A 57,671-nucleotide genomic window follows, 5' to 3' on the forward strand; every position below is an offset into this window, starting at 1 on the left:
GAAGCGCCGAGAGGAGAAGAAGTTGTGTTGACTTGGACTGTTTTACGAGGAATGGGTTAGTAAATTTGCAGTGCTAGCGGCCCTAAAGTAATGTGCGAGCCCTTTTGCATCTATATTTATATGACTTTTATTGATTATGAAAAGGTGGTTTTGTGAAGATTGAAAGGAATGGCGGAAATTTAACCGTGAAAGGAAGTAATGGTGATTCTTTAACTATATCTCCGTCGACAAATTCAATTAAAGCATCTAACTCTACTGGCGCAAGTGCCTCGTTAGATGTCAAAGATATATCTAATTCCTCGTTTTCATTGCCGGCTGGGTTTAGAGACTCAAATTTTTCTATGCATGGGAATGGAAAATGGTCACTTTCTGTTGCACAAGAAACATTTAGGATTTTACCTGTTAGCAACTCAGGGAAAGTAACCGTTTCAGGGCATCTTGAAGGCGGTGAGGCCAAAATAGATAACGTTTCTTTGCAATGGAGTGGTAAGTTATTTGGAGGCTTGTTTGAGGCGGGAATTAAAACTTCTGTTGATTTCAATACAGCAAATTTAAATACAAAAATAGAGTTTAAAGTAGCAGGATTTACAATTATAGAACCTGTCGAATTCTCTATTTCACTTGATCCAGAAGAGTGGATTGCTAATTCAGATACTGCTATTGGTAATGCATATCGACAACTACGTGACAGAGGAAGCATTATTGACGGATATGTCGACCAAGCCGTTAATGGAGGGGTGTCAACTCATTTTAATAACGCAAAAAACTGGGCGCCACGAAAAGATCCCTTGATATTGGACTTAGATGGCGACGGTATAGAAACAACCCCGGCGGATGGTTCTGTCCTTTTCGATCATGATGGCGATGGTATTAAGAATGCATCAGGTTGGATTAAGTCCGATGATGGTATCTTAGTATTGGATCGTAATGACAATGGCGTTGTGGATAATGGTTCAGAGCTGTTTGGAGACAACACCATCAAGGCTAATGGAGATAAAGCCAAAGATGGTTTTGACGCATTGGCGGACATGGACAGCAACGATGATGGTGTTGTTAATGCAAGTGACGCCCAGTTTGGGAATCTTCGTGTATGGAGAGATTTGAATCAGGACGGCGAAAGTCAGGCCAATGAACTTTTCAAACTGTCAGATTTGGGTATCACTGCAATTGGTACATCCCATAAGGAAGGGACCATTAATGTTGGAAATGGCAACCAATCAATAGCGCAAGGTCAATTTACGAAATCTGACGGAACAACCGGGGAAACGGGAGCGGCGGAAAGTTTAAACCTGTCATCGAATAATTTTTATAGAGAATTCACGGACACGATCGCCATCCCGGAAACCCTTCAGGGATTGCCTGATATGGCGGGATCAGGCGCCGTGCGCGACCTGGTCGAGGCTGCGGCATTAAATTCAGACCTGGCGGAAGTGCTGACCGAATATGCAAACGCATCGACCAGGGAGGCCCAGCTTGGACTGTTGGATAAGCTAATAGATGTGTGGGCGGATAGCGCCGACTTCGATGACTGGTTGGAGCGCATCGCTGACGCTAAGATGGGAATTCGGGATGTTGAGTTTAGAATATCGAACCCTGAGTCTACAAATACTGCAGATGTATGGATTGTTGATAAAGATAGCAATAGCAGTTCTGGAGGTACATCGGATAGGCCTAATTACCTTAATACTATCTCAGGATATGACTTGAAAGTCGGAGACTATGCAGCTGATGCTCAGCTCAATACTCTGGCGAAGATTCGAGTCCTGGAAGTATTTAACGGTGAAAACTTTTTTGAATTTGGATTTGAAGAAGATCAAAAGAAAGGAATCTCAGATGTACGCCTTAGCGTTGGAAGTACAGGACGCAGATATAGAATGGGGATAGCTTTTGGACCCGTTATTATTACGCAAAAAGCCTTTGGTTTTAGTGAGCAGCAAATAGCCTTTATAGATAAGTCATATCAGCTTTTATCGTCTTCGATATATTCCTCATTGACGAGTCAGACTCGCCTTAAGCCGTATCTGGATAAATTGCAGCTTAACGTCAATGATAATGGTGAGTTAGGTGTGGACTTTAGCGGTCTGGAAGAATTTATAAAGCAGAAAGAAAGTGCTGATTTATTAAACGCTACTTATGACGTTGCTGAATTATTCCACTTTAATGGAGAAAGGCTTTTTAAGGCTGGCTGGCGCAATGGCGTCGCCATACTTGAGTCTCAACTGGAGCGCTTGCGGAGAGTAAATGGCGAGGCGGCGGTTGATGAGCTAATTCAGCATATCAATAGATTTAGCGGCGATATCTCCAACTTATCCGATGCAGATACCACAGAAAAAGGCGACTCCGGTTTTAATATTTTAATCGGCTTAGCTGGCAATGATCGCTTGGAAGGCGGTGGTGGCGACGACGTGCTGCAGGGCGGCGCGGGGAACGACACGCTGATCGGCGGCACGGGCGCGGATGTGCTGCACGGCGGCGCAGGCAATGACGTACTGAACGGCGAGCAGGGCGCGGACGTCTTTGAATTCAATCTGGGCGACGGCCAGGATCAGATCTTCAACTATGACGATACGTCTAGCGTGATGAACCGCCTGAAACTGGGCGCGGGGATCAAGAAAGAAGACTTGAGCTTTACGCGTCATGGAGCGGACTTGGTGATGACGATAGGAACCGGCGGCGAGCAGGTGACGATCAAGAACCACTATTCTCGTGATGTTTATCAGATCGAAGAGATCGAGATCGAAGGCGCGGCGATGCTGCTGCAGGATCTGTTGAAAGAGCAGAGGGAAGTGAAGATCGCGGGCCTGACGGAAGGGAACGACACGGTGTATGGAACGCACGAACGCAATCGCATGGAAGGGCTGGGCGGGAACGACACCCTGATAGGCGAAGGCGGCGATGACGAGCTGCTGGGCGGTGCGGGCGACGATACGCTGAATGGCGGATTGGGCGACGACCGTCTGGAAGGAGGGGAAGGGAATGACCGCCTGGAAGGGAAAGACGGCGACGACGTGCTGCAGGGCGGCGCGGGGAACGATACGCTGATCGGCGGCACGGGCGCGGATGTCCTGCACGGCGGCGCAGGCAATGACGTGCTGAACGGCGAGCAGGGCGCGGACGTCTTTGAATTCAATCTGGGCGACGGCCAGGATCAGATCTTCAACTACGACGATACGTCTAGCGTGATGAACCGCCTGAAACTGGGCGCGGGGATCAAGAAAGAAGACTTGAGCTTTACGCGTCATGGAGCGGACTTGGTGATGACGATAGGAACCGGCGGCGAGCAGGTGACGATCAAGAACCACTATTCTCGTGATGTTTATCAGATCGAAGAGATCGAGATCGAAGGCGCGGCGATGCTGCTGCAGGATCTGTTGAAAGAGCAGAGGGAAGTGAAGATCGCGGGCCTGACGGAAGGGAACGACACGGTGTATGGAACGCACGAGCGCAATCGCATGGAAGGGCTGGGCGGGAACGACACCCTGATAGGCGAAGGCGGCGATGACGAGCTGCTGGGCGGTGCGGGCGACGATACGCTGAATGGCGGATTGGGCGACGACCGTCTGGAAGGAGGGGAAGGGAATGACCGCCTGGAAGGGAAAGACGGCGACGACGTGCTGCAGGGCGGTGCGGGGAACGACACGCTGATCGGCGGCACGGGCGCGGATGTCCTGCACGGCGGCGCAGGCAATGACGTGCTGAACGGCGAGCAGGGCGCGGACGTCTTTGAATTCAATCTGGGCGACGGCCAGGATCAGATCTTCAACTATGACGATACGTCTAGCGTGATGAACCGCCTGAAACTGGGCGCGGGGATCAAGAAAGAAGACTTGAGCTTTACGCGTCATGGAGCGGACTTGGTGATGACGATAGGAACCGGCGGCGAGCAGGTGACGATCAAGAACCACTATTCTCGTGATGTTTATCAGATCGAAGAGATCGAGATCGAAGGCGCGGCGATGCTGCTGCAGGATCTGTTGAAAGAGCAGAGGGAAGTGAAGATCGCGGGCCTGACGGAAGGGAACGACACGGTGTATGGAACGCACGAACGCAATCGCATGGAAGGGCTGGGCGGGAACGACACCCTGATAGGCGAAGGCGGCGATGACGAGCTGCTGGGCGGTGCGGGCGACGATACGCTGAATGGCGGATTGGGCGACGACCGTCTGGAAGGAGGGGAAGGGAATGACCGCCTGGAAGGGAAAGACGGCGACGACGTGCTGCAGGGCGGTGCGGGGAACGACACGCTGATCGGCGGCACGGGCGCGGATGTCCTGCACGGCGGCGCAGGCAATGACGTGCTGAACGGCGAGCAGGGCGCGGACGTCTTTGAATTCAATCTGGGCGACGGCCAGGATCAGATCTTCAACTATGACGATACGTCTAGCGTGATGAACCGCCTGAAACTGGGCGCGGGGATCAAGAAAGAAGACTTGAGCTTTACGCGTCATGGAGCGGACTTGGTGATGACGATAGGAACCGGCGGCGAGCAGGTGACGATCAAGAACCACTATTCTCGTGATGTTTATCAGATCGAAGAGATCGAGATCGAAGGCGCGGCGATGCTGCTGCAGGATCTGTTGAAAGAGCAGAGGGAAGTGAAGATCGCGGGCCTGACGGAAGGGAACGACACGGTGTATGGAACGCACGAGCGCAATCGCATGGAAGGGCTGGGCGGGAACGACACCCTGATAGGCGAAGGCGGCGATGACGAGCTGCTGGGCGGTGCGGGCGACGATACGCTGAATGGCGGATTGGGCGACGACCGTCTGGAAGGAGGGGAAGGGAATGACCGCCTGGAAGGGAAAGACGGCGACGACGTGCTGCAGGGCGGCGCGGGGAACGATACGCTGATCGGCGGCACGGGCGCGGATGTCCTGCACGGCGGCGCAGGCAATGACGTGCTGAACGGCGAGCAGGGCGCGGACGTCTTTGAATTCAATCTGGGCGACGGCCAGGATCAGATCTTCAACTACGACGATACGTCTAGCGTGATGAACCGCCTGAAACTGGGCGCGGGGATCAAGAAAGAAGACTTGAGCTTTACGCGTCATGGAGCGGACTTGGTGATGACGATAGGAACCGGCGGCGAGCAGGTGACGATCAAGAACCACTATTCTCGTGATGTTTATCAGATCGAAGAGATCGAGATCGAAGGCGCGGCGATGCTGCTGCAGGATCTGTTGAAAGAGCAGAGGGAAGTGAAGATCGCGGGCCTGACGGAAGGGAACGACACGGTGTATGGAACGCACGAGCGCAATCGCATGGAAGGGCTGGGCGGGAACGACACCCTGATAGGCGAAGGCGGCGATGACGAGCTGCTGGGCGGTGCGGGCGACGATACGCTGAATGGCGGATTGGGCGACGACCGTCTGGAAGGAGGGGAAGGGAATGACCGCCTGGAAGGGAAAGACGGCGACGACGTGCTGCAGGGCGGCGCGGGGAACGACACGCTGATCGGCGGCACGGGCGCGGATGTCCTGCACGGCGGCGCAGGCAATGACGTACTGAACGGCGAGCAGGGCGCGGACGTCTTTGAATTCAATCTGGGTGATGGTCAGGATCAGATCCATAATTATGATGACGATCATAGCTTGACGAACCGTCTTAATCTTGGAGCGGGAATCGAAGCTGAAAACCTTTGGCTGTCCCGCAATGGTAGTGCTCTTGATATTCAACTGCTTGGCTCTTCTGGTGATAGCGTACGTATCAATAACTGGTACGCAAACAGCTATTACCAAATCGAAGAAATCCACACCCAGGACGCCATGCTTGACCACTCTAAAGTAGAGGCGTTGGTTAACGCCATGGCTGCTTTCGGCGCGCCAACAGGCGGAGAGATTACGTTGACCGATGAAGAGCGTAGTCAGGTGAATGCCGCGATCGCTGCGGCTTGGCAGCCTTCCTGATCCATCTCGTTTGAAGTGGGCGCTTTAGCGCCTGTTTCTCTCAGCTAACGGCAAATAAAAAAGGCCGTCCTCTGCTTGTGCTGCAGGGACGGCCTTTGTTTTTTCTGTGACCCGTCCTGAATAGAGTTTGCGTCTATTTCAGGACTAGACACTGATCGCGCATCCTGCCCTGAGTTACTTCAACTCAATGAGTGAGTCCATGACCCAATCCGGATTTGCGTCACGGATGTCTTCGCCATGGTTGTAGCCATAAGTGACGCAGGCGATTTTCATTCCCGCGCGGCGGGCGGCCTGGACGTCATTGATGGAGTCGCCGATCATCAGCGTGGTCTGCGGTTGAGCCTGTAAGGCTTCGCATGCATGCAGGAGTGGCGTTGGATCTGGCTTTTTGACGGGCAGGGAGTCGCCGGACAAACTGATAGCGAAATATTGCTCCATTTTGAGGGTCTGCAATATCGGCTGGGTAAATCGGGCTGGCTTATTAGTGACAATTCCCATCGTTACACCCTGATCGCGCCAATGCTGCAACAACTCTTCTGCGCCCGGATAAATGCGAGTACGCATGCAGCAGTATTCGTCATAGCGATCGTAGAAGATTGCTGCCGCGGCTTGGAATTGCGCATCCGCGACCTGTTGCGAATCTTCCAGATCCAGTGCGTGCGCCAATGCGCGTTTGATCAGCATCGGCGCGCCATTGCCGACCCATTCCCGCACTAACGCTTCCCCCGCCGCCCTGAAACCGGATTGCTCCAGCATAAAATCCACCGCATCCGCCAAATCGGGCGCTGAATCGATCAGTGTGCCGTCCAGATCGAATAACGCTAATTTGGGCAGGCCGCTTTCGTAACTGGGGATCAAAAGGTCAGGCATGCTTCCGTAAAGTCCTTGTTGCTTAGGGTTAAACGGACTGCGCCAAGGCGATCTGGTCGCGCATTCTGGCGATGGTCGCTGCGTAATCGTCGGTATTGAAGATGGCGGAGCCGGCGACAAAAGTGTCTGCGCCTGCTGCAGCAATCTCGCGAATGTTGTCCACTTTTACGCCGCCGTCGATTTCCAAGCGAATCGGTAATCCGCTGGCGTCGATTTTTGCGCGGGCTTCACGCAATTTGTCCAGCGTAGCAGGGATGAAAGCCTGTCCGCCGAAGCCAGGGTTGACTGACATTAACAGCACCATATCCAACTTATCCATCACGTAATCCATATAGTGCAAGGGGGTGGCGGGATTGAACACCAGGCCGGCTTTGCAGCCGCCGTCGCGAATCAATTGCAGGGAGCGATCAATGTGCTCGGAAGCTTCCGGGTGGAAGGTGATATAAGTGGCGCCGGCTTCAATGAAAGACGCGATCATTGCGTCAACCGGCTTGACCATCAAATGCACGTCGATGGGGGCTGTCACGCCATGTTTCCTTAAGGCTGAACACACCATTGGGCCAATAGTGAGGTTCGGAACGTAGTGATTATCCATGACATCGAAGTGCACGATGTCAGCTCCCGCCTCCAGCACGTTGACAACTTCTTCGCCCAATCTGGCGAAGTCTGCGGACAGAATCGAAGGAGCGATCAATGGATCAGCCATGGGGAAAGTCTCCGGTATGATTAAGGCGCCGTCGCCGCAATGGCTTCCGGTCGCGGTCGCTTGAAATGCGGGGTATTGTATCGTGCTATGCTTTTAAAACCCAGGTCGGCGCGGAGTTCCGACCCAAATGTGCTAACAGGCGTATGGGCGCTGTTTTATGGCGAGAATCATTACTGGAATCGTTGTGGGATGCCTGCTTCTCGGCGCCGTTCCCGCGCAAGCGGAGGAAGAACCCGCCGAGGAGAGCAGCAGCAAAGCTGCATCTGAACCTGCGCCGCAGAGGAAACCGGCGTTGAACCCACAGGTGAGTATGCTGCTTTCCCTCGCGAAAAGCCTTCCTGGCAGTCAGGTGTTGTGGCTCAACGGCAAACAGGGCGACGCCAGCGCTATGCTGGCTCTGTATAAACCTGCAAATGTGGCGGAGCAACAAGGCGCAGTCATGTTGTTGCATGATCGCGGTCAGCATCCAGACTGGCCGCAGTTTATTCATTCGCTGCGAAATGAGTTGCCGGACGAAGGCTGGCACACCCTGTCTATTGCGCTGACTCCTCCGGCCGAAGCTAAAACGCCCAAACGCGTTTTGTTATCCGCGAGTGATAAAGAATTTCCCTTGGCGCCGACGAAACCGGCTGCCGGAGACGCCCCGGAGAATACCGGTTCACGCCAATTGGAAACGCTAACGCCGGAGCAATTGGCGGAGACCAATGAAGCGACTGAGCAGCTCGAACAGCAACAGGCGGCTGAAGGCGTGGATATTGATGTCAGCGGGGAAGGGGATACGACTGCGGAGACCGCCGAGGAGCCCGCGGAAGCGACAGTTGGAAATACCGAAAGGATCGAGTTGGGCATGCAACAGCTCAGCGCGTTCGGGCAGGAAAACAAGGTGTTGCTGGGTGTCGGCAGCGGCGTTGACGCTATGCTGCGCTATGTATTGGCTAATCCGCAAAGCATGGCGTCAGGGCTGTCCATGATATGGATCAATGCCGAGGTCGGTGAGGGGCTGCTGGAAGAAATTAAAGAAAAGGCGCCGGGCTTTTTCTCATTGCAAGTGCTTGATCTGTACGACTCTGCTCTGAACCTGCAAAGCCGAAACGCCATGCAAAGACGGGATTTCGCACGTCGCAACAGCATGCAAGGCTATCGCGTGGAGGGGATGAGCGGTTTGAGCCTGATTCCATCGTCAGAGGACGGCCAGGTCACCCGTAAAGTAGAGAGTTGGCTGACCTTCCATGCGCCGGGAATGAAGAAGCAGGCTAAACGGCTTTGAGCGTACTTTTTATTTGTGCGTAGGCCTGCTGAATTTGCTGAGCGATTTCTTTGGCGCGTTCCACTTCATTGATCGACGCTCCACGCGCCATTAATTTATCGGGATGAAACTGATTCATCAGGCGGCGATAGGCTTGTTTGATCTGCTGTGCGTCAGCGTTTTCGCTGACGCCAAGCGTACGATAAGCGTCGCTTAGGCTATGTTTATGGGAGTGGCCCTGCTGACGACGCGTCTTGAGGATCTCCTGAAAGATATACTCAAATTCACTGCGACTGATTCCCAGGCCCTGTCGCAGTGTTTCCAGGGCGTCACGCGCGGCGGCGCCCGGTTCGCCCTCCGCAATCGATATCTGGATAGCCAGGTTCAGTAATAAAGCGATGTTGTATGGGTGAAAACGGTTCGCCTGACGAAACTCGCGCACTTCCCCCATTAAGTTGAAGTCTTGGGATGCGCCTTTAAAAAAGGCAGCGTGGCAGCGTTTCTGGCGTACTTCATCCAGGGCGAGAAAATGGGCGAGACTGACAACGCGGGCTTCCAGTAGGGGCTGAAGGTCGTATTTATGCGCTTCCGTCGATGCGCTGATGTTACCCAATATGCGGCACAGGCCGTTCAGCGCCCTGGCGCTTTCGTGATTATTAAAGTTGAGTCGCCACCCAGGGGCGAAAGGCTGCATGGTCTGGTCGAACTTATCGCCCAGCCAGATACCGAAGGCGGCGCCGAACGGGCCGCCAGACATAAATCCCATTACACTGCCGAAAAACTTACCCCACCACATCGTCCGCTCCTATGCGTGATTGCGGTTATGGCGTTTACAGCTGCGCCTGAATGATTCCTTTAAAAGTGCTTGTGCAGAATGCGATCAAAAGGCGGCTTTCGTCAACTGTTCATCCAGCCATTGCAGACGGTCCGGCGTGCCAATATCAAACCACAGTCCATTGAAATGCTCGCCGCTGACTTTACCTTTGGCGATCGCCGCCCGCAGAACGGGAGCCAACGGGTAAACCCCACTGGGCACACTGGCGAGCAGGCTGGGACGGTAAACGCCTATGCCTGAAAAAGTCAGTTTGCTTGGGCCGCGGGGAAGCACGCGTTCGTTATCGCCCAGTTGGAAATCGCCAGTTTGGTTATGGGGGGGATTCTCCACCAGCACCAGATGGGCAAGGTCCTCGCTTGAAAACTGGCGGTTAACCAGACCAGCAAAGTTGTAATTGCTCCAAATGTCGCCATTCACCACTACAAATGGGCTGTCCGCGCCGTCGTCCAACAGCGGTAAGGCTTTCTTGATGCCGCCGGCGGTCTCTAAAGGCGAGCCTTCTGGGGAGTAGTGAATGCTTACACCAAAGCTTGAGCCGTCTCCCAGAAACTGCTTCAGTTTATCTCCGTGCCAGGCGTGATTGATAACCAGCTCAGTGACGCCGGCGCGCTTCAATGCATCGATAATGTGCTCGATCAGAGACTTATCTCCCGCCTGTAGCAGCGGCTTGGGTAAATTTTCGGTCAATGGCCGCATGCGCGTTCCGAGACCTGCGGCTAGAATCATTGCGCGCATAGGACAACCTCCGGGTTGCTTTCCAGTAGTCTGACAGCGGGAGCCAGACGTTCCTGGATCCATTCGTTGATTTCGGTGAACTCGTCGTATTTGCTCGCCACCTCAATAATGTAGTTGAGCGTGCGCGGGATATCGGCCAGATAGCCATGTTTGCCGTCACGAAGTGAGAGGCGGGCGAAAAGGCCGGCGGCCTTCAGGTGACGTTGCACGCCAATCCAGTCGAACCAACGGGTGAAGGTGGCGAAGTCTGCGCCACTTAATAAAGCGGGATCGACTTGCGCGTAATAATAGCGGCTCCAGGCTTCCACTTTTTCACGGGGCCATTTTACGTAGCAGTCTCTTAGCAATGAGGCCAAGTCATAAGCCAGGGGGCCTTTGACTGCGCCCTGAAAGTCGATGATTCCCAGATCGCCCTCGTCGGGAATAAGCAGATTGCGGGAGTGGTAGTCGCGATGAGTGACCACTACTGGCTGCTCCAGAGCGCTTTCCACCAGACGATTCATGCAGTGGTCGAGATACTCCGTTTCGGTGGGGTCGAGGTTGAATCCCAGTTTTTTCTCCAATAGCCACTCGCGGAATATGCTCATTTCAAAGCGCAGCATGGCTTCGTCATAAGTGGGTAGGGCGTAACCCTCAATGTCCGCGGCTGTCTGGATAGGGAGCAGAGCGTCGATCGCCTGACGATATAGCTGATCTACCTGCTGCTCCGGTGCGTCGGCGATGGCGTTTCCAAACAGACGGTCGCCGAAGTCCTCCAGCAATAAAAAGCCGTCTTTGAGGTTTTCCGCATAAATTTCAGGAACCCGAATGTCTTTGGCGCGCCAGCTGCGGGCGATGGTGATGAATGGACGGCAGTCTTCCTGCGCTGGTGGGGCGTCCATCAATACAAACACGCGTTGTTCGCGGGTAACGCGAAAATAACGTCTGAAACTGGCGTCGCCGGATAAAAAGCTGACGTCGAACTGGTCGTCGCCGAAGTGCTCGGCGAGCCAGTGGCGGATTAGGTCAGGACGCTGGGTCATGGAATCTCTTGAAGCTCTAAAAAGGTGTACAACTGCTACCGGGCATGCAGGCCAAGGGCCCCAGATTATGCCGCTTTTCCGGGCGGCTGCAACTGGCGTCGCTTACTGACTGAAAAAATTTTCAATCTGCCGGGCATGGGCCTGAGCGTCCTGATAGCCGAGTTTAATCAGATCCCGCATAAAAGGGCCTTCAAACAGTAAATAGCTGGCGAGGCTGGCGCCGCCCTCCTGATTGGGTTTGCCTTGACCCAGAAACTGACGCACTGCTTTCGGAAGCTCCCCGGCATGCCGGGCGGCGATCTCATCAATAGGTTGGCTGGGGGAAATCACCAGCATCTCTAAAGGGCGCATACTGATGCCGGCCTCGCGCAAGCTTTCCTCCGGGGCCAGTTTCAACAGTTGGTTGATAATGAGGGCGCGGTCGATGTCATTCTCCATGGTGTCGATAAATGCGCCATTTAGCATGTGTTCCATGATCTGCGCCAAAGAAGGGTACTTGCCGCTTGTGCGGCGTACAGGCGCGCAAACCCGGTTGGCGCTGACGCCGATGACCAGTATGCGGTCACAACCCAGATGCACTGCCGGACTGAGCGGCGCCATATTGCGCACCACGCCATCGCCGAAGTACTCTCGATTGATTTTCACGGGAGGAAAAATCGTCGGAATGGCCGCAGACGCCAACAGGTGGTCGACGCCCAGCTCACAGCGCACGCCAACCCGTTGCCCCAGGTGCCAGCCCTGGACGTCCGGCGGCGCTTCGAAAAAGCTGACGCTTTGGCCGCTGCGATAGCCGCAGGCGGTGAGACAGACGGCGCGGATGCCTTCCGGACTGGCGAGAGCTTCCCGCAGCCGGTTGAAGTCCGTATGTGTGGTCAGGAAATCTCGCAGGGGGGCGTTATCCAGCATGGAGGCGGGGATCTCTTTGTCGTCGCCGCTTAGAAAAGACTTTACAAAGTGCCCCATGCGCTTGGCCATGCCCCAGAAATCTGAGCGGTACACCTGTTCCGTGCGTAACTCACTCCACAAACTTTCCAGGCGTTCGACGCTATGTCGGAAAATATCGCCACTGCTGGCGAGGCCAACTGCGTTGATGCCGCCGGCGGAGGCGCCGCAAATGACCGGAAACGGATAATGAAGATCCGGTAACTGATCGGAAATGGCTTTCAATACCCCTACCTGATAAGCTGCTCGCGCTCCACCGCCGGTTAACACCAAGCCTGCGGTTTGTGAGGTTTGAGACACAGCGCCCCCTAATCGTATGGTTGTTTGTTTTCGCCTGTTGCTTAGAAATTAGCATAACACAATGCATCCGGATGCTATCTTCAAGGTTTTATTGGACGCCGCGGCTCTCGCCGGCGTAACCGAATATTGCGGCTGTACTGACGTTGCCTGCGCCGCTATCATGTCCGGTTCCAAATTACGGCTGCCGTCATCGGGGAATATCGTTGGATGGCGGGCATTTCCAAAAATGAATCAAGGGGTTTTATGAAGGAAGGGCGGAAGCGTCTGCGCGCCGGCTATTGTTACATGCTCGCCGGAGTGGTCGGTGTGGCTTCGACAGGGTCCTCGCATGCGGATTCCGCACCGCAGTCCGCCGCCATGCTGGACTGGCGAATGCGCGAATTCCTGACCCCGCAGCAAATGATGACATTGGAGCCTCAATGCAGAGGAACCTATGTCGAACCGGAGTATGGCTTCGTCAATGCTCCTTCTACTCCCTCTACTTCAGATAACGAGGCGCTAAGGGCTCGCTCTGACACACTGATTTCGCCCAGCGAATCCGCCATGCGTCTGCAAGGCAATGTCAAAGCGCAGCAAGGCGCCTGGTGGCTGGAAGCGGATCAGGTTGAGTTGGATCGCCAGACCAATGTGGTGGATTTACAGGGCCTGAAGGCCGCCCGGGCTCCCGGGCTGCTGCTGCACGGGGAGACGGCCCGCTACAACCTGGACAGCAAAGACTTTAGCCTGTCCGACGCCAGTTACTTGATACACCAACGCCACGCCCGCGGCGACGCCGAGCGGATAAGCAGCGCCGACGCACAGCTGGTGCGCATCGAAGACGGCAGCTATACCACCTGTGATCCGATGCATAACGACTGGTCTATCGCCGCCAGCGAGATCATTCTGGATCGCGAGCAAGGCGAAGGGACCGCCAAGCATATGACATTGCGGGTCAAAGATGTCCCGGTGATGTACTTCCCCTATCTGCGCTTTCCTATCGACGATCGCCGTAAAAGCGGCTTCTTGTATCCAACCATCGGTACGTCGAATACCGGGCGGGGCATGTCTTTCGGCATACCTTACTATTTCAACTTGGCGCCTGACTATGACGCGACTTATTCACCCTTGTATATGCACGGCCGCGGCTTGTTGTCTGAGCTGGAAGGACGTTGGTTGACCGAAGACACCTACAGTGAAATGCGTCTTGGTTATATCGCCCATGATAGCGAGTTCAGCAAAGAGAACCCGAATGAAAGCGGCCGTCGTTGGGCGTTGGACTTCACCAACCGTTATGACGTGAGCAAGAACTGGCGCTCCACTATCGATTACAACGTGGTGAGCGACAAGGACTATCTCAACGATCTTAACCGTACTCTGGAGATCCAGCAGGAAACCCATATCAAGCGCTCCTGGGATGTCGCTTACTTGGGGGGCGGTTACAGCTTCAAGAGCCATGTGCAGGGCTATCAGACGGTCGACGACGATATCGTGGATAACGACCGCCCTTACATGTTGCTGCCGCAGTTAAGTTTTGGCTGGGGGCGCGATTTTGATCCGGTGGCGTTTGGTCTGGAGTCGGAGTTCACCTATTTTTGGCGTGATGACGAAAACCTTGATCCGGCCAGGGATCAGCAAGTGGTGGGCGCCCGCTGGCGTACGCAACCGAGTCTCAAGCTCCCTCTGTCTACAACTTGGGGTTACCTGACGCCGAAACTGCGCCTCGATCACACGGATTATCAGCTGGAGCAGCGCGCTACCGGGCTGGATGAGTCCATCAGCCGCACCGTGCCTTTCTACAGCCTTGATGCGGGCATGTATTTCGATCGTACGTTGACGCTGTTCGGCGATGAATACAATCAGAGCCTTGAGCCGCGTTTGTTTTACGTTTATTCCCCGGAGCAGGATCAGGACGATATCCCTGACTTCGACACCTCCGTGGCGACGTTCAGTTATTCCCAACTCTATAAAGAAGACCGCTTCGTTGGCGGCGATCGCGTTGGCGATAACAATCGACTTACGCTGGGCGTCACCTCGCGTTTCAACGACCGCGCCACGGGCGCCGAGCGCCTGCGCGCCAGCGTCGGTCAGATCTTCTACTACGAGGATCAACAGGTAGGGTTGGGGACGGAAGGTCTCAGTGATGAAAGCGAATCGCCCTGGGCGGGAGAGCTGGTCTGGCGTCCGAACGACAGATTCGACTTCAAAGTGGAAGGGCTGTGGGACTGGCAGGAGCGTCAGACTGAGAAAGGCGCCACCACGTTGGCGTTCCACGATCCGGAATATCGCAAGCTGCTCAACCTGAGCCACAGATATACCCATAACGACCTGGAGCAGACGGACGTGTCCGTGCTTTTCCCGGTGACGGATTCCGTCAGCGTGTTGGGTCGCTGGTTTTTTGACCTGGTCAATCACCGTACCATCGGTACTATGGCCGGTGTAGAATACAACGACTGCTGCTGGCGCTTTCAGGTTATCGCCAGAAGCTTCCTGAAAGATGCGGACGATACCGAAAACAGTGAGCTGGATCATGGCGTCTTTCTGCGCTTCCAATTGCGCGGCCTGGGCAACATAGGCAGCCGCTTCGAGGATGTGATGGCTAAGGAAATGCGCAACTTCAACGAGCGCGAAACCTACCGCACGGAGCGTTATCAATGGTAGGGCGGCATTACGGGCCCATCTCCCGCCGTAGTGACGGACGGCGATGAACAGAGTTGATCAAAGTACAGTTTTATTCAGATATACAGGGTTTCATGAAAACGCTAAGACTTAATTTCAGATCCGCCATACTTAAAGCGCTGGGCGCGCTGTTGTTGCTCCAGGGATGCCTGGTTCACGCTCAGGTGCAGGAGCTTGATCGCGTAGTGGCGGTGGTTAACGACGACATCGTGCTGTATTCCGAGTTACAAGACCGCGCCAGCCGCATCAAAGACAAACTGCGTCAACAAAAGACTTCCTTGCCGCCGGAGTCAGTATTGCAGGAGAAAGTGCTGGAGCAGCTGGTGCTGGAAAGTATTCAGATGCAGATGGCTGACCGCGGAGGCATCCGGGTCAGCGACTCACAACTGAACCAGACCATGCAGAATATCGCCAAGCAGAACGGCATGACCCTGGACCAGTTCCAGCAGGCGTTGAGTGAAGAAGGCGTCACATATCAAAACGCCCGTGAGCAGATTCGCCGTGAAATGATCATCTCCCGTGTTCAGCAACGCAGCGTTGACAGCCGGGTGCGAGTGACTGAGAAAGAGGTGAACGACTTTCTTAAATCCGCCTCCGCCAAACAGCAGCGGGCGGAAGAGTATCACCTGGCCCATATCCTGATCGCTTTGCCGGAAAACCCTTCTGAAGCCCAGCGTAAAGAAGCGGAGAGCAAGGTTGAGAAGATCAGAAGCCAGCTTGATCAAGGCGTTGATTTTAAACAACTGGCGATCACTTACTCCGACGCATCAACCGCCACGGAAGGAGGAGACCTGGGATGGCGTAAGCCGGATCAGGTGCCGTCCCTGTTTGCCGACGTCGCCCCCAAATTGGCTCCTGGCCAGACTTCAGAACCCATTCGCAACAGCAGCGGCGTGCACTTCGTCGCCATGCTGGAAAAGCGCGGCGGCGCCAGCAAAGTGGTTGAGCAGTCCAAGGTCAGGCATATCCTGGTGCAGCAAAATGAGTTGCGCGACGACATCGCTGCGAAAAAGCTGATTGAAGAAATCTATACCAGAGTGCAAGCAGGCGAAGATTTCGCTGAACTGGCCCAGGCCTATTCCGACGACGCTGTCAGCGCAGCCGCTGGCGGTAGCTTGGACTGGGTGAGCCCCGGCGACATGGTGCCTGAGTTTGACCAAATGATGCGGGAAACTCCTGTCGGCGCTGTCAGTAAGCCATTTCAGAGCACATTCGGCTGGCACATCCTGCAGGTGCAGGATCGCCGTGAGGCGGATATCGGCGAGCGCCTGATGGCCAGTCAGGCCAGACAGGTGCTGCATCGTCGCAAGTACGAAGAAGAATTGCAGAACTGGTTGAACGAAATCCGCGACGAAGCGTTCGTTCAGCTCAAGCTTTAACATGACGACCCAGCGCCTCTCCGCCGAGGGGAAGCGCTACTGACGGCGACGGACAGGAGCCAGACGTTGAAAATAGCGATCACCCCGGGAGAACCGGCGGGCATCGGACCGGATATTTGCGTCGCTCTGGCGCAAAAGAGCTGGCCGGCCGATTTGGTGTTTGTGTGCGATCCGGAAGTATTGCTTAAACGGGCGGAAAGCCTGGGGTTTCCGCTACAAGTGGAAATTTATTCGCCAGGGGATGATAGTCCGCCTCATGCCCGTCAACCGGGGGCCGCGTTGGTGTTGCCCGTATCCTGCGGCGCCCCAGTGATTCCTGGCGAGCTGAATCCCGCCAACTCCCAGTACGTGTTGAATACCCTGCGTCGCGCTATAACAGGCTGCCTGCAACGGGAATTTGACGCCATGGTGACGGCGCCGGTGCATAAGGGTGTAATCAATGATGCAGGCGTCGCCTTTTCCGGGCATACCGAGTATTTGCAGCAGCTCAGCAATGTGTCGCAAGTAGTGATGATGCTGGCCTCGGATACAATGAAAGTGGCGCTGGTCACAACCCATCTGCCTTTGTCGCAAGTCGCCCGCAGCATTACTGATGAACGCCTGGAGCGGGTGATTACCGTCCTGCATAAAGATCTGCGATACAAGTTCGGTATTGCTGACCCGCGCATCATTGTGGCTGGCCTTAACCCCCATGCGGGTGAGGGCGGCCATATGGGGCGTGAGGAAATCGACATTATCCAGCCAGTGCTGGAGCGTTTGCGTGGCCAGGGGATGAATCTCATTGGCCCGTTGCCGGCGGACACCCTGTTTACGCCGAAAGTCCTGGAGACGGGCGACGCCGTGCTGGCTATGTACCACGATCAGGGTTTGCCCGTGTTGAAGTACCAGGGCTTCGGGCGCGCCGCAAACATCACATTGGGCTTGCCCTTTATCCGTACTTCCGTTGATCACGGCACCGCGCTGGATCTTGCCGGGACGGGTAAGGCGGACGGCGGCAGTCTGGAAACCGCTTTGGAATACGCAATTAATATGGTTGAGCGCAGTCGGGGAAGCATTCATGGGAAGGCATAACGAGAACATCGGGCATCAGGCGCGCAAGCGTTTTGGGCAGAACTTCCTGCATGATCAGGGCGTCATTGATCGGATCGTGCGGTCCATCAACCCAAAGCCAGACCAGAATCTGGTGGAAATCGGGCCGGGTCTGGGCGCGTTGACGGAAGAGCTGCTGAAGAGCGGCGGCTCTGTGACGGCGGTGGAGTTGGATCGGGATCTGACGCCCATTCTGCGTACAAAGTTTTTTAATTATCCGCAGTTCAATGTCATTGAAGCCGATGCGCTGAAATTCGACTTCACGCAACTGGCGACGCCGGAACGGCCAATGCGCTTGGTCGGCAACCTGCCGTACAACATTTCCACGCCGCTGATTTTCCACCTGCTGACTTTTCGTGGGCTGGTGCAGGACATGTACTTCATGCTGCAGAAGGAAGTGGTGGACCGCCTGGCTGCGAAGCCCGGTGAGGACGCATACGGACGCCTGGGCGTCATGGCGCAGTATTACTGCAAGGTGGAGTCCTTGTTCAATGTCGGCCCGGGCGCCTTTCAGCCCGCACCCAAGGTGTGGTCGGCCATCGTCAGGCTGACGCCCTACACGGAGCCGCCGCTGACCTGCAAAGATGTTGGAACGCTGACCACAGTGGTGCGGCAGGCGTTCGCCATGCGCCGCAAGACCTTACGCAATACGCTCAAGCAGTTGATTACCGTAGACGCGCTGCAATCACTGGACATTGACCCACAAATCCGGCCGGAACGACTCGGGCTGCCTGAGTTTGTGAGAATCGCGGACTATGTATATGATCACCCGCTGGAAAACGAATCATAAGAATATCAGCGCCAGCGTGTAATCCGCTGAGCATAAGGGACCAGGCAGATGAGTGAGACGTCTTTGTACGATATTCGGGTAACTGTTCGCACGCAGTTTATCGCGTCACAATCGGACCCGGACAATAACCGCTTTGTGTTCGCCTATCACATCACTATCCTTAATGAAGGCGCGCGTGCGGCGCAGCTGTTGCGGCGGCGCTGGCTGATCATCGACGGCGACAACAAGGAGCAGGAAGTCACCGGTGACGGCGTGGTTGGACAGCAGCCGGTAATTCAACCGGGCGCGAGCTATGAATATTCCAGCGGCTGCGTACTGGATACGGAAGTTGGCGCGATGGAAGGGCATTACGAGATGCTGGCTGACGATGGTCATCTGTTCAACGCGGAGATTCCCCGCTTTATACTCGCCGCGCCCCGCGTTCTGCATTAGGCGCTCTCGCGCCGTTCGAAGGGCATACTTAAACGTAACGACAAAGATGTGACTCCTGGTTATGGCGACTTATGCGATCGGAGACATACAGGGCTGTTTTGAGCCCTTACAACGCTTACTGGACAAGTTGAGTTTTGATCCCGCAGTGGATTCGCTCTGGTTTGCGGGGGACCTGATCAACCGGGGGCCGCACTCTCTTGAATGCCTGCGCTACATTAAAAGCCTGGGTGACAGCGCGCTTAGCGTGCTGGGCAATCACGACCTGCATGCTCTGGCTGTGTACTACGGCGGCGAAAAGATAAAACGCAAGGATACCTTTCAGAGCATTCTGCAAGCGCCGGATTGCGAGGAGCTGATGCAATGGTTGCTGCGCCACCCGCTCGCCTACTATGACTCCGACCGTAATATCTTTATGAGCCATGCCGGCTTGCCGCCACAGTGGAGCGTCTCCCAGGCGTTAACCTTGGCGGCGGAGTTGCAGCGGGCGCTGCGGGGCCCGGACGCCAAGACCTACTTTCAAAATATGTACGGTAATGAACCGGTTTGCTGGCGGGACGATCTGACAGGGCTGGAGCGTTTGCGTTGCATCACCAACTATTTCACGCGCATGCGCTTTCTGGACGCAAAAGGCGGTCTTGAGTTCAAGCACAAAGAAAAGATTGAAACTGCGCCGCCGGGGTATGCGCCCTGGTTTAGCTATCCAAGGCAAGACGATGCGACGATTCTGTTTGGTCATTGGGCGGCGTTGCAAGGGAATACCGGACGAGCCCGCTTTGTGGCGTTGGATACGGGGTGCGTATGGGGAGGAACCTTGCGCGCCGTCAATCTGGACACAATGGAAATGACCGAGGTGGCGCATGCGTGAGGAAGATAAACATGGCGGCTCAGGTATACTTGCGGTCGGCCTGATTCTGATGGGGGTGTCGGTGGCCATGGGCGCCGTCGGAGCGCATTTGGTCGCGCATTATCACCCTGAGGCGATGGGCAGTTTTGAAACCGCCGTGCGCTACCACTCTTTGCATGCAATGGGGCTTATCATCCTGGCGCTGTCGCGGGGATTTTGGTCGCGCAAGGCTTATGGTATTGTGGCGGCCTTTTTCGCCGCAGGGCTTGTTTTGTTCTGCGGCGGATTGTACGCCAAGACTTTATTGCAGTTCAGTTTTCCCAATGGATTCATACCCACCGGAGGCATGGCTTTCATTCTGGGGTGGCTACTTTGGGGAGCTGAAGCGATACGCCTGAGATGGGGCAGGCGTGAGCGGGCGTTATAAGGGAACCAACGCACCGCGCTATCTAGATCCGTAGTTTGGTTGTGTTGTTTTTGACCAAGGAGAACCTGGGAAAAATGAGTAAAGATCGGAACAATCGTAAAGAACAAATTCTGCAATGCCTCGCGCAGATGCTGCAGGACGAGCCGGGGGAGCGTATTACCACGGCCAAGCTGGCGAAAACGGTCGGCGTTTCGGAAGCCGCCTTGTATCGGCACTTCCCCAGCAAAGGGAGGATGTTTGAAGGATTGTTTGAGTTTATTGAAGAGAGCATTTTTTCCCGCATCAAGCTGATCCGTTCTGAGGAGATCAGCACCGCCCAGAAAATTAATAAATCCGTATTGTTGTGCCTGACCTTCGCACAGCGCAATCCCGGCATGTGCCGTCTATTGCTCGGCGATGCGCTGCAAGGAGAAAAAGATAAATTGCGCGCTCGCGCAGCCTCTTTCTTCGAGCGTTTAGAAACCGAGTTTCGCAGTATGCTGCGGGATGGAGACGTGTTGCATGGCCAGCGCACTCAGCTGACTCAGTTAGACAGCGCGCAACTCTTTCTGAGCCTTATCGAAGGGAACATGCATCGTTTCATCCGTTCCGGCTTCCGCATTGATCCTCTGCAAGGCTGGGATGAGCACTGGGGTTTTATCTCCCAACACCTGTTCGTTTGAAAGCAGCTATTCTTTTAACTATGTTAAAGTGAGCCCGAAGCGCTCCTATTGTTCGTTTGTAGTACAAACGGGTTATGGATTACTTTGGGCTGGACTGAGACTATTGTACAAGAATGTAATGGGCTGCGTGGTACACTCTCCCGCCATAAGTACAACCATATACAGGTTTTTGGAAATCGCCAGTGACGGGTATTTATCGATTGCACGCTGCATTATGCAGCGTGTTTGCTTTGTGGTTGGGATTCGCCGGACCGGCTATGGGAGCGGGAGCGCCTGCTGACGAGGGCAAAACGGTCCGCATCGCCACCGGAGAATGGCTGCCTTACGTCAGTGAGATTCAGCCGCACTGGGGCGCTTTGGGGCATATCATCACGACCGCCTTTAACCGCGCGGGTTATCAGGTGAAGTTTCAGAACTTTCCCTGGGCGAGAGGATATCAGCTGGTCAAAGATGGCGTTTGGGATGCGACCATGCCTTACTATTGCTCACCGGACCGGGAACAGGAGTTCTATTGCAGCAATCCTCTGGTTAGTGGTGAGCAGGTATTCTTTCATCTGAAAGAAGTGCCTGTTCAGTGGGAACAGTTGTCTGATCTGAAAGGATATTCAATCGGCGCCACGCTGGGCTACTACTATGGCGAAGCCTTTGAAAAGGCGGAGAGTGGCGGCGAGCTAATGGTGAAACGCATCGCCAGTGACGAAAAAAACATGCAATTGTTGCTGATGGGGCGCATTAAGCTGTTTCCTCAGGATAAAGAAGTCGGTTACAGCACCGTTCGTCACATGTATCCGCATCAAAAAGAGTTGCTGACCCACCATCCCCGGCCGATTCACACCAAAACCCTGCACCTTATTTTTCCCCGGGATAACCCCGCCAGCCCAGAGCTGTTGAAAGTCTTCAACGAACAGTTGGGCCAATTAAAGCGTCAAGGTATTTGGGATCAGTACATGCGCGCCATGCGTGAAGGGGATTACGAGAAACCCGCTGGTGCGGCTGAGCCGCCAGCGGGCAAAGAACATTAAAGCAACGGATTACAGGGTTTTTAGCAGAATGTCCGCCAAAGGCTGATACAACGCCGGGCTGGCGATGAGCAAATCCTTGCTGTTTAGCTCCTCTGGCATACCCTCCGGCGCCGCCGTTAAATTGCTGCAGCTTGCTCCCGCTTCCTGGGCGATCAGGCGCGCGGCCGCGCAATCCCAGGGGCTGACGGTTTCGTAATAGGCGTCCAGGCGTCCCATCGCGACCCAGCAAATATCTAACGCCGCCGAGCCGATGCGCCGAATATCCTGGCATTCCATCATTACTGCCTGCAGCCGTTGAATCAGCTCCGGCAATCGGCTTTTATCGTAAGGGAAGCCGGTGGCGACAAGCGCTTGCCGCAAATTGGTCGCGCCGCTGACCTGGATCTGCTTGTGATTGCGCAGTGAATACTGCCCGCGCATGGCGTGAAAGGTTTCTTTCTGAAACGGGCAGTGCACCACGCCGATTTGCGCTTCGCCTCCTTCAAAATAGGCGATTGATACCGCCACCTGATAATGGCCGTGGGCGAAATTGACAGTGCCGTCGATGGGGTCGATTACCCATAGTGGGCCGTTGAGGTCGCCGACTTTGCCGATATCAGACATATTCTCTTCTGACAAAATCGCGTGATCTGGATAATTGGCGCGGATGCGCTTATGGATTAATTCGTCGACTTTCAGATCAACGGAAGTCACCAGCTCCTGATGATTTTTGAAGCTGGTTTCATATTCTGCGTTGCGCTGTTCTTTCTCCATTAACTCGCCGGCCTGCAACGCCAGATCCACTGCGAACGTTGAAATGTCGTGTAGGGAATGTGTCATGTGTTCAATCACCTTGATCAGAGTTACGGAAAGCCCGTCGCGCAGGCGAGCGCAGGGCCGGGAGCGTTAGTCGTGAAAGCTGCGGCTGGCGCGCATTGGGTGAGCCCGGTATGTGCCCAACATACGAATATCTTCGGCGAAGAAGGTCAGCTCTTCCAAGGCCAGCTTCATGTTCGGCGAGTCGATATGCCCCTCAATGTCCACATGGAATTGGCTGGCGTTCAAGGTGCCGCCAGGCATATAACTTTCCAGTTTAACCAGATTGACGCCGTTGGTGGCGAACCCGCCTAAAGCTTTGTATAGCGCGGCGGGAATATTGCGCACCCGGAAGAGCAGGGAGGTGATGTACTTCACTCCAGGCTCCAGGGGAGGGAGTTTGTTCTCGTGAGACAGGATAATGAAGCGAGTGGTGTTGCCGCTTTTATCCTGGAAGTTTTCTCTCAGGATATTCAGTCCGTACAGGTCCGCCGCCAGGCGGGAGGCGATTGCGGCCTTGGACATGTCTCCGCTTTGGCTGACTTCCAGCGCGGCGCCGGCGGTATCCAACGTGGCGACTGGGTCCAGTTCCAGCTCGCGAATGTGATCGGCGCATTGCGCCAGCGCCTGTGGGTGTGAGCCGACGACGCGCAGATCTTCCAGACGCGCGCCGGGAAGCGCCATGAGGCAATGGTTTACGGCTTCAAAGTGCTCTTCCTGAATATGCAGACTCATTTGCGGAATCAAGCGGTAAATCTCCTCCACACGTCCTGCGGTGGAGTTTTCCAGAGGGATCATCGCCAGTTCAGCTTTGCCTTGCTCCACTTCTTCCATGGCGGCGCGAAACGAGCCGCAAGCCCGCGCTTCACGATCGGGAAATACTTGCTTACACGCCAGATGGGAGTAAGCGCCCTCATGACCTTGATAGACAATCACCTTGAACCTCGTAACTATTGTGCCGGACGAAAAGCGCGACGTTGCGTGCTCAGACTGACTCTGATAACAGGCTTTTGGCGTCGCCGGGCGCGTTGGCGCTTGGAAATAGAAAAGCATGTACTCTAAGGACTTCCCGCCCAGTTTTCTAATAATTTGTGGGTGAAGAGTCCGGGATAACATTAATTTTGTTGCTGGCGCCGCCGCTTAAGCGCTTAACCAACAATATTTTTTAGTATATTTAACAGAGAATCGGTTTGCGGAGGCAATGCCATGAATAAAACGCCAGCGAGACCGAATACGCTGCCGGCCAGCAAACAGGCGATCCAGCACTTTCTGCAGAAGGTCAAAACGACGCCCTTGGCGCACTCTCCTGGGAGCGGCCGCCTCATATTCGCTGTTGACGCCACGATGAGTCGTCAGCGGCTTTGGGATCAGGCGAGTCAGCTGCAGGCGGAAATGTTTCTGAGCGCCGGTGATGTGAAAGGACTGCAGGTACAGTTTGTCTATTATCGAGGACTCAGGGAGTTTAATTGTTCGGATTGGGTGACTGACGCAAATGCCTTGGTGCGGGCGATGACCTCCGTATATTGTATGGCGGGCCAAACACAGATCGGCCGAGTGCTGGCGCACGGAAGGTCAGAGGCCTTGAAACGTAAGGTCCAGGCGTTGGTGTTTGTCGGCGACGCGTTAGAGGAAGACGCTTCCGGGTTATTGAGACAAGCGGGGGAGCTTGGCATTATCGGCGCGCCGGTCTTTATGTTTCAGGAAGGCTATGATGCGGGCGTGGAAGCTGTGTATAAAGACATCGCCAGACTTTCCGGCGGCGCCTGGTGTCGATTTGACGAAGGCAGCGCCGAACAATTAAAGGAACTGCTCGGCGCCGTTGCCGAGTATGCGCGTGGCGGCCTGCCTGCGCTGGAAGCGTACAGTCGTAGAGGCGGTCCTCGCTTGCTGGAGCTAAGGCGACAACTTCCTGGGCCGAAGACAAATACCAAGACGCCCTGACATGGCGGCGACAATAAGGAAAGCGAAGTGCAACTGATATTGGGGTTCTTGCTGGCGTTAATTTTTTTCTGGTTGCTGCAGCATGTATTTCAGGCTCCGCCAGAAAAAAGAAAGAAAAATCTGACCTATCTCGCATTAGGCGTTGGCGGAGTCGTTATTCTATTGCTGGTAGTGACCGGCCGGTTGAATTTTATCGCTGCTTTGTTTGCGGCGCTCCTGTTGCTGTTCAAACGTCTTCCTTCCGTAATGCAGTGGTTGCCCCTACTGCGCAAACTTTTTAGCGCCGGTCGCGACGCAGTCGCGGGAAGCGGCGGGCAATCCAGCATCGAGACCAGCCTGCTGCGCATGACGCTGGATCACCGCAGCGGCAAGATGGATGGAGAAGTCCTGGCTGGCCCTTACTCTGGACAGAACTTGCAAGTTATGGATGTGGCCAGTCTGGCGAACCTCTATCGCTCTGCGGTGAGAGACTATCAAGACTCCATTGAGATTCTGGAGACCTATTTTGAACGGGTCTATGGCGTGCATTGGCGAACTCAGTTCTCCGTGGACGATGTGGAAAACGCGCCAAATCATGATGAGGCCATGACGCTGGCTGACGCCAAAGATGTGCTTGGCCTGACGGACCATGAATTGAGTGAAGATGAGGTCGTGGAGGCGCATCGTCGTCTGATGCAGAAATTTCACCCCGATCGCGGCGGCAGTAATTATCTGGCGGCGAAAATCAACGAAGCCAAACGCATACTGCTGACCCATCTACGCAGCCAGGGATACCAATAAATTGAAATCAGTGGTCGATAACGGGTAAGGAGAGGGGAAATGAAAAAAGATCTGACGTTGTACGAAACCCGTGTGGTCGGGGTATTGCTGGAAAAAGAAATCACTACGCCGGACCAATATCCGTTGTCGCTGAATGCGCTGGTGAACGCCTGTAATCAGAAAAACAACCGCCATCCGGTGCTGGAACTGGATGAAGCGACTGTCCGGCAGACCCTGGAAGCGTTGCAGCGTAAGGATTTGGTTAAAGGCAGCAGTTATGGAAGCCGGGTGGAAAAGTACCATCATCGTTTTTGTAACACAGAGTTTGGCGAACTTAAGCTGGATGCGCAGCAAGTGGCGCTGGTATGTGAACTCCTATTACGAGGCGCTCAAACGCCAGGAGAGCTGCGCTCACGCGCTAGCAGAATGGCTGAGTTCTCCGATGTCCTTGCGGTGGAAGCGACGCTGAAACGGTTGCTTGAACACAAGCAGGGACCGTTGGTTGTGATGTTGCCGCGTGAGCCAGGCAAGAGAGAGTCGCGCTACATGCATATGTTCAGCAGCGACATAGAACCGGTAGAAACGGCGGCGCCTTCTGACTCCGGCAGTATCTCCGCTTATAAGGCGAAAATAACGGATTTGGAAATGCGTCTGGAGGCGCTGCAGGAAGAAAACGAGGCATTGAAGAAAAAATTAAGACAGTTAGGGCAGGTGGTGTAGGGCGTCGAAAAGGGGGGAGGGTAATGACGTCGCCGATTTTTTTCCCGTTTGCAGTTGCTTTTTGTTAAAACCGCAGGTTAGTATTTAGTCCATGAATACGCACAACGCTCTCAACATTTCCAAATCTTTCTCCAGCAATGCAGCGATTGCTGGCGTTCGTGCGTATTTTAGCGGTTGGCATTTTTGGTTTTATTTTTATAACCATCGTTAACGAGCCCCCGCATACATAGGTTTACAGGAAGGCGCGTTTAACGAAGCTGCCTTCCGGAAGAACTCTCAAAGAAGCTCCGAAGGCAAACGTCTCCGGGGCTTTTTTTATACCCTCGCGAGACTGGAAGCTGCGAATCAACAAAGTGTCGTTGGCAGTTGGATTGAAGCAAACAGGTAATCAACAGGGTAAGGTCATGACGGGTAATCAGTCGTATACTAATGAGGACAGGGAACCAGCGCCGGCGCTTCAACATAGTGATGTGTGCGGTCGCTTTCTGCCTAGATGGTGGTGTCAGTCTCGATTTAGTTATTGATTTTAAAACTGAATCACTAACTAACGAATCGAATGCAGACACAGAGTAATACCGGGAGAGAACCAATGAACCAGGCAGCGACAGTCAAAGAATCCGGCGTAAAGTCGATGGGAATCAAGGCAAGAGCAGTTATCGACGAGACATTGAAACATATGGAGCCACCAATACAGCCGATGGGTGATATTCTGCCCTCCGCCAATCAACTTCGGCACCGCTATCCCGTTAACGCGTACCTGGCCACACAGCTGGAGAGTGCGCGCACCGCCATCAATAATATTGTGCACGGCGATGACCCGCGTTTGTTGGTTGTTGTCGGGCCTTGCTCCGTACACGACACCGACGGCGTATTGGAGTACGGTCGCCGTTTGGCGGAGCTGAAGCCGCAATTGGACGACCGCATGCAAATCGTCATGCGTGCATACGTGGAAAAGCCTCGCACTACCGTTGGCTGGAAAGGTCTGGTGTACGATCCTCTACTGGATGGATCTCACCATATGGCTTACGGCTTGGACAAAGCCAGAAGACTGATGGTTGAACTGGCGCACCTCGGCCTGCCGTTGGCGACTGAGGCGCTGAGTCCGATTGTGTCGGATTACCTGCAGGACCTGGTGTCCTGGACAGCGATTGGCGCTCGCACCACTGAGAGTCAATTGCACAGAGAGATGGCCAGTGGCCTGACCTCCACAGTCGGATTCAAGAACGGAACGGACGGCGGAGTGGAAGTGGCGATACAAGCCATGCAATCCAGCCGCTCTCCTCACTGTTACCCCACCTTGTCCACCTGCGGACGTCCCCAAATGCGCAAAACCCTCGGCAACCCCCACGTTCACTTAGTGCTGCGCGGTGGTAGAGGTAAACCCAACTACGATGAAGATAGCGTGAGAGAGTACAGCGAAGCGCTGGAAAAACATGGCCTTCCCGTGCGTTTAATGGTGGATTGCAGTCACGATAACAGCCGGAAAGATTTTCGTAACCAGTCCAAAGTGTTGAATGAAGTGGCGCGTCAGCTGAAAACCGGCAGCTCCACAATCATGGGCGTTATGCTGGAAAGCTATCTGCAAGAAGGGACTCAGAAAGTACATCCTGACAGACCGCTGCAATATGGCGTCTCCATCACCGATGGTTGCATCGGTTGGGACGAAACGGAGCGTTTGCTAACGGAGCTGTACGAGCAGTTGCCAGCGAAATAAGAATCGTATTCAACGACTCTGTGTGCGCCTCGACTCTAGACTCAATAGAAAGAGTCGAGGTCAGAGAGGCGGGATTTCCCGCTCGCCTCTCTACGCTTTTTGTAGCGGACTTTATGCAGTATTAATGCGTTCTCAGTCCCGGGTCGCTGCGAACAGTCTGGCGGCGAGACCGAACAACACGACTCCCATCACCCGCTCAATCCAATGTGAACAGCGCTGGAAGATTCTGCGTACGCGTTCCCCAGAGAGAAAGAAACTGAAACCGCAGAACCACAACGTAGTGGCCACAAACATCCAGCCTCCATAAAAGCCCTGAATCCATTTGGGAGTATCCGGGCTGATCACGACCGAAAACAAGGCGACAAAGAACAATGTGGCTTTAGGGTTAAGTACGTTGGTTAAAAAGCCCAGTCGAAACGCCTGCCAGGTGGACTCGCTAGGCAGCGCTTGTTGCAGCGGTTCGTCAGAAGGTGTCTGAGGTTTTGCGCGCAAGCACTGAAAGCCTACCCAGATTAGATAGGCGGCTCCAATCCACTTCAATACGTTGAATGCGACCACAGACTGAGAAATCAGTAGCCCAATACCCAATAATGAATAAGTGATGTGCAGAAGTATGCCTGCCCCAATGCCTGTACTGGTCCACAACGCGGGTTTTAGTCCTCGACACAGACTCTGGCGCATCACCACGGCGAAATCCGGCCCGGGGCTGGCGACGGCGAGAAGGTGGGCGAGGGCGACAGTAAGAAACTCGGTCCAGTACTCATGCATGGGCATACTCCTTGGATATTGAATGCGCTGGCGATCAGAAAAGCATAATCGTACGCGGGAGCGGCGGATTCAAGCCTTTCTGAAGCCTAAGCAAATGGAGCCTACTACGGTTTGGGACTTTCCTGTTCGTCCTCAGAAAAGAGAAATGCAGGCAAACTGATATTGAAGTATACGCCGGCGAGTCGGGAAGCCAGAGTCACGGCCATGCCTGATAACGCTGCGACATCCGTGTCCATGCCAAAATAGCTCAAAGTCAGGTATAGAAATGAGCCTGCGATGGCTGGCGTGGCGTAAATTTCACGATGAAAAATCAATGGGATTTCATTGCAAATGATGTCGCGCAGGACCCCGCCGGCGACGCCGGTCATGATGCCCATCAACAGGCAGATTTCAAAGCTGTGGCCCAGCGCCTGCGCTTTTTGCGTGCCGGCGATAGTAAAGAAGGCCAACCCGATGGCGTCGCAGACTTCCAGCATGTGAAGAGGGATGCGTTTGAGCCTGACCAGTACGAAAGTGGCGAGGGCGGAGATAATGCCTACACCCAGGTAGGTGGTGTTGGCGATCCAGACGACGGGGTGAGCGTTCAACACGAGATCGCGCAAGGTGCCGCCGCCGAGACAGGTTACCAGGGCGACCACAAGCACGCCGAAAACGTCCAGTTTCTTATGTCCGGCGACGAGCGCGCCGGAGATGGCGAATACAGCGATACCAAAGAAATCCAGAAACACGTACATGGAAGCTCCGCAAAGGGCTGGTTTGACGAAAAGAGCGCGAATTATACAGATTATGGCCAAAAAGTGAGTAATGACTGTCCGCAACTGGTGACATGCGACACAAGTACAATCACAACTGGGACGGTTATAATTTTGTGTTATGATCGCGCACAGTTTACGAGGTTAAGTTTTAAGCAGCGATGACCCACAAAAACAAGCATATAGTCGTTGTGGACGACGATTTGGAAATTCGGCAATTGCTGAGCCAGTATCTTTCCAAAAACGGTTTTGACGTATCTCCAGCTGAGGATGGTGAAACACTGTTCAGGCTGTTGGAGGGCGTGACGCCGGATCTGATTATTCTGGACATCATGCTGCCTGGCGACGACGGCTTCACTATCTGCCAGCGTCTGCGTAAGTCGTCCACTGTTCCCATCATCATGTTGACCGCCAATGCGGATGACACGGATCGCATCGTCGGTCTGGAAATGGGGGCTGACGACTATATCGCCAAGCCCTTTAATCCGCGGGAGTTGCTGGCGCGGATGAAAGCGATCCTGCGTCGGGTGCAGCCCAAACAAAGCGCGCCGTCCGGACAACCTAAAATCTATCGTTTCGGCAATCTGGTTCTGGATACGACATCCCGCATGCTGGTGCAACCCAACGGTGATAAAAGCGCCATCAGCGGCGCTGACTACACTTTATTATGTCTGTTTTTGGAAAAGGGCAATGAAGTGTTAAGCCGGGATGAAATTTCCGATGTGTTGCACGGGCGCGAGTGTTCGCCATTGGACCGTAGCATAGACGTGCATATGAGCCGATTACGGCAGCGTCTGGGCGATGACGCCAAGAACCCTACTCTTATCAAGACCGTACGCGGCTCCGGTTATGTTTTAGCGGTTCCGGTTGAGCGCGAATATGGGGATTAAGAGAGGCGCTCGCCGAGGGTTGGCGGGTTTGGCTCCGCGCTCTTTATTGTCGCGGATGGTAATTGTCCTGGTTATCGCCGTGCTGGCGGCGCAAGCGCTGTCCAGCTTGATTTGGGTGGCGCAGATAAAAACCCGTAATCAGGAAAATGTGCTGAGCATGTCCAATCACTTGGCGTTCAGCATCGCTTCTACTGTGCGCTTCTTCAAATCCCTGCCGGTTGAATACCGCCATATCGTCCTCGATCAGTTACGGCGCATGGGCGGCTCGCGTTTCTTCGTCACTTTCAACAGTGAACTCATCAATATCAGCCCGACGCCGGACTCGGACCTGAAACGCTGGGTTCTAGAGGAAGTGGACTCTGTCCTGCAACGGGAGTTGGGTCGCCAGGTGGAGATCATATCCGAGTTCTCATTCGCCGAGTCCCTGCATGTTTTTAATAATGATATCCGCCTGCTCGATCTGCCGCCGGGATGGGGGCATCACAGCCTGTTGTTGCACCCGCAGAAGACCCCGATTCTGGTGGTGCAGATAGGTTTGGAAAAAGATGAGTGGCTGTATCTGGCCACGCTGTTGCCCACCCCGGACGGCCTGATTGAAGGCGATTATCTGCCCGCCGAGCGCCTTTGGTTTATGGGAATCACGGTGGTGCTGGTGGTGCTGTCGCTGTTTGTGGTGGTGCGTTGGTTGACGCGCCCGTTAAAGTTGCTGTCGCGGGCGGCGGACGAATTAGGCAAGGACATTGAGCGGCCTCCGCTGCCGGAAGAGGGCAGCACAGAAGTTGTGGCTGCAGCGCGTACCTTTAACGCCATGCAAGAGCGCATTCAGCGTTATATTCAGGATAGGGAAACGCTCTTCTCTGCAATCTCTCATGACCTCAAAACGCCTATCACTCGCCTGCGGTTGCGGGCGGAAATGCTGGACGACGACCAGTTGCGGGGCAAGTTCATTCAGGACCTGGAAGACCTGGATCACATGGTGCATGGCGCCTTGCAGTGCGTCAAAGACACCACTGTTCATGAAAATCCGGTGAATATCGATCTACACTATTTATTGCAGCAGATTTGTGAAGGCGCGGATCTGCAGCGCAAAAAAGTAGTGCTGTCCGGAGCGTTGGAGCAGCCGTTCTGGGGTAAGCCGTTGGCGCTCAAACGAGCCTTCAGCAACATCATTGATAATGCGTTGTTCTATGGACATCAGGCGGAAGTATTTCTGGAAGATGTGAATGAAGGCGTGCACGTTGCGGTGCGAGACTTTGGCCCAGGAGTTCCGGAAATGGAGCAGGATCGCATCTTCGAACCTTACGTAAGGTTAGAAAAGTCCCGCAATCGTAACACCGGCGGATCCGGCCTGGGTTTGAGCATCGCCCGCAATATTATCCATGCTCACGGCGGCAGGCTGAAGGTCAAAAACCATGAGCAGGGCGGTTTTGTCGTGGAAGTCTGGCTGCCAAGGCAGTACCAGGAAGCCTGAGTCTGGCCCGTTGTCTGCGAATGGCGGATTAATTGTCGCTGTTGGGAACCTGTAAGGTTTTTAAGGTTTTGTTACATTAGGTTGCTCTATCTTACCCCGCCCCCGTATTTCCGCCCCTATACTGACTGAACCTTTGAGCGTAATCAGAGGATTTCAGCCTTCCTAAATCATCCCATCGGGGATTGTTCAATCGGGAATGGCGAACCTTTTATTTAAACAACAATAAACAGTAGGTTTGGTCATGAAACGAATTAAAAAAGCTCTTGCTCCTATCGTTCTTTCTGGCATCGCAGCAGCAACTTCAGCACAGGCGGGCGAAGTTGAGGTGCTCCACTGGTGGACCTCCGGCGGTGAAGCGGCGTCTGTCGCCGTATTGAAAGGCTTGTTGGAGAAAGAAGGGCACACCTGGAAAGACTTTGCGGTTGCCGGGGGTGGCGGGGAAAGCGCCATGACCGTTCTGAAATCACGAGCCGTATCAGGAAACCCACCTGCAGCAGCCCAGATCAAAGGGCTGGATATCCAGGAGTGGGCTAACCTCGGTCTGTTGGCGAACCTGGACTCCGTCGCCAAAGCCGGAAACTGGGACAAACTGCTCCCAGAAGTCGTTTCCAACGTCATGAAATACGAAAACCACTACGTTGCTGTTCCGGTTAACGTGCACAGGGTGAACTGGCTGTGGGCCAACCCAGACGTTTTCCGTAAAGCGGGCGTAGGCATCCCAACCACTTGGGAAGAATTCCCTGCAGCGGCTGACGCCATACAGAAAGCGGGCTTCATTCCGCTGGCGCACGGCGGTCAGGCATGGCAGGACGCCACTCTGTTCGAAGCTATCGCTTTGGGCATGGGCGGCAGCGAGTTCTACAACAAAGCCTTTGTTAAGCATGACGCTGATACGCTGAAAAGCGAGAAGATGGTTAAGATCTTCGAAACTTTCAAGAGCATGCGCAAATACATCGACAAAGATGCTGCCGGTCGCGACTGGAACATCGCCACGTCCATGGTCATCAACGGCAAAGCCGCGATGCAGGTAATGGGCGACTGGGCCAAAGGCGAATTCACCGCAGCGGGTAAAAAGCCCGGTGTCGACTACATGTGTCTGCCTGCTCCCGGCACGTCCGGTCAGTTCACGTTTAACATCGATAGCTTCGCTATGTTCAAACTGAACAATGACGATAACGTCAAAGCTCAGAACACGATGGCGCGTCTGATCATGGAGCCGACCTTCCAGGAAACATTCAACCTGAACAAAGGTTCTATTCCGGTACGTAGCGGCATGGCGCGCGACAAGTTCGACAGCTGCGCGGAGGCCTCTATGGACGCCTTCAATGCAGCCGCTTCCACTGGCGATCTGGTGCCCAGCATGGCGCATGGCATGTCCACCACGTCCTATATTCAGGGCGCTATCTATGACGTCGTCACTAACTTCTTCAATGACGACAGTCAGTCCGCCAAAGAAGCGGTCAACAAGCTGGCTCAGGCTGTAAAAGCAGCCATGTAATCGGCTTAGCGCGCGCGAACTGACCTGTTCGCGCGCGCAACCCCCATCTCTATCCTAAACTTGCCTTTAACGAGGGGAACCATGAGGGCGATATCCATGGGCGCACACGATCGTCCCGAAGCAACTGCAAAAGCGAAAGGCGGTCTGGCCTGGTTGGAGCGCTGGCTGCCAAAAATGGTGCTGGCTCCGACGTTCGTCATGATGCTGGTCTTTATCTACGGCTACATCATCTGGACGGCGGTCCTGTCGATGACCAATTCGCGTTTTCTGCCGTCATATGATTTTGTCGGCCTGCTTCAATTCGAAAAGCTTTTTGAAAACGACCGTTGGCTGGTGGCTTGCACCAACCTGGGTATTTTTGGCGGACTATTCATACTGGTCTGCCTGGCTCTGGGGGTGACCCTGGCGATACTGCTGGACCAAAAGATTCGTCAGGAAGGCGCGATCCGTACCGTGTATCTGTATCCCATGGCTTTGTCCTTCATCGTTACTGGTACAGCCTGGAAATGGATGCTGAATCCTGGACTGGGTTTGGAAAAAGTGGTGCGGGATCTGGGGTTTGAAAGCTTCAGCTTTGACTGGATCGTCGATCCGGATATGGCCATCTATACGCTGGTGATCGCCGCCGTATGGCAGTCATCCGGCTTTGTCATGGCGATGTTCCTGGCGGGCCTGCGCGGCATCGACAACTCTATTATCCAGGCGGCGCAAATCGATGGCGCCACGCTGCCGAAAATCTATCGTCGTATTATTCTGCCGAGTCTGCGACCGGTGTTTTTCAGCGCTTTCATCATTCTGTCCCACATCGCAATCAAGAGCTTCGACTTGGTGGCGGCGATGACGGGCGGAGGGCCTGGCTATTCCACAGACTTGCCGGCGACCTTTATGTACGCGCACTCATTCACCCGTAGCCAGATTGGTCTGGGCGCGGCAAGCGCAATGCTGATGCTGGGCGGCGTATTGGCCATCCTGATTCCCTATCTGTACTCCGAATTGAGAGGGTCCCGTAATGGTTAATCAGACTGCGCAATCCTCCATGAACTGGAGCCGTATTAACCGCGGCCTTATCTACGCCGTGTTGCTTACCGCAGCGCTGTTTTACCTGCTGCCGCTGGTGGTTATGGTGTTGACCTCGTTCAAGACGATGGACGACATTCGTAGTGGAAACTTGATCTCCTGGCCGACTGAGTTTGTCTTCGACGCATGGTCCAAGGCCTGGAGTTCCGCCTGTACGGGCATTCGCTGTGAAGGCGTGGAAGGATACTTCTGGAACTCTGTGCAAATTGTTGTACCGGCGGTGCTGATCTCCACATTCCTGGGCGCCCTGAACGGCTATGTGTTCACCAAGTGGAAATTCCGCGGAAGCGAACTGTTCTTCGGCCTGTTGTTGTTCGGATGCTTTATTCCGTTCCAGGTAGTGTTGCTGCCTATGGCTCAGACACTGGGGTTGTTGGGCCTTGCCAACACCACTGCTGGCCTGGTGTTCGTGCATATCGTCTACGGTATGGCGTTTACGACCCTGTTTTTCCGTAACTTCTACATCAATATTCCAGGCGAGCTGGTTAAAGCGGCGCAGCTGGATGGGGCCGGTTTCTTCACTATTTTCTGGCGTATTCTGCTGCCGATCTCCGGTCCGATCATTGTGGTGACCATTATCTGGCAGACCACGCAGATCTGGAATGACTTCTTGTTCGGCGTGGTTTACGGCAGCGGCGATACCCAGCCGATTACCGTTGCACTGAACAACTTGGTGAACACCTCCACCGGCGTGAAGGAATATAACGTGCATATGGCGGCGGCGATTATCGCGGGTCTGCCCACACTATTGGTTTACGTACTGGCCGGCAAATACTTCGTCAGAGGACTGACCGCCGGGTCTGTGAAAGGCTAGGCGAGCAGCCGCCTTTCACACTAGAACACAGACAGTTTCGAGGTTAATTTAAATGGCTGCATTAGAAATTCAAAACGTTCGTAAGACCTACGGCGGTAAAACGGAAGTCCTCAAAGGCATTAATATCAGCATCGAGAAGGGTGAGTTTTTGATCCTTGTCGGTCCCTCTGGCTGCGGCAAGTCCACGCTGATGAACAGCATCGCTGGACTGGAGGAAATCACTGACGGCGCTATTCTGATCGGCGGCGAAGACGTTTCCGGCCGTAGCCCGAAAGATCGCGACATCGCCATGGTGTTCCAAAGCTACGCGCTGTATCCAAGCATGAATGTACGCGACAACATCGCTTTCGGTTTGGAAATGCGCAAGGTGCCGAAAGATGAACGCACGGCTGAAGTGGAGCGTGTGGCGAAAATGCTGCAAATTGAGCATTTGCTGGATCGCAAGCCTTCCCAGCTTTCCGGTGGTCAGCGTCAGCGTGTAGCCATGGGACGGGCGTTGGCGCGCAAACCCAAGATTTATCTGTTTGACGAGCCGCTGAGTAACCTGGACGCCAAGTTGCGGGTGGAAATGCGGACGGAAATCAAAAAGCTGCACCAGAATCTGGGCACCACCATCGTTTACGTGACCCACGATCAGATCGAAGCGATGACTCTGGCCGACCGCATCGCGGTCATGAAAGACGGTATCGTGCAGCAATTCGGCACGCCGCAGGAAATCTATGACGAACCCGCCAATATCTTCGTGGCGGGCTTCATGGGCTCTCCGGCGATGAACTTTATTCCGGTGCAGATCCAAAATGAAGGCGGCGGTCTGGTGGCGAAAGTCACTACCCGTGACGGCCGTACATACAGTCTGCCTCTGGGTGAGCGCGGCGCCTGCCTCGCTAACTATGTCGGCAAGCAGGTTACGCTGGGTCTTCGTCCTGAAAGGGTGACTCAGGTGAATCCGCATGAAGTGGAAAGAGCCGATGTCATGGTTCTGGAGGCTGAGATTGATATGGTCGAGCCTACCGGACCAGATACCGTTATGCACATTCATCTGAACGGTACGGAAGTGAGCTGTCGTGTAGCGCCTGACAGTGCGGGCAAACTGGGTGAGAAGATGAACCTGATGCTTGATTTGTCCAAAGCCGTTTTCTTCGATATTGAGAGCCAGGCCCGTATCGGCTAGAGCTTATAGCCCGGAGCGTCTGCTGCGAATCAGCCCCGGGCGTTTTTGCGTTCACTAATAAAATATCAAGCTCATGACGCTCGCTGAGGTTTTACCTCGGCGACTGCGTCCCGGGCATGCCTTTACCTGAATAAAAATAATTAGGGGGTGAAGCGATGATTGGTCAATCCTATGGCCGAGAAAGCCATCCGTACGGATTTGAGCTGGAGGGCGAACGCCACCAGCCGGAAGTCATGGCGACTGCGCATCAGCATTGCCATTTAGAGATTCTTATTCTGACCCGCGGCAATGTTGAGATGCTGTATGGTCAGCAGTCGATGAAATTGTCCGCCGGAGATCTTCTGTGTTACTCCGCGCTGTATTTTCATCAGTTTGGCGCTGTTAGCGACGACGCTGTAGCTTACAGTTTCAGACTACCTCTCTTCGCCTTGTTCAACCTGCAACTATCTTGTGGCGTGAAGCAGCAGCTGTTTCATGGCGTTCCCTGTCGCGCGCGTTGCGCCGGATTGGTGGACGATAGTATGTTGGCGCGCTGGGTGGCGGAACTAAGGTTGCGCGATCCCGCTTTGGACGATCTTATTCTGGATGAAATCACTCTGCTGTTGCGGCGCCTTTTCAAGGACGCCTGTTACACTCCGCCGGAACAACGGATCCCTGGAGTTACCGGGCTTAAAGTCAGCCAGCATATTCCCGTAATGCTGCAATACATCAACGACAACTATCACTCGTCCATTAGCGTGTGCGATGTGGCTGACCATGTGGGGCTGCACAAGAACTTCGCCATGACGCTATTCAAGAAAACCCTGGGGATGTCGATTCTCGAGTATCTAACTGCGTTGCGGGTGCACCACGCCCGGCGTATGTTGCAATACACTGGCGAACAGGTCACTCAGATCGCCTACGCCAGCGGGTTTTCTTCCGTGACGCGGTTCTACGAAGTGTTTGCGAAATACTTTGGCGAGTCGCCGCAAAAGTATCGGAAAAGTTGCGTTTTGGTAGGAGACGACTGAGAGGAAGACGTGTATAACCAGGGCATTTGCGGCGATAAATCTGTCGCCGACTTCGACCTATAATGTTTAGCCCCGGAATGAGTTAGCGGATTGGTAACTATGAGCACTGTCGTTTGTTTTGGTGAAGCCCTCATTGATTTTCTGAATATCGGACAGGATGAGGAGGCCCCACTGCGTCTGCGTAAATTCAAGCAGTTTCCGGGCGGCGCCCCGGCCAATGTGGCGGTGGCCATCGCCAAGCTGGGAGGCGACGCCAGGTTTGCGGGACAGGTGGGAGAAGATGAGTTCGGCCGTTTCCTGGCTCATGCGCTGCAAGCCTATGGCGTAGACACCAGCCAGCTGCTATTTCATCCGACGGCGAAAACCGCTCTGGCGTTCGTGATGTTGGACGACTCGGGCGAGCGTACGTTTTCTTTTTATCGAGATGGTTCCGCGGATATGGTTTTGCAGGCGGAGCAGGTCGCTCCGGCCTGGTTTGCGGGAGCGACTGTCTTTCATTACTGCTCCAACACGCTTACCACGCCCACCATCGCCGCCGTCACTGAAACAGCGCTGCGCCGGGCCAAAGACGCTGGCTGCGTCATCAGCTTTGACGTGAATCTACGCCATAATCTGTGGGCGTCGGGACAGGCAGATAAAGATGTAATTATTCGTTTGGCGGCCTCTTCTCATTTATTGAAACTGTCACTGGATGAGTTGGAGTATCTCGCTGGTGGAGCTGATTCCAATGCGCTTTGCCAGCGCTGGTTGCAGCAGGGAGTGAAGTTGATTCTGGTGACGGATGGCGGTAAGCCTATTCGTTATATCTCCCTCGCGTTTTCTGGAGAAGAAGCGACGCCGCCAGTGAAGGCGGTGGACACCACGGCGGCGGGGGATTCGTTTATGGGCGCCATATTGTTTGGGTTGTCGAAATGCGGGGACCAGACGGCGCTGCTCAATTCACAATCACAGGTCGCCGCGCTGGTGCGTTTCGCTTCCCAATGCGGTGCATTAACCGTAAGTCGGCAAGGGGCTTTTCCTGCGTTGCCTGACTGGTCTGAAGTCAGTCGTTTTTGGGAGTTGAGTGAATGAATTTCAGAAGCAGGGATTTTTTGACTGCGCATAGCCGCGAGATATTGGATTTCTATCTGCGCGCAGGCCGTGACGAACGGGGCGGCTATTTTCAAAATTATTATGACGATGGCCGCGTGTTTGCGCCGGGAGACAAGCATCTGGTCAGCAGTTGCCGGATGACGTTCAACTTTTATCAGGCGCACCAGTTTCTGGAGCCTCGTAACGAGGAAGAAGGGGCGCAATGGCTGGAGTGGGCCGGACAGGGACTGGCTTATCTGCGTGAAGCGCACAAGCGTGCGGATGCGCCCGGTTATGTGTGGACCTTCAAGGACTACCAACCCGCAGATCAGCGGCAATACTGCTATGGCTATGCTTTTCTGATTCTGGTGTTCGCCTCGGCGGTCGGCGCCGGAGTGGAGTCGGCGCGCGAGGATTTATATGCGGCTTGGGACCTGATGGAAAAGCACTTCTGGCAGCCGCAACAAGGGCTTTATGCGGATGAAGTCAGCGCTGATTGGCGCCAGGTGTCGGACTATCGCGGTCAGAACGCCAATATGCACGCCTGTGAGGCGATGATCGCCGCCTATGAAGCCACGTCAGACTCGCGTTTTCTGGCGCGCGCCATTGAACTGGCGGAAAAGGTTGTGTTGGTGCTTGGAGGGAAGTCTGACGGGCTGGTATGGGAGCACTTTACCCAGGATCTGGATATCGATTGGGACTATAACAAAGACGACCCAAAGAACCTCTATAAGCCCTGGGGATTTCAGCCGGGCCATCAGACTGAATGGACCAAACTGCTACTGATGCTTGCTCGTCATAGCGATTTACCCTGGCTGACCGCCAAGGCGCGAGAGCTTTTTGATCGGGCGGTGGAAGTCGCCTGGGATGATCGCCACGGCGGACTGTTTTACGGCTTTGCGCCAGACCAAAGTATTTGCGATGACGATAAATATTTCTGGGTGCAAGCGGAGAGTTTCGCTGCGGCGGCGCTGCTGGGCGAGGCGACAGGAGAAGAAGGTTACTGGCGCTGGTATGAACGTCTTTGGGAATATTCCTGGGCGCATTTTGTCGATCATGAACATGGCGCCTGGTATCGAATTCTTAATGCGGATAACTCCAAAGTCACAGATAAGAAGAGTGAGGCGGGCGCGAAGTGTGACTACCACTCATTGAACGCCTGCCTGGAAACGTTACGCGTGCTACGCGCTTCGTCAATCTGACGAAGCGGTCAGAAATATAGGTAATATTTCTTTCTTTTTTAAAGTTTAGATATGAAAAAAGCCGCTTTCTCAGGAAAAGAGAAAAGCGGCTTTTTTTGTGTCTTTCTTAAATAAGAGAGCCTGATTTGGCTAAAAATAAGATGGTTTGTTGTTTTTTTGTTCACGCTGGCGTTAGAATGAAGAACATTAAAAATGAAGTAAAAAAACAACAAAAACTAAAAATGCCCCCAAGCCGGAACGCAGTAAGCAAGAGATATTCAGGCAGATAGAAATATTTGAGTCAGATTTAAGTTTATGGAAAATTTATTCCATTTTGTGATTTTATGGAATATATTTGCTGTTCGTCTGACACTGCTGAGTCGTCTCGCTTATTCCTGAATAAAAATAACACGGGGAAAGCAAAGCAATGAAAAGTCCTTCTATTCACGATAGGCATGACGCCAATACGCGTACTGACGCCTCTGGGGTAGTCAGCTTTCACTTTGGTGAGCCCGAGATCATGGAAGGCTCACATCAACACTGTCATCTTGAAATCAATATCCTTCTCTCCGGCGCCATGAGGCTGAGCTACCTCGATCAGTTGTACGAGCTGGAAAGTGGCGACGTCATCTGTTTTTCCGCGCTACATCGGCATCAGTTGATTTCGGCGGATGAGAACGCTTTGCTGCTGCAGCTGCGCCTGCCTTTGTTTCTGCTCACGGACATGTGTGCGAATGAAATGTTCAAACATTTGCTGATTCGCGGGACGCCTTATCGTTCCAATGCGACGGACTTGTTGTCCCTTGATGCGGTGGAGCGATGGGTGCAGGAACTGCGCTGTCTGGATGGGCCGCTACAGGATTTAGTGCTGGATGAGATCACTTTGTTTCTGCGGCGCATGATCATGCGCAATCCCTGCAAATCCGGTCAAGGCTCAGGCTGTGGGGAATATCGCAGTCGGCATTTGCACCATGCGCATTGCATGGTGGAGTTTATAAACAGCAATTATCGAACGCCCATTACGATCGCTGATGTGGCTGACGGAGTGGGACTGCACAAGAACTTCGCCATGAGTGTGTTCAAGAAAGCGGTGGGCATGTCCGTACTGGAATATCTGACAGACTTACGGGTCAATCATGCTCGGCGTTTGTTATTGTATTCTCAAGATCAGGTAATTGAGATCGCCTTCGCCAGCGGTTTTTCCTCCGTCACACGCTTTTACGAGGTATTCGCCAAATACTTCAACGAATCTCCCCTCAAGTACCGCAAGCAGCACGCAGACCCTGGCTGAAACTTCCGTCCGACGTTGGTTACTCAGGATATTGGGCGTAGGCAAGGTGCGCGTCAGCGCCTCCTGCGCTCTTCGTGGGAACAACAGTGCGGGAGGGCGCGCATGCTTGAAGATATCAACGAAAAGCTTCGCTATGTTGGGGAGCGCAATGGCCTTAGCTGGCTGCAACTGGACGCTCAGGGTGTATGTGGCGCGCAGACTCAGACCGGAATTAAGTGGCAGATAGAGTGGCCCCAGGCCAGCCCCTGGCTGCTGTTCCTTGCTGAGTTGGACGAGGCTCCAGAGCGGAGCGATGATTTACTTTCCTTATACGAGCTTTGTCAGACGCTGAACTTTCCTGGACCTGAGTGTCTTTTGGGGAACGTCTCGATAAAGCCTGGCGGTCGCTTTTTTTACCTTCATTACCGGCATGAAATTGAGAACCTGCATGCGATCAAGCTGGAGGAACTGCTTAACCAGTTTTTGGCGGACGCAGCTATCGCCAGAGAGCGTTTACGAGAGACAAAAAATATGCACCCAGGTGAGGAGAGAGGTGACTTGGGCCGGTCGCATGTAGCGCCGCCGATGCAGATATATATGAATGTGTAGGATTGCAGCGTTATGGAAGGAATTAACGCAAATAGAGCGATTCATGTTCAAGGCGCCCGGCATGCGGAGGGCGTTAACGACAATAAGCCATTGCCCGCCAGCGATCTCTCAGGTTCCTCTCCGCTGTCTGCAAGGGCGGAGGCGCCGGTGGTTGGAAGAGGTTTGGCGTCTACAGATGGAAATGGGTTGCGGAGCAGCACTGGAATTACTGATGAGCCGGGGAGGCCGCTTAGAATAATAGAGTCGAAGTTGGAAAGGGTGGATAGCGTTAATTCAAAGTTGGATCGTGAAGGCATTGCCAGAAATTTGAACAATCCTGCTCTGGCGTCCGATGAAGTGCTTGTCGCAGCGGAGATTTTGAGTCGAAACAACGCCATGCCCCCAGACCACGAGGGGCATATTATTGGCGAAGGTAGAATCGTGGAGCGATATTTTGGTCGCAGTGCGAAAAATGCAGAAGGCGTTAAGTCTCCGGAGGCGCTGATCCAGAATGTAGGGGGCGCATATACTGCATTTGAGGTGAAAAACCAGGACATTGCTAAGGTGCATCATGTCGTTCAGAAGTTCGAAAGTCTGTTTACGGAGAGTCACTTCTCCAGCTCAATTGACGCTGAGGACATTGGCAAAAGAGTTCAATCAATCGGGCGCTTGGATCTCTATGTGCCGTCGGGTTTTAACGGAAGCGAAAAGGGGGATATATCGCACGGGTATGGCGTAAATAAACAGGGCTTGCTGACTCAGATGATTGATGGAGAAGAGTCTGTGCTACGCTTCGGCCCGAACAGGCTTCCTGTCCATGTGATACGACGGGATCTGCCTCCACCCCCACCGTCTCAAAAGGCGGACAAGAGTTAGGGGACCTCTGATTATGATGAGTTATCGGTATAGGTGAGGTTGATTATGGAAATGGCTGCACTGGAACAACTGCTTCATGACGGTATGAGCCTTGCCAGACACCGCATATCAAGTGACGGTCGTCTCAATCCTTTTGCTCTTTTGCTGGAGCAGGGAGGGGGACGCCAAGTGATTGAGAGCCTGGCTGCTGGCGATGAGGGAGTTGAAGGGTTGGTCTACTCTGCACAGTCAATAGTCAGTGCAAATGCGGTAGACGCGGTATTAGTGTGCGCGCAGTGTAAAGTCACGCCGGATGACGAGAACCTGAAAATGGATGCGATCAGCGTTCTTTTGGAAACGCCAGACCAATGCATCAAGGGCTATCAATTGTATGGCGATAATCTGGAAGGTCAGTTGATGTTCGCCCAGTTGGAAATGGATGAATCTGAGCCAGTTGTGTTTACTGCGGGGAGTAACGGCCAGTCTTGATGGCCTTTGGGAGGGCGTTCCGAGGTCATAAGGTGAAGGGGCGGCAGATGGCCGCCCTTTGGCTGAATCAGTATCTGCGCACCGCTTTAACCGTATCATCCAACTCTGCGGCGGATATAAATCCGATGTAGTTGGGGTTCTTCGCCACTAGCTCTTTAATGTCCTGATTGCTGGAGGCGGTGATCATGGGGGCGGCTTTGCCTGTGAAGATGAGCCGGGACCAGTAGGAGAGAAACTGGCGTGAGCCTTTGTTGACGACTTTGGCGCAAAACTCCTCGAACAATGCCGAGGAGCTGTCGATGGAGACGATGGTCGCTTTCTCGCCATTGGGTAAGAAAGCCTGTTTCGCCAGAAATAACTTCTGAATATCTTCATTACTCAGGTCAAGATTCGCTTTGGGATTGACGATCACGGCGACCTCGGCTTCCGCCGCCTGCACCTGCAGCAGTGGGTAGATGAGAGCAAACACGATAGTAATGATTCTTAACATGTCGGCGCTCCTTAAAAGACGAAACTGATCGCAGTGCTGAATAACTGGGTGTCGATGCGGTTAGGTCCGTCCTTGTCGTAGTTTATTTTGCTGAAGTCGAACTTTAGTGAAGCGCTGTGATGGAAGTCATAACGTACGCCGATCGTGATGACTGTATTGTCTTGATCCGTGCCCTCAATGATGCCTTCCAATGTCGAGTAAACCGGATCGGATTCAGACACCTCGTCGAGAATACTTCTTCTCGGGCTGGTGTCGAAAACCTCATAAGTGAGGTGGGGAGTAAACTTACCCATGGTGTAGCCGGCGGAGACGTAATACCCCAGCGGATCAGGGAATATGCTGTCTTCAATCTCCGATTTGGTGACCTCCGCTACGGCGAAAAAGTTATCGTACTCCACTTTCAAAGAGATGCTGCCGAAGGCGCCGCGATCGTCATTGGCGCGAATGGCGTCGGCGACTTCCTCTGACACTGTCGGGCCGGCAGGCGCTGGAGCGCTTGGATCTTCCGGGGGCAGTATGTTGTCCAGGCCAGGCGCGATGGCGGGAGCGGAGAGTTTCGAGCGGAAGTAGGAGAAGCGCATGCTGATCCAGTCAACGCCGATGCGCCAGGAGCCGCCATAGACGAACTTCAGATCCACTTGACCGATAGGGATGTCCTCTCGCACGGAGCCATAGAAGAAGTTCAGGGTAGAGTCGAACTGACGAATTTGCGAGGCGTAGGTAATGTTCAAACCGTCCAGGTTTTTAAATAGGGGTACGTAAACAAATTTGGGTGGCCTGACCCAGTGGTAAGCGTAGCCGACATCAATGGTGTCGCTGTATTCGAAAAAAGGCGTTCTGAATCGCCCCGCCTTAACGGTCCAGTTATTGTCGATGGCGTAGGTGACATAGGCCCACTCGAACTCGGCGTCATGATCTTCCGAGCCGCGAGCGATGATCTGCGCCGTGGCGGAGAGATTTTCTCCCATGTCGCCACGCACCTGCAGGCCGAACAGGGACTCGTTCTTGAAGTTAAGGTCGTCGTCGTAGGAAAAATAAGGTTTTTCATCATCAAAGGTCGTGGCGGCCACGATACTGCCGAAACCGTTGAAGTGGATTCTGTCGTTGTCGGCGTGGGCCGGGGTCACGATATATAGCGTTGAGAGGGTAAGACTTATACAAGACTCTTTTATTCTCATTGTTCGAACCCTGCTTTCCTTGAGGCGTCAGTTTTTCTTATGAACTTTTCTGTATCAGGACAGTCCGGAGTCCGGTTGCGATCTCGGTTGTCTGCGAATAGGTTCTTGCTTGGCCTGGATCGCCTTTTCCTAAGGGTAGTTGTGGCGTAAAAAATATCCAGCATTCAGTGGCGGGCAAAATAGCCTGGAGAGCTGCCTTGGCGTTGGACAAGCCTACCGCGGCTTACTAATCTTCTTTATAAACGCTGTCATTCGAATGCGGGCCGCCAGGGATGAGTCCGCCGTCATGTTATTTCAACGCGGTATATGCATGTCCTTAATGAAGCTGGCGAGCTTGACGCTGCTGATCTTGGCGGGGGTGTCCCTGCAGGATGGCCGCGCCGAAAACCTCCATCTGGCCTTAGCCGCCGCCGAGGAGGTCGAGCCCTATGTCTATCACTTGGAGGACGGTCAAGCGACCGGGATCGACTACGAAATTGTCTATGAGGCGTTAACCCGGGCGGGAGTGAATTTCGAACTGAAAAGCTATCCTCGACCTCGCATAACGCTGATGCTGGGGCAGGGCTATTTGGATGGTCTGCTCACTACCACAGGTTATAACGACAAAGACGCCCTTAACGCCATGTGGCTCTCCTCCCCACTATACACGTCGACGGTATCCGCTTTTGTTCTTAAAAAGAAACCGGAGACGGAAGGCGTTGTTTATGCTGATGTTCTGAAAAACTGTCATCAGGCCGGCGTATTGAGGGGATTCAATTATCGCTTTCCCAGTTTGGACATGACGCATTTCAATAGCGTAGTGGAAGTGAACGGCGCCGAGCAGTTGGTCAAACTGACCATGTATGGCCGCGTAGATTGTGCGATAACGGAAGACATTACCTTTATGTATCAGGCGCGCAGGCTGGGTTACTTCAACGACGTTGAGATTGTCGATGAAGTCGTCAATCGTCCTGTAGTGATCGCCCTGTCCAGAAAAATTGTGGAGGACAACAAAGGACTGGATGAACGCATCAACCAGGCAATTGAAGATCTGAAGTCCCGTGACGTCATCGACAACATCATTATCAAGTATCTGAGCCTGGGGGCGTTCTGATAGGTTTCTCATCCGCGGGAAGCGTCAAGGATTGTGAAACCTCTAGCCAGCCGCTAGTTATACTTTTGCTCATCCCTTTAAATGAGCTCTTTGTCTTAGATAGCAGGGTATTGGGTATCATGGCGCGTATTTCGATGGCTGACAGCGGCGAATCCGGTCTGTGCTGGAAGCGAGCAGCACAGATTGGAGCGCTATGTTTTACGGTTTTGTATTCCGGCCTGGGATACGGGCAGATATACAAATGTGTGAACGCCAAAGGGAAAGTCGCCTTTCAGGAAACCCCTTGTTCCGGCGCTTCCGCCCAGACAGAGGTGGAGGTCAGAGCCGCGCCGACGCCTGCGGCGGTGGAGGAGGCAAAGCAGATTCATAACCGCATGCGGTTGGAAAATGAGTTCGTAGATGACGTCCCTGTCACTGTTTCTCCGATTGAAAATGAAGCGATTCAAGCACAAAAAGAAGATATTCGGGCTAAATGCGAGAACTTAAAAAATAAGATTCTTGAAGAAGAAAAGAATGTCATTACAGACTGCAAACGCCGCCGGGATATCTTCTGCGATCTGCCTCCTGAAGAGATAATTATTACGCGTGAGAGTAACTCCATTAAGACCTCTGACGACTACAATCATTATCTACAGCACGCCACACTGCCGCCTTTATTTCTGTATAAGCAGGCTGCTAAGCATTTAGGCTGCCAGCTGTAATAAAATCAATTTAAAAAAACCGCCTGGAGATCACTCCGAGGCGGTGAGGCAGATTCCTGCTGAGGGAGCCTCAGTTCGCGCTGGTTAGCGGGGTTGGTTGGTCAGAGTTAGTCGTTTCCCCGTGTTGGGTTAATTCAGTCAGGCTTTTCTTGGCGGTGCGCACGTAGCTTTCTATCAGCCGATAGGATGCCTGTTGCTCTTCGAATTCGTTCAGAAGGCGGCTGATGACGCCCATAATCTGTCGTTCTTTATCTCCACTTAATCCCAAACTGAGAATGGCGTTCTGAATAGTCCACTTCAGGTCGGCGACGATCTGGACAGTGTAACCGCTGCGTGTGTTTTCAATGGCCATGATGTCGTCCAGTAGATCCAGCGTGCGTTCGACATTCTGTTGGCTTTGCTTTTCTTTTTGCTGGCTGGCCAGTGTTTCTGTGCTGAGTTTCTCCATCAACATACTGACCACGCTGGCCAGTCTCGATAGATTGTCGATGTATTGATCCCGTTGCTCTTCCGTCAGCGTGACGCAAAGTGTGAAGTTCGGATAGATAACGGCCCAGTAGTGCTCGTGATGGATCATACGAATGGCCTGCTGAGACAGATGAGAAATAATTCTCTCCTGAGCGAACGAGACGAAAGAGTCGCTGCTGAAAACATAGCTCCGCTGAGGTAGCGCGATTTTAAAGACATAGGACAGGTTGCTGTGGGCCAGAGCGCGCTGCACTGAGGCGGCTATCTGTAACGGATCCTGGGTGTCCTGGTAATCCTCCAGTAAATCGATGATTCGTCCCAGCTGACTGTTGGAGCGCAGCAGGAACATTCCCATATGGTGGAGGCTGCTTAAGGAGTTCTCCAGCTCGTTTATTTTGTACTTGTCGTAAATGGTGTCGTTGAGTTTGACCGCTTTTGAGAAGACCATGGCGCGACCCTTAAACGCTGAATGGTGAAAAGTATATCTTCCACGTTGTGTCTGAAGGGATGCGTAGGGCTACTGAAATAAAACCTTGAGTCTCCGTACTACTACGTAGACGGCGATGTAGAGCGTAGGAAGAACGACGAGCTTAAAAGCCGAAGCGCTGGCGTAAAAAAGCGTGAAGCGGAGCCGCCTCCAACTTCACGCTAAAAATGCGTAAACGCAAAAAAGCGCCGCACGTGGAAGCGGCGCAATCAACACAGAAAGGAAGGAACGAGAGTGGCCTTTCTTCTTAGAAAGTGTAGTTAATGCGAGTCCTTATTTTGTGGAGGTCGTCATCGGTATCGCCCGCCAGATTGTCCGCGCTGGAGGTGGAGCCGGCGAAGGTAATGGATGCATTGTCAATATTGAACAGAGGCAATGTGTACGCGACATACAGTGTTGATACTGTTGGGTCGTCTTTAGCGCCAGTGTCGCTGATGGAGTGAATGGCGCCCAAACCAAATGCGCCGTAAGTGACGTTCGCGCCCAATGAGGTCACGGTGATATCTGAACCGGCGTCTTCAATTTCTTCGCGCGCGGCGTTCAAGTTGATGCTGGCTCCGCTGAATCTGATGTTTCCGGTCAGACCAAAGCCGCTCTTATCGATTTCAGTTTTGGTAGTGACGCCGCCAGAAGTCGTCTCCTGATCGTATTTCAGTACTTCATATCCAGCCGTCAGACTGAACATCTCGCCGGTGAAGGTCACGCTGGGACGCAGGCCGGAAAAAACTTCTTCGTTATTGCCGTTTTCATCTGAGTCCCCCCAAATAGACGCTAGCTCGAAGCTTAGCGTGGAGCTGGGGCGCACGTGCAGCGCAAACTGGCCGCCATTGTCTCCTGCGCGACCACGCACCAGGTTGGCTTCATAGACCCTGGCTCCCATGCCGTCGCCAGCATGTGCGACAACCGTATCTTTACCCAGAGGGAACAGGTTCACGGCTTCAAAGCGGCCCGCCTGCACGTCCCAGGTGTCGTTACCGAATTTCACCCACATATCGTCAGTGGCGGTGTCGCCGTTTTTCTTCAACAGGCCGGATCCCTTGCCTTCCACAAAATAACCATTGAGTTCGGTTTTGCCGGTCACATTCACTTCGATACGGCCGCCTTGTTCGAATTTGGTGTCGCTGTCTTTAGCGTCGATGATGTCTGTATCAAGTTCGATATTGGCGCCGATGCCGAATTCAGCGTGTGCTTGTGAGATACCCAGCGCAAGGGAGACCGCCAGAGGCAAAGTCTTCATGAAATACTTATTATTCATAAATGCCAGTTTCCTGTTGTTGTTTTCTCTGTTGAGATAAGCGCCCGCGGCGCGGCTTTCCGGATCAATCCGCAATATCGCCAAATCTAACCGGCATTGCGGCCGAAAAACTTAAGGTAGCCTCATCCTAAAACGAGAAAATTCCCGCCGCTTACGCGAAAAATAAGAAATATTACGAAATAGTAAGATCCTGGTAGGCCATATGGCCGGTATTTAATATCGATATGCCGTAAATGTGCGTTGGTTTAGTAAAACGGATGGCTTGAGAGCGCCGCAGGGGCGGCTTTGGGGACATTACTTTATGTGCGAGTTGTTTTATCTGGCGACCGAGGCTTATTTGCGTTTTATTCCATCTCAGCGTCAACGATGGCTTATCGGCGCTGAAATGTAAGGATCCGTGGCGGTAGACGGCAATTTGATTCGATATGTAAGCCCCTGTATTAGAAATGCCTTTTTATTTTCTGCGTAGACCTTGAACTCGGCGTTCGAGTTAATGAATCTTTTAACAAAAAGTTTCTATGACCCACTTCTCACTTTGGAAAAGTTGCGACTATATTTTAAACAAGTTGAAAGCTTCTGGAGGAAGTGGGCGAAGGATAGGATGCTTGTTCAGCTTGTGAAGTACTTGGAGAAGCTTCTGGCGGAAGCCATGCGCTCTTGCTGCGGCTCCTCACTGTTTCAGGCTGGTGGTTAGGGGTGTCGAATTATGAGTGAAGTCAGTCGTCTAATTGTCCCTGATGCTTATTGCGCGCGTCTTCCAGCGAGTTTTGACGTATGTGGATTATTGCGTGACCTTGAAATGCTGCTGATTGCTTTTTGGGAAGGCAATTTCAGCGCCTGTAACTTCAACGACGGATGGGATGCGTTGCCAGTAGACGGGTTAATGTCCGGCAGCGGCTTCGCCTCTTCATGGCCGGGCGCTGACGTGGTTGCGTCATTGTGTAAAGGAGAGATGCGGGATGTGTTTGAGTACCTGCAATGTCCGTTGGTGTCCGCCAGAATCATGCGACTGAATCCCGGCGTTGTGATAGATCATTACCAGTCTTTGAACCCGTTGGAGAGAGAAGACGTTGTACGTTTGCAGGTTCCTATTTCTTTAAGTGAGAGTTTGACCTTCCGTATTAATGAGACGCCTGCGCAAATGGCGGAGGGAGAAGTCTGGTATTTCAATCCGGGCCTGTCTCAATGGGTTGAAAATGAAGGGGGAGAGGCCTCTGTCTACCTGGAAATAGACTGCGTTCTCAACGACTGGCTGTATACAGAAATTAATCGTGCGCGCATGCCCAAACTGGGGCTGGCGGATGCGGACAGGGAGGCTTATTACGGCTATCCGGCGTAACTTAATGGCGGAGGCTAAGCGATCTCCACAAGGCGTCATTTGACTGCGTTTTCGGTGAGACGCGGTCAGGCGAGCACACTCTTGTTTGCGCCAGGGCATGGGATGTTGGCGCGAATGATCAAAACAGAAAGGATCTCAGGGAATGACAGAGCCGATTTCATTCGCCAGGCTTGATATCAGCGTCGACCTCCCCGCCTTGAAGGCCGATCTGCAACGTATTTGCGAATTACCCTGGTTAAATCACGTCAATCAGCGCGACTACAGCGGTGAGTGGGATGTCATGCCGTTGCGCTGTCCCGCCCATTACCGTGAAGCGCATCCGATTTTGCAAGGCTTCGCCATAGAAAGCTGTGACGACTGGGCGGACCTGCCGGTCTTGGAGCAGTGTCCCGGACTGCAGGGGCTTCTGAGGGCGCTTCGCTGTCCACTTAAATCCGTGCGTTTGATGCGGCTGCGACCCGGCGCGGAAATTAAACCTCATCGCGATCACGGACTTTCTCTGGAGCACGGCGAAGCCCGTCTGCATGTCCCCATTGAAAGTCATGAGCTGCTGGAGTTCTGGGTGAATGATCACCTTGTTCCCATGCAGGAAGGGGAATTGTGGTACTTGAATGTGGATCAAACACACACCGTCATCAATCGGGGAGACTGCGATCGCGTCAATCTGGTTATCGACTGTGTGGCGGACGAATGGCTGCGAGAAAAAATTGCGACCAGTCTGTTAACCTGTCAAGGAAGGTATTTTGATGAGCTATGCCCATAATAATGGCTCAGAGGCTGCGCTATCCCATTCATCTTCACAGACTCTAATGTGCGAAACGCTGCCTCCTGCGGAAGAAGTGGGAGAGCTTGGCGTCCACCGTCTCAAGCGGCTTTGGCATAAGACGCGCCTGAATAAAGACGGCAAGCTGGAGGAACGGCTTCGACAGGAGGAATGGCGAACGGATGTGGCGCTGATGAATTTGCTGGGGGTGGGGCTGGATCAGTGCCTGGGGTTTCTTTACGGCGACCAGCCGAGCTTCGCTGAGTTTGAACGCTGGGTTTTGAAACACAACCCCGGTGGCTTAAGCAATGCGCGGATCGATGATATCAATCGAGTTCTGGGCGGCCATCAGGCCGGAACCTACACACAGCGGCTGGATGACAAGGACATCCTGGAAGGCCCGCAGTGTGGCGACGCCCCTCAATTTCTGAGTGAAAGCCAAGTTGCGTTCTGGCGTGAGAACGGATACCTGGTGGTGGAAGGCGCGCTGGATAAAAAGCAATGCCAGGCTTCCGTGGACGTGATCTATCGCTTTTTGCAGAAAAGCCCGGATCGGCCTGAGACTTGGTATCGCACGCATCAGGCGCAGCAAAACATCATGGTGCAATTGTTTCGTGATCCGGTGCTGGACGCCAATCGTTCTTCCGAAAAAATGCGTCAGGCATATGCAGATATCTGGGGAACGGAGAGTTTGCAGTGTTCCATTGACCGGGCGGGTTTCAATCCGCCGGAAACGCCTCATTATCAATTTTTTGGAACCCGGCTGCATTGGGATGTGGATTTCAGCCGCGCGCCGGAATTACGCACGCAAGGGCTCATCTATCTTACTGACGTCGCCGAGAATCAGGGGGCTTTTCATTGCGCGCCGGGCTTTCACCGTCAAATGCGTGACTGGATGGCGCAGTTACCTCCGGGCGCCGATCCAAATCAACAAGACCTCTCTCATCTGAAGCTCAAATATGTCGCTGCGCCTGCGGGCTCGTTGATCATCTGGCACCACTATCTGCCCCACGGCGCGAGCCCCAACAGGGCGGCGACGCCGCGTGTCGTGCAATATTTGAATATGACGCCGCTTCCCTGTGCGGAGGCGACGCTGCGTTAAAAACTCATCATGAATAACACATAAAAAGGAATGCAATGATGACTGATGCTGGAGCCAATGATCCCATAAGCGCTGAGGCCATTATTGATGCGACGCAAAAGTTGCTGGGCGCGACCTTCGCCGGCGACGCCAAACCTCACCTGGATGCACTGGTCAGTGCGCTCGCCACAGTGACAGGAATTGATCTCTATCCATCCTGCTATAAAGAAGACCTTTCTACCCAGACAGGTTTCGGCAAGGCGATTTCGCCCCTGGAGGCGGGTAGATGCGCATGGGATATCGAGCGCACGCGGATATTCATGGCGGGCGTCTATCAGGCGATACAGGATGTGCTGCAGCGACAGGACAGGGTCGAGCTGCTGTATGCGGGCGCCGGTCCATTCGGGCTTCTATTGGTTCCGTTGGCGCCGTTATTTCCCGCGGACAGGCTGAGGGTGACGCTGCTGGATATCCATGAGGCCTCTCTGGAGGCGCTGCAGAAGGTGATTTCTCTACTGAAGGTCTCGGATCGGGTTGCACATATTGTCTGCGCTGACGCTACTGTCTGGACCCCTCCCGAGGGCGAATCCTATGACATTCTGTTATCGGAAACGATGAAGCATATGCTGCAACAGGAGCCGCAAGTGAAGATCTTTTCGCACTTGCAGCAGTTTCTAAAGCCGAATGGTATGTTGATTCCCTCTTCTGTGCAGCTGGATGCTTGGCTGCATTCTCCAGAAAGCGGCGGGAATATCCACTTGGGAGAGCTGTTTACTCTGGATCGCTCAATGGCGGCGGCGCTTAATGCCGGTGATGATTCCTGTCTCATGGGCTCTCTGTTAGTCCCCGACTGCGGCGAGGATATGACGGATCTCAAGGTAACGACGTTCATCCGTATTTATGGCGATCATTGCCTGCAGGAGAATCAATCACAGTTAACGTTACCCAGATATAAGAGAAATATCCGTCCGGTTCCTGGCTGCACGCTGGATTTTCGCTACCTCTTGAATGATTTCCCGGATTTTGAGTTTTCCTATCGCAGCCGTCCCGCGACGGAGGAACTGCCTTTGCCTGATAGTACGGAAGTGGGAGAGTTGGGCGTTTATCACCTAAAACGGATATGGTCGAAAGCCGCGCACGCCAAAGTAGGCAAGCTGGATGAAACGGTCCGGAGCCGAGAATGGCTATTGGATCAGTTGGTGTTTGAGCTGTTGGGCGCCCCGATGGAAAAGGCCCTGGCGACGATATATCAAAGTCGGCGCTTTCAGGACGTCGAACGGTGGTTTCGAGAGACGTCCGAGGAAGAAATCAGCGCCCATCGGGTCTCCGCCATCAACGCCAGAGTGATGGATGCGCTGGCGGCCTTGCGTGGATAGTCGCGAGTTCTATTCGAGGTTACTTGAATCTGAGGAGGCGTTAGCCCTGTGTGTGGCCTGTCATCAGTTTGATGAGTTGCTTCTCACCCTAAAACAATATGCCCGTGTCGAGGCGCAGAATGAATCGGACCTCATATCGGCGCTGATCGCCTGCAACGGTGAGGAGTTCGAACCGAATCTGTCTTTGCTGTTGCGCCAGTGGACGCCCGTGCGCTATGAAGCCGCGCGCAAGCGTGTGATATGGGGCGTGGCGCCGACCGCGCGAGACTGGGCGCCTTTTTGGGATGAGCGAATCGCTACGCAAAGGGCGCGCTCGATTATTGGAAGTATCGTTAAACCCGCCACACACATTGAGTATCTGATCCGGCATTCCCGCTTATTCGCCGACGTGCGGCCTGCGGGCTTCATTTTTCATCTGTCCCGTTGCGGCTCAACGCTGGTGTCAAACCTGTTGGCCGTATCGCCCGCACATTGCGTGATCTCTGAATCCAGCGCACTGACGGAACTACTGTTAGATAAGGATCTGAGCGACAGTCAAAAGGCGGAAGCCCTGCGTTTTCTGCTGGCGGCCCAGGGGCTCGCCGGAGGTTGCGATCAGAAACTGATTGTAAAGTGGAATGCCTGGGATATTGGCTTCTGGCCGCTTCTGCGCAGGCTCTATCCCGACACGCCATCCGTGTTCGTCATCCGCCGGCCAGAAGAAATACTGGCGTCTCATCAAAGGCTTGCCGGAAGGCATATGGCGGCAACAGACTTGTCTGTGTTGTCTCATCTTGTGGCGAAAGTGGATGACGCCGCTTCGGACGTATTGCTGTCCTACCAGATGGAGGTATTGGGCGCGCTTATGAGCAGCATGGCGCAGTCGCTGGATAGCTCGGTACTGGTTGTGGATTACACGGAGCTTCCAGATGCCGTGGAGAACCGCATCGCAGATCACTTTGGCGTGTCTTTCACTTCGGATGAATTGCAGCTTCTGAAGAGCAGAGCGGGGCAGTACTCAAAAGACCCAAGCCGCTCTTTTCGGGGGGATAGTGAGGATAAGCGCAGAGTATTTTCAGCACAGGACGCGAGCATGATCTCCCAAAAGCTGGATGGCCTCTATGCTCGCTTACTTCAGGCTAGGCATACCAGATAGTCTGGCTGTAACGGACCTTTCCCGCCGCGGACTTGGCGAAGGGCGTAACGCTGTGGAGCAGGTTGGGCTTGAAGATAATGCAGCGATTGAAGAGGGCGGATAAGGTCAAGTCCTCCCCGCGCCAAGTTTGAATATTGAGTCCGCCTTCATCTTCCTCCAGCCAGTTCGGCGACAAGTAAAACACGATACATACATGCCTTGTTACCCCCGTTCCCTTGTCGGTATGGGGGCGCAGGTATTGTTGCTCGCGCAGCGCGGTTAACAGCATATCCTGGCAACGCATTTCCCTGGGCGGGCGGGGGTCAGGCTGGCGGCGTAATGGGCGAACTGGCGTTGTACTGAGCGCTGCTGAAATCTCATATACCTGAGACTGGCGGGCGTCATCATGAATTCCGGTTTGGGGCCCTGATAACGCGACATATGAAAAAATCGCCGCTGCTCGTCGAGTTCGGCTCACTCTTCCGCGGACACTTTGATATCGCTTTGATATGCGCCGTACACGGGAGAATAAGATGCTTCGTGAGCGACAAAGTGAGCCAGCTTGGCGGCGACTTCGCGCCGCAGAAAGCCATCCAGATGAACCAGGCCATTCTCGGCGAAGCGCTTTGCATATTCTTTAATCTTGGATGAGGTTAAGTGCTCTTCTGCAATCCAATAAGCAAGTTCCGACTGTTGCATGAGGCTCCGTTTTGTCGATTACGCGCTTTGGCTTCCCGCCAACCCGGCTGCGTCCGTTCACGACAGCCGGCTTTTCACATTGGGAAAGGGCGTTTTCCAGCATAGGACGCTTTGCTCAGGGAATCCAATGACTCAGTCAACCTTGCATCACGCAGGCCCGAGCTATACTTGTTGCATGGATGAGAGCGCATCCCGGTTTATTTCGTGAGCCGGTCTAATAAAAAGGGGTCAAGGATTTATGAAAATTAAGGATGTGAAATTAGGGCAGGGCCTGGTTGTCCGCCCTTCGAACAGCGCCGACAAGGCATTTCTGGAGCAACTTCATAACAGTACGAGAGAAGACCTGCGTCTGATAGACGGCGAGCGCGACTTTGTCGAGTCTATCATCGACATGCAGTTCAAAGCGCAACAACAGGGATATGGCGCGCAATTTCCCAACGCTATGTATTTCATCATTGAAAAGCAGCATGAGCGCATCGGTAAGGTCACTATCGATTTCGGTCATAACGAAGTGCATGTCATCGATATCGCCTTTATTCCGCAAGCGCGAGGCAAAGGTTTCGGAGAGGAAGTTATCCGCAGCCTGCAGGCCGCCGCCACGCAAATCTGCGCACCGCTGACGCTAAGCGTGCTGATGCAGAACGTCGCAGCAAAAAAACTCTATTTGAAACTGGGGTTTATCACCGAATCCATCTCTCCCCCATATGAACGAATGATGTGGCGGCCTGAGATCGCGCAACGTGTGATGGTATGACAGCTGCTGCGTTAGAGAGGGTAAACAGACATGCGTCTTATCAATTGCTGCGCATGTGTCTGACTCATGACACAGCGTCTTTGTCGGCCCTTAAAGAGGCCTGTTTGCAACTTGAAAGCTCGGATTGGGAATGCTTTATACAACAGTTAAGGTGGCACCGGGTTACACCATTAGTGTGGCGAAAGTTAAGTTCGATTGCGGAGTCGATTCCAGGTGGCGTTAGTAAAAAAATTTGCCTGATGGAGCGGGAAGCCAGATTCCGTAACCTTAAGCACTATGCTGAACTTGAAAGAATTGGCGGGCTTTTGCAAAAAAATAGGCTGCCCTATGTTTGTTTAAAAGGACCGGCTTTGTCGGCGAGGTTATATCAGGACGCCTCACTCAGAGAGTGTCGCGATTTGGACGTGTTGGCGCCACGCGAGCATATTACGGTGTTGGGGCGTTTGTTGAAGGAAGCAGGTTATCGCCGAGTGACTCCCTCTGACAGCGCATCTCCTCTTGTGGTGGAGGCCTATCTAAAGAGCAATAAAGACTTCATTTTTCATAATGCTTCGCGAGATATTTTTCTTGAGCTACATATGCGGTTGGACGACAACGAGTATGTGCTTCCTGAGCTGGGAGAAGGATTGTTTGAGCGAGATTATCCCTACTATAAAAATGAGTTCGGGCATGTCTGCCTGAGTGCTGAAGATGAGTTCATTTATCTGGTGATGCATGGGGCCAGATCATGTTGGGCGAGATTAAGCTGGTTGTCTGATATCGATGCGTACTTGTCCTGCGGACAGGTCGATATAGATGCTGTCGTGGCGAAAGCCCGCCGCTGGAAAGTGGAGCAACCCGTTCTCGCTGCGCTCCTGATGGCGCACAAATTGTTATCCTCGTCATTGCCGGCGGCGCAGTTGGCGCATGCGCAAAAGAGTCGACCCGCGCGCTTGCTGTGTTCAAGGTGGGAGCATGCCAACCAGAGCAAAAAATATCTAAGCCCTATTGAGCAGTATGTGCTGCTATGTTTTTTTTCATTTAGTAAACAGTATCTGATGCGCCACTTAACTCAGTTTTTTCGTATATCGGCTAATGATATCGCGCTTCTCAAGCTGCCCAGATGGATGTTTCCTTGCTACTACCTGCTGCGGCCCTTTTTGTGGAGTTGGCGATACTTTATTTCCAGGAAAAGGGTGTGGGTGGATTAGATTTCAAAGGGCGGTGGTTTGAAACGAGACATTAAAGAAGGACTCTCCTCGTACGTCGCAATGTCGTGGCGTTATGACAAACACAGCGTTGTTCTGCTCACGGTTCTGCTCTTTGTTCTCGCTTTTGTCCAGGGCATTGGCGTTTTGGCGCTGATTCCACTATTGACGCTGGCGGGAGTCGATGCTGGATATGAATTAGGTTCCCAGTGGAGCTGGTTAGGTTCTAAATTGGAACTGACAGAAGCGTTAATTATTTTCGTTGCTATTATCGCGCTCCACGCGGTCATCAAATATTTTCAACAGATACTCGCAGCAAGATTGCAGACTGAGCTTGCTGTCAGTCTGAGAGGGCGGCTGACAGCGAAAATATTGGCTTTTCCCTGGTTGCGCTTCACTCAGTTTCGAGCCTCTCATTTGGCCCAGGTTTTAAATCATGAGGTGGATAGAGCTTCGCAAATATCTCTCCTGCTTACCCAGCTTGTATCTTTGGGTTGCGTGCTGAGTGTATACAGCGCGATCTCTTGTCTGACTTCCCCTGGTTTGACGCTAGTCGCGCTGACATGCGGCGGAGGGATCTATGGGGGCGCGCGCAGGTTAAATCGGCTGAGCCTTCAAAATGGCGAAAAAGGTAAAGCGCTGCGTCAGACCTATTTCTCCGCCGTAAGTGAGCATATGCAGGGGATGAAAGTCGTAAAAGCCTTTGGGCAGGAGAAGCGGGCGCATGTCGACCTGGAAGTGCAGGCGCAAAGCCTGGGAAGGACGTTGTTGCAATTCAAGAAACTCAGCGCCATGGTCGCCCTGTATTATGAAATCCTTATCGCCATATGCTTGGGAGGGCTTTGTTATTTCTTTATTACCTGGGTGAGGCTGCCCGCGGCTGAATTTATCGTACTGCTTTTCCTTTTTTCCCGCTTCGCGCCAATCTTAAAGGACATGTCCTATCGGTATCAGCAGATACTCAATATCCTGCCCTCGTACATTGAAGTA

The 57,671-nt window shown here is 53.5% G+C and carries 56 protein-coding genes (2 of these 56 only partly in view); 39 read left to right on the forward strand and 17 right to left on the reverse strand.

The window, feature by feature from the left end; all coding sequences use genetic code 11:
* Positions 1–60, forward strand: the 3' portion of a protein-coding gene (locus O5O45_RS29625) for a hypothetical protein (RefSeq protein ID WP_305902860.1). The gene continues 477 nt to the left of window position 1, outside the view; only the last 60 of its 537 coding nucleotides appear in the window; its start codon lies beyond the left edge, outside the window; it ends in the stop codon at positions 58–60.
* A 67-nt stretch (positions 61–127) separates the two neighbouring features.
* Here O5O45_RS29625 and O5O45_RS29630 read toward each other — a convergent pair whose 3' ends face one another.
* Positions 128–700 carry a hypothetical protein gene (locus O5O45_RS29630; RefSeq protein ID WP_305902861.1) on the reverse strand — a complete coding sequence of 191 codons (573 nt, stop codon included), beginning with the start codon at positions 698–700 and terminating at the stop codon, positions 128–130.
* An 88-nt stretch (positions 701–788) separates the two neighbouring features.
* On the opposite strand from O5O45_RS29630, the gene O5O45_RS29635 reads away from it, so the two are divergent.
* Entirely contained in the window at positions 789–5,906 is a 5,118-nt protein-coding gene (locus O5O45_RS29635) for a calcium-binding protein (protein WP_305902862.1), read from the forward strand.
* 174 nt (positions 5,907–6,080) lie between these two features.
* On the opposite strand, the gene O5O45_RS29640 is transcribed toward O5O45_RS29635, so the two are convergent.
* Positions 6,081–6,776 carry a phosphoglycolate phosphatase gene (locus O5O45_RS29640; RefSeq protein WP_305902863.1) on the reverse strand — a complete coding sequence of 232 codons (696 nt, stop codon included), beginning with the start codon at positions 6,774–6,776 and terminating at the stop codon, positions 6,081–6,083.
* 28 nt (positions 6,777–6,804) lie between these two features.
* A complete protein-coding gene (gene rpe, locus O5O45_RS29645; RefSeq protein ID WP_305902864.1) occupies positions 6,805–7,482 on the reverse strand; it encodes a ribulose-phosphate 3-epimerase in 678 nt (225 codons plus the stop codon).
* A 157-nt stretch (positions 7,483–7,639) separates the two neighbouring features.
* Between rpe and O5O45_RS29650 the strand changes: the two genes are divergently transcribed.
* On the forward strand, positions 7,640–8,749 hold the full coding sequence (locus tag O5O45_RS29650) for a DUF3530 family protein (RefSeq protein WP_305902865.1): 1,110 nt from the start codon (positions 7,640–7,642) through the stop codon (positions 8,747–8,749).
* Here O5O45_RS29650 and djlA read toward each other — a convergent pair.
* The 4 genes from djlA to O5O45_RS29670 form a co-directional block, all read right to left on the reverse strand.
* Positions 8,736–9,524: a co-chaperone DjlA gene (djlA, locus tag O5O45_RS29655; RefSeq protein ID WP_305902866.1), complete on the reverse strand. Its 789-nt coding sequence runs from the start codon at positions 9,522–9,524 to the stop codon at positions 8,736–8,738. The genes O5O45_RS29650 and djlA overlap by 14 nt on opposite strands.
* Positions 9,525–9,608: 84 nt before the next feature.
* On the reverse strand, positions 9,609–10,298 hold the full coding sequence (gene murU / locus O5O45_RS29660) for an N-acetylmuramate alpha-1-phosphate uridylyltransferase MurU (RefSeq protein WP_305902867.1): 690 nt from the start codon (positions 10,296–10,298) through the stop codon (positions 9,609–9,611).
* Complete coding sequence (locus tag O5O45_RS29665; RefSeq protein ID WP_305902868.1) at positions 10,286–11,320, reverse strand: aminoglycoside phosphotransferase family protein; 1,035 nt, start codon at positions 11,318–11,320, stop codon at positions 10,286–10,288. Before O5O45_RS29665 ends, murU begins: the two co-directional genes overlap by 13 nt.
* 102 nt (positions 11,321–11,422) lie before the next feature.
* A complete protein-coding gene (locus tag O5O45_RS29670) occupies positions 11,423–12,562 on the reverse strand; it encodes a patatin-like phospholipase family protein (protein ID WP_305902869.1) in 1,140 nt (379 codons plus the stop codon).
* 243 nt (positions 12,563–12,805) lie between these two features.
* On the opposite strand from O5O45_RS29670, the gene O5O45_RS29675 reads away from it, so the two are divergent.
* From O5O45_RS29675 to O5O45_RS29715, 9 genes are all read left to right on the forward strand, one after another.
* Complete coding sequence (locus tag O5O45_RS29675) at positions 12,806–15,199, forward strand: LPS-assembly protein LptD (RefSeq protein WP_305902870.1); 2,394 nt, start codon at positions 12,806–12,808, stop codon at positions 15,197–15,199.
* A gap of 92 nt (positions 15,200–15,291) precedes the next feature.
* Complete coding sequence (locus O5O45_RS29680) at positions 15,292–16,596, forward strand: peptidylprolyl isomerase (RefSeq protein ID WP_305902871.1); 1,305 nt, start codon at positions 15,292–15,294, stop codon at positions 16,594–16,596.
* A 66-nt stretch (positions 16,597–16,662) separates the two neighbouring features.
* Positions 16,663–17,667: a 4-hydroxythreonine-4-phosphate dehydrogenase PdxA gene (pdxA, locus tag O5O45_RS29685; RefSeq protein ID WP_305902872.1), complete on the forward strand. Its 1,005-nt coding sequence runs from the start codon at positions 16,663–16,665 to the stop codon at positions 17,665–17,667.
* The gene (gene rsmA / locus O5O45_RS29690) at positions 17,654–18,475 is read left to right on the forward strand and encodes a 16S rRNA (adenine(1518)-N(6)/adenine(1519)-N(6))-dimethyltransferase RsmA (protein WP_305902873.1); all 822 of its coding nucleotides are present in this window, start codon (positions 17,654–17,656) and stop codon (positions 18,473–18,475) included. The genes pdxA and rsmA overlap by 14 nt, the downstream gene beginning before the upstream one ends.
* A 48-nt stretch (positions 18,476–18,523) precedes the next feature.
* Positions 18,524–18,907 (forward strand): Co2+/Mg2+ efflux protein ApaG, encoded by a 384-nt coding sequence (apaG, locus tag O5O45_RS29695; protein ID WP_216737650.1) that lies wholly within the window; start codon positions 18,524–18,526, stop codon positions 18,905–18,907.
* 61 nt (positions 18,908–18,968) lie between these two features.
* Positions 18,969–19,772 (forward strand): symmetrical bis(5'-nucleosyl)-tetraphosphatase, encoded by an 804-nt coding sequence (locus O5O45_RS29700; RefSeq protein ID WP_305902874.1) that lies wholly within the window; start codon positions 18,969–18,971, stop codon positions 19,770–19,772.
* Positions 19,765–20,178: a DUF423 domain-containing protein gene (locus tag O5O45_RS29705; RefSeq protein WP_305902875.1), complete on the forward strand. Its 414-nt coding sequence runs from the start codon at positions 19,765–19,767 to the stop codon at positions 20,176–20,178. Before O5O45_RS29700 ends, O5O45_RS29705 begins: the two co-directional genes overlap by 8 nt.
* A 74-nt stretch (positions 20,179–20,252) precedes the next feature.
* The gene (gene slmA / locus O5O45_RS29710) at positions 20,253–20,840 is read left to right on the forward strand and encodes a nucleoid occlusion factor SlmA (RefSeq protein WP_011399804.1); all 588 of its coding nucleotides are present in this window, start codon (positions 20,253–20,255) and stop codon (positions 20,838–20,840) included.
* A gap of 182 nt (positions 20,841–21,022) precedes the next feature.
* Positions 21,023–21,862, forward strand: a complete 840-nt coding sequence (locus tag O5O45_RS29715) for a substrate-binding periplasmic protein (protein ID WP_305902876.1) — start codon at positions 21,023–21,025, stop codon at positions 21,860–21,862.
* Positions 21,863–21,871: 9 nt separating this feature from the next.
* Here the strand turns inward: O5O45_RS29715 and O5O45_RS29720 are convergent, their stop codons facing one another.
* Both O5O45_RS29720 and O5O45_RS29725 read right to left on the reverse strand, forming a co-directional pair.
* On the reverse strand, positions 21,872–22,681 hold the full coding sequence (locus O5O45_RS29720; RefSeq protein ID WP_305902877.1) for an inositol monophosphatase family protein: 810 nt from the start codon (positions 22,679–22,681) through the stop codon (positions 21,872–21,874).
* A gap of 66 nt (positions 22,682–22,747) precedes the next feature.
* On the reverse strand, positions 22,748–23,593 hold the full coding sequence (locus O5O45_RS29725) for a prephenate dehydratase (protein ID WP_305902878.1): 846 nt from the start codon (positions 23,591–23,593) through the stop codon (positions 22,748–22,750).
* 270 nt (positions 23,594–23,863) lie between these two features.
* Between O5O45_RS29725 and O5O45_RS29730 the strand changes: the two genes are divergently transcribed.
* The 4 genes from O5O45_RS29730 to O5O45_RS29745 all read left to right on the forward strand — a co-directional run bounded on the left by O5O45_RS29730 (position 23,864) and on the right by O5O45_RS29745 (position 27,791).
* Positions 23,864–24,598, forward strand: coding sequence for a VWA domain-containing protein (locus O5O45_RS29730; protein WP_305902879.1), 735 nt, complete (start codon positions 23,864–23,866; stop codon positions 24,596–24,598).
* Positions 24,599–24,625: 27 nt separating this feature from the next.
* Positions 24,626–25,378 (forward strand): J domain-containing protein, encoded by a 753-nt coding sequence (locus tag O5O45_RS29735; RefSeq protein ID WP_305902880.1) that lies wholly within the window; start codon positions 24,626–24,628, stop codon positions 25,376–25,378.
* A 39-nt stretch (positions 25,379–25,417) separates the two neighbouring features.
* Positions 25,418–26,077: a YceH family protein gene (locus tag O5O45_RS29740; RefSeq protein WP_305902881.1), complete on the forward strand. Its 660-nt coding sequence runs from the start codon at positions 25,418–25,420 to the stop codon at positions 26,075–26,077.
* Between the two features lie 589 nt (positions 26,078–26,666).
* Entirely contained in the window at positions 26,667–27,791 is a 1,125-nt protein-coding gene (locus O5O45_RS29745) for a 3-deoxy-7-phosphoheptulonate synthase (RefSeq protein ID WP_305902882.1), read from the forward strand.
* A gap of 132 nt (positions 27,792–27,923) precedes the next feature.
* Here the strand turns inward: O5O45_RS29745 and O5O45_RS29750 are convergent, their stop codons facing one another.
* Positions 27,924–28,559, reverse strand: coding sequence for a LysE family translocator (locus tag O5O45_RS29750; RefSeq protein WP_305902883.1), 636 nt, complete (start codon positions 28,557–28,559; stop codon positions 27,924–27,926).
* Between the two features lie 104 nt (positions 28,560–28,663).
* A complete protein-coding gene (locus tag O5O45_RS29755; protein ID WP_305902884.1) occupies positions 28,664–29,293 on the reverse strand; it encodes a trimeric intracellular cation channel family protein in 630 nt (209 codons plus the stop codon).
* Positions 29,294–29,472: 179 nt separating this feature from the next.
* Between O5O45_RS29755 and O5O45_RS29760 the strand changes: the two genes are divergently transcribed.
* From O5O45_RS29760 to O5O45_RS29820, 13 genes are all read left to right on the forward strand, one after another.
* Positions 29,473–30,201, forward strand: coding sequence for a response regulator (locus tag O5O45_RS29760; RefSeq protein WP_305902885.1), 729 nt, complete (start codon positions 29,473–29,475; stop codon positions 30,199–30,201).
* Entirely contained in the window at positions 30,191–31,672 is a 1,482-nt protein-coding gene (locus O5O45_RS29765; protein WP_305902886.1) for an ATP-binding protein, read from the forward strand. The genes O5O45_RS29760 and O5O45_RS29765 overlap by 11 nt, the downstream gene beginning before the upstream one ends.
* 241 nt (positions 31,673–31,913) lie before the next feature.
* On the forward strand, positions 31,914–33,170 hold the full coding sequence (locus O5O45_RS29770; protein ID WP_305902887.1) for an ABC transporter substrate-binding protein: 1,257 nt from the start codon (positions 31,914–31,916) through the stop codon (positions 33,168–33,170).
* 96 nt (positions 33,171–33,266) lie between these two features.
* Positions 33,267–34,187, forward strand: coding sequence for a carbohydrate ABC transporter permease (locus tag O5O45_RS29775; protein ID WP_305902888.1), 921 nt, complete (start codon positions 33,267–33,269; stop codon positions 34,185–34,187).
* Positions 34,180–35,061, forward strand: coding sequence for a carbohydrate ABC transporter permease (locus tag O5O45_RS29780; RefSeq protein ID WP_305902889.1), 882 nt, complete (start codon positions 34,180–34,182; stop codon positions 35,059–35,061). Before O5O45_RS29775 ends, O5O45_RS29780 begins: the two co-directional genes overlap by 8 nt.
* 52 nt (positions 35,062–35,113) lie before the next feature.
* Positions 35,114–36,232 (forward strand): ABC transporter ATP-binding protein, encoded by a 1,119-nt coding sequence (locus O5O45_RS29785; RefSeq protein WP_305902890.1) that lies wholly within the window; start codon positions 35,114–35,116, stop codon positions 36,230–36,232.
* A gap of 155 nt (positions 36,233–36,387) precedes the next feature.
* Entirely contained in the window at positions 36,388–37,242 is an 855-nt protein-coding gene (locus O5O45_RS29790) for a helix-turn-helix domain-containing protein (RefSeq protein WP_305902891.1), read from the forward strand.
* A gap of 99 nt (positions 37,243–37,341) precedes the next feature.
* Positions 37,342–38,313, forward strand: a complete 972-nt coding sequence (locus tag O5O45_RS29795) for a carbohydrate kinase family protein (RefSeq protein ID WP_305902892.1) — start codon at positions 37,342–37,344, stop codon at positions 38,311–38,313.
* On the forward strand, positions 38,310–39,515 hold the full coding sequence (locus tag O5O45_RS29800) for an AGE family epimerase/isomerase (protein ID WP_305902893.1): 1,206 nt from the start codon (positions 38,310–38,312) through the stop codon (positions 39,513–39,515). Before O5O45_RS29795 ends, O5O45_RS29800 begins: the two co-directional genes overlap by 4 nt.
* Before the next feature lie 406 nt (positions 39,516–39,921).
* Entirely contained in the window at positions 39,922–40,785 is an 864-nt protein-coding gene (locus O5O45_RS29805; protein WP_305902894.1) for a helix-turn-helix domain-containing protein, read from the forward strand.
* Positions 40,786–40,887: 102 nt separating this feature from the next.
* Positions 40,888–41,373, forward strand: a complete 486-nt coding sequence (locus tag O5O45_RS29810; protein ID WP_305902895.1) for a CesT family type III secretion system chaperone — start codon at positions 40,888–40,890, stop codon at positions 41,371–41,373.
* Between the two features lie 12 nt (positions 41,374–41,385).
* Positions 41,386–42,228 carry a hypothetical protein gene (locus O5O45_RS29815; protein ID WP_305902896.1) on the forward strand — a complete coding sequence of 281 codons (843 nt, stop codon included), beginning with the start codon at positions 41,386–41,388 and terminating at the stop codon, positions 42,226–42,228.
* 45 nt (positions 42,229–42,273) lie between these two features.
* Positions 42,274–42,696, forward strand: coding sequence for a hypothetical protein (locus tag O5O45_RS29820; protein ID WP_305902897.1), 423 nt, complete (start codon positions 42,274–42,276; stop codon positions 42,694–42,696).
* Between the two features lie 67 nt (positions 42,697–42,763).
* Here the strand turns inward: O5O45_RS29820 and O5O45_RS29825 are convergent, their stop codons facing one another.
* Both O5O45_RS29825 and O5O45_RS29830 read right to left on the reverse strand, forming a co-directional pair.
* On the reverse strand, positions 42,764–43,186 hold the full coding sequence (locus tag O5O45_RS29825; RefSeq protein WP_305902898.1) for a type 2 periplasmic-binding domain-containing protein: 423 nt from the start codon (positions 43,184–43,186) through the stop codon (positions 42,764–42,766).
* Positions 43,187–43,197: 11 nt separating this feature from the next.
* Positions 43,198–44,313, reverse strand: a complete 1,116-nt coding sequence (locus O5O45_RS29830; protein ID WP_305902899.1) for a hypothetical protein — start codon at positions 44,311–44,313, stop codon at positions 43,198–43,200.
* Positions 44,314–44,674: 361 nt separating this feature from the next.
* Here O5O45_RS29830 and O5O45_RS29835 point away from each other — a divergent pair, with 361 nt between their 5' ends.
* Positions 44,675–45,457 (forward strand): substrate-binding periplasmic protein, encoded by a 783-nt coding sequence (locus tag O5O45_RS29835; RefSeq protein ID WP_305902900.1) that lies wholly within the window; start codon positions 44,675–44,677, stop codon positions 45,455–45,457.
* Between the two features lie 119 nt (positions 45,458–45,576).
* Complete coding sequence (locus O5O45_RS29840) at positions 45,577–46,158, forward strand: DUF4124 domain-containing protein (RefSeq protein WP_305902901.1); 582 nt, start codon at positions 45,577–45,579, stop codon at positions 46,156–46,158.
* A gap of 70 nt (positions 46,159–46,228) precedes the next feature.
* Here the strand turns inward: O5O45_RS29840 and O5O45_RS29845 are convergent, their stop codons facing one another.
* On the reverse strand, positions 46,229–47,074 hold the full coding sequence (locus O5O45_RS29845) for a hypothetical protein (protein WP_305902902.1): 846 nt from the start codon (positions 47,072–47,074) through the stop codon (positions 46,229–46,231).
* Positions 47,075–47,360: 286 nt separating this feature from the next.
* Positions 47,361–48,368 (reverse strand): carbohydrate porin, encoded by a 1,008-nt coding sequence (locus O5O45_RS29850; protein ID WP_305902903.1) that lies wholly within the window; start codon positions 48,366–48,368, stop codon positions 47,361–47,363.
* Between the two features lie 706 nt (positions 48,369–49,074).
* On the opposite strand from O5O45_RS29850, the gene O5O45_RS29855 reads away from it, so the two are divergent.
* The 5 genes from O5O45_RS29855 (at position 49,075) to O5O45_RS29875 (ending at position 54,062) form a co-directional block, all read left to right on the forward strand.
* Positions 49,075–49,707 carry a cupin domain-containing protein gene (locus O5O45_RS29855; protein WP_305902904.1) on the forward strand — a complete coding sequence of 211 codons (633 nt, stop codon included), beginning with the start codon at positions 49,075–49,077 and terminating at the stop codon, positions 49,705–49,707.
* A gap of 142 nt (positions 49,708–49,849) precedes the next feature.
* The gene (locus tag O5O45_RS29860) at positions 49,850–50,470 is read left to right on the forward strand and encodes an aspartyl/asparaginyl beta-hydroxylase domain-containing protein (protein WP_305902905.1); all 621 of its coding nucleotides are present in this window, start codon (positions 49,850–49,852) and stop codon (positions 50,468–50,470) included.
* Positions 50,454–51,572 carry a phytanoyl-CoA dioxygenase family protein gene (locus tag O5O45_RS29865; protein ID WP_305902906.1) on the forward strand — a complete coding sequence of 373 codons (1,119 nt, stop codon included), beginning with the start codon at positions 50,454–50,456 and terminating at the stop codon, positions 51,570–51,572. Before O5O45_RS29860 ends, O5O45_RS29865 begins: the two co-directional genes overlap by 17 nt.
* A 35-nt stretch (positions 51,573–51,607) precedes the next feature.
* A complete protein-coding gene (locus O5O45_RS29870; RefSeq protein WP_305902907.1) occupies positions 51,608–52,927 on the forward strand; it encodes a methyltransferase domain-containing protein in 1,320 nt (439 codons plus the stop codon).
* Complete coding sequence (locus tag O5O45_RS29875) at positions 52,920–54,062, forward strand: sulfotransferase family protein (protein ID WP_305902908.1); 1,143 nt, start codon at positions 52,920–52,922, stop codon at positions 54,060–54,062. The genes O5O45_RS29870 and O5O45_RS29875 overlap by 8 nt, the downstream gene beginning before the upstream one ends.
* Here the strand turns inward: O5O45_RS29875 and O5O45_RS29880 are convergent.
* Complete coding sequence (locus tag O5O45_RS29880) at positions 54,046–54,330, reverse strand: 2OG-Fe(II) oxygenase (protein ID WP_305902909.1); 285 nt, start codon at positions 54,328–54,330, stop codon at positions 54,046–54,048. The genes O5O45_RS29875 and O5O45_RS29880 overlap by 17 nt on opposite strands.
* Before the next feature lie 185 nt (positions 54,331–54,515).
* The gene (locus tag O5O45_RS29885; RefSeq protein ID WP_305902910.1) at positions 54,516–54,740 is read right to left on the reverse strand and encodes a hypothetical protein; all 225 of its coding nucleotides are present in this window, start codon (positions 54,738–54,740) and stop codon (positions 54,516–54,518) included.
* A 238-nt stretch (positions 54,741–54,978) separates the two neighbouring features.
* Between O5O45_RS29885 and O5O45_RS29890 the strand changes: the two genes are divergently transcribed.
* The 3 genes in view from O5O45_RS29890 to O5O45_RS29900 are tightly spaced (at most 53 nt apart) and all read left to right on the forward strand, a layout consistent with a single transcriptional unit that may run on beyond the window.
* Positions 54,979–55,494, forward strand: a complete 516-nt coding sequence (locus O5O45_RS29890; protein ID WP_305902911.1) for a GNAT family N-acetyltransferase — start codon at positions 54,979–54,981, stop codon at positions 55,492–55,494.
* 53 nt (positions 55,495–55,547) lie between these two features.
* A complete protein-coding gene (locus tag O5O45_RS29895; RefSeq protein ID WP_305906256.1) occupies positions 55,548–56,684 on the forward strand; it encodes a nucleotidyltransferase domain-containing protein in 1,137 nt (378 codons plus the stop codon).
* 18 nt (positions 56,685–56,702) lie between these two features.
* Positions 56,703–57,671 carry the 5' portion of an ABC transporter ATP-binding protein gene (locus tag O5O45_RS29900; protein ID WP_305902912.1) on the forward strand. 774 nt of this gene lie beyond the right edge of the window, so only the first 969 of its 1,743 coding nucleotides appear in the window; it begins with the start codon at positions 56,703–56,705; its stop codon lies beyond the right edge, outside the window.

The organism is Hahella sp. HNIBRBA332 (genome assembly GCF_030719035.1).
Taxonomy (GTDB): Bacteria; Pseudomonadota; Gammaproteobacteria; order Pseudomonadales; family Oleiphilaceae; genus Hahella.

Coding starts and splice junctions, on each gene's coding strand:
- O5O45_RS29630 (WP_305902861.1), bottom strand. CDS start 700: ATGCTTCCTCTGTCACGTAGTTGTCGATATGCATTACCAATAGCAGTA.
- O5O45_RS29640 (WP_305902863.1), bottom strand. CDS start 6,776: ATGCCTGACCTTTTGATCCCCAGTTACGAAAGCGGCCTGCCCAAATTA.
- rpe (WP_305902864.1), bottom strand. CDS start 7,482: ATGGCTGATCCATTGATCGCTCCTTCGATTCTGTCCGCAGACTTCGCC.
- O5O45_RS29650 (WP_305902865.1), top strand. CDS start 7,640: ATGGCGAGAATCATTACTGGAATCGTTGTGGGATGCCTGCTTCTCGGC.
- djlA (WP_305902866.1), bottom strand. CDS start 9,524: ATGTGGTGGGGTAAGTTTTTCGGCAGTGTAATGGGATTTATGTCTGGC.
- murU (WP_305902867.1), bottom strand. CDS start 10,298: ATGCGCGCAATGATTCTAGCCGCAGGTCTCGGAACGCGCATGCGGCCA.
- O5O45_RS29665 (WP_305902868.1), bottom strand. CDS start 11,320: ATGACCCAGCGTCCTGACCTAATCCGCCACTGGCTCGCCGAGCACTTC.
- O5O45_RS29675 (WP_305902870.1), top strand. CDS start 12,806: ATGAAGGAAGGGCGGAAGCGTCTGCGCGCCGGCTATTGTTACATGCTC.
- O5O45_RS29680 (WP_305902871.1), top strand. CDS start 15,292: ATGAAAACGCTAAGACTTAATTTCAGATCCGCCATACTTAAAGCGCTG.
- rsmA (WP_305902873.1), top strand. CDS start 17,654: ATGGGAAGGCATAACGAGAACATCGGGCATCAGGCGCGCAAGCGTTTT.
- apaG (WP_216737650.1), top strand. CDS start 18,524: ATGAGTGAGACGTCTTTGTACGATATTCGGGTAACTGTTCGCACGCAG.
- O5O45_RS29700 (WP_305902874.1), top strand. CDS start 18,969: ATGGCGACTTATGCGATCGGAGACATACAGGGCTGTTTTGAGCCCTTA.
- O5O45_RS29705 (WP_305902875.1), top strand. CDS start 19,765: ATGCGTGAGGAAGATAAACATGGCGGCTCAGGTATACTTGCGGTCGGC.
- slmA (WP_011399804.1), top strand. CDS start 20,253: ATGAGTAAAGATCGGAACAATCGTAAAGAACAAATTCTGCAATGCCTC.
- O5O45_RS29720 (WP_305902877.1), bottom strand. CDS start 22,681: ATGACACATTCCCTACACGACATTTCAACGTTCGCAGTGGATCTGGCG.
- O5O45_RS29730 (WP_305902879.1), top strand. CDS start 23,864: ATGAATAAAACGCCAGCGAGACCGAATACGCTGCCGGCCAGCAAACAG.
- O5O45_RS29740 (WP_305902881.1), top strand. CDS start 25,418: ATGAAAAAAGATCTGACGTTGTACGAAACCCGTGTGGTCGGGGTATTG.
- O5O45_RS29745 (WP_305902882.1), top strand. CDS start 26,667: ATGAACCAGGCAGCGACAGTCAAAGAATCCGGCGTAAAGTCGATGGGA.
- O5O45_RS29750 (WP_305902883.1), bottom strand. CDS start 28,559: ATGCATGAGTACTGGACCGAGTTTCTTACTGTCGCCCTCGCCCACCTT.
- O5O45_RS29755 (WP_305902884.1), bottom strand. CDS start 29,293: ATGTACGTGTTTCTGGATTTCTTTGGTATCGCTGTATTCGCCATCTCC.
- O5O45_RS29760 (WP_305902885.1), top strand. CDS start 29,473: ATGACCCACAAAAACAAGCATATAGTCGTTGTGGACGACGATTTGGAA.
- O5O45_RS29765 (WP_305902886.1), top strand. CDS start 30,191: ATGGGGATTAAGAGAGGCGCTCGCCGAGGGTTGGCGGGTTTGGCTCCG.
- O5O45_RS29770 (WP_305902887.1), top strand. CDS start 31,914: ATGAAACGAATTAAAAAAGCTCTTGCTCCTATCGTTCTTTCTGGCATC.
- O5O45_RS29775 (WP_305902888.1), top strand. CDS start 33,267: ATGGGCGCACACGATCGTCCCGAAGCAACTGCAAAAGCGAAAGGCGGT.
- O5O45_RS29780 (WP_305902889.1), top strand. CDS start 34,180: ATGGTTAATCAGACTGCGCAATCCTCCATGAACTGGAGCCGTATTAAC.
- O5O45_RS29785 (WP_305902890.1), top strand. CDS start 35,114: ATGGCTGCATTAGAAATTCAAAACGTTCGTAAGACCTACGGCGGTAAA.
- O5O45_RS29790 (WP_305902891.1), top strand. CDS start 36,388: ATGATTGGTCAATCCTATGGCCGAGAAAGCCATCCGTACGGATTTGAG.
- O5O45_RS29795 (WP_305902892.1), top strand. CDS start 37,342: ATGAGCACTGTCGTTTGTTTTGGTGAAGCCCTCATTGATTTTCTGAAT.
- O5O45_RS29800 (WP_305902893.1), top strand. CDS start 38,310: ATGAATTTCAGAAGCAGGGATTTTTTGACTGCGCATAGCCGCGAGATA.
- O5O45_RS29805 (WP_305902894.1), top strand. CDS start 39,922: ATGAAAAGTCCTTCTATTCACGATAGGCATGACGCCAATACGCGTACT.
- O5O45_RS29810 (WP_305902895.1), top strand. CDS start 40,888: ATGCTTGAAGATATCAACGAAAAGCTTCGCTATGTTGGGGAGCGCAAT.
- O5O45_RS29815 (WP_305902896.1), top strand. CDS start 41,386: ATGGAAGGAATTAACGCAAATAGAGCGATTCATGTTCAAGGCGCCCGG.
- O5O45_RS29820 (WP_305902897.1), top strand. CDS start 42,274: ATGGAAATGGCTGCACTGGAACAACTGCTTCATGACGGTATGAGCCTT.
- O5O45_RS29825 (WP_305902898.1), bottom strand. CDS start 43,186: ATGTTAAGAATCATTACTATCGTGTTTGCTCTCATCTACCCACTGCTG.
- O5O45_RS29835 (WP_305902900.1), top strand. CDS start 44,675: ATGTCCTTAATGAAGCTGGCGAGCTTGACGCTGCTGATCTTGGCGGGG.
- O5O45_RS29840 (WP_305902901.1), top strand. CDS start 45,577: ATGGCGCGTATTTCGATGGCTGACAGCGGCGAATCCGGTCTGTGCTGG.
- O5O45_RS29845 (WP_305902902.1), bottom strand. CDS start 47,074: ATGGTCTTCTCAAAAGCGGTCAAACTCAACGACACCATTTACGACAAG.
- O5O45_RS29850 (WP_305902903.1), bottom strand. CDS start 48,368: ATGAATAATAAGTATTTCATGAAGACTTTGCCTCTGGCGGTCTCCCTT.
- O5O45_RS29855 (WP_305902904.1), top strand. CDS start 49,075: ATGAGTGAAGTCAGTCGTCTAATTGTCCCTGATGCTTATTGCGCGCGT.
- O5O45_RS29860 (WP_305902905.1), top strand. CDS start 49,850: ATGACAGAGCCGATTTCATTCGCCAGGCTTGATATCAGCGTCGACCTC.
- O5O45_RS29865 (WP_305902906.1), top strand. CDS start 50,454: ATGAGCTATGCCCATAATAATGGCTCAGAGGCTGCGCTATCCCATTCA.
- O5O45_RS29870 (WP_305902907.1), top strand. CDS start 51,608: ATGATGACTGATGCTGGAGCCAATGATCCCATAAGCGCTGAGGCCATT.
- O5O45_RS29880 (WP_305902909.1), bottom strand. CDS start 54,330: ATGCTGTTAACCGCGCTGCGCGAGCAACAATACCTGCGCCCCCATACC.
- O5O45_RS29885 (WP_305902910.1), bottom strand. CDS start 54,740: ATGCAACAGTCGGAACTTGCTTATTGGATTGCAGAAGAGCACTTAACC.
- O5O45_RS29890 (WP_305902911.1), top strand. CDS start 54,979: ATGAAAATTAAGGATGTGAAATTAGGGCAGGGCCTGGTTGTCCGCCCT.
- O5O45_RS29895 (WP_305906256.1), top strand. CDS start 55,548: ATGTGTCTGACTCATGACACAGCGTCTTTGTCGGCCCTTAAAGAGGCC.